Annotated in this window: 51 protein-coding genes (2 of these 51 running past the window's edge); 13 read left to right on the plus strand and 38 right to left on the minus strand. The window is 65.1% G+C overall.

Annotated features, from left to right (window positions below):
* A protein-coding gene (locus J2X09_RS00800) for a CidA/LrgA family protein (protein WP_204731452.1) crosses the window boundary here: on the minus strand, nt 1–357 show its 5' portion. 27 nt of this gene lie to the left of the window's left edge; the window shows 357 of its 384 coding nt (coding positions 1–357); it begins with the start codon at nt 355–357; its stop codon lies off the left edge, out of view.
* 147 nt (nt 358–504) lie between these two features.
* On the opposite strand from J2X09_RS00800, the gene J2X09_RS00805 reads away from it, so the two are divergent.
* The 4 genes from J2X09_RS00805 to J2X09_RS00820 are packed head-to-tail and all read left to right on the plus strand — an operon-like array spanning nt 505 to nt 3608.
* Nucleotides 505–1206: an acyl-CoA dehydrogenase family protein gene (locus tag J2X09_RS00805; protein WP_204731453.1), complete on the plus strand. Its 702-nt coding sequence runs from the start codon at nt 505–507 to the stop codon at nt 1204–1206.
* Nucleotides 1203–1949, plus strand: a complete 747-nt coding sequence (locus J2X09_RS00810) for a c-type cytochrome (protein ID WP_204731454.1) — start codon at nt 1203–1205, stop codon at nt 1947–1949. Before J2X09_RS00805 ends, J2X09_RS00810 begins: the two co-directional genes overlap by 4 nt.
* Nucleotides 1946–3271, plus strand: coding sequence for a cytochrome c (locus tag J2X09_RS00815; RefSeq protein ID WP_204731455.1), 1326 nt, complete (start codon nt 1946–1948; stop codon nt 3269–3271). Before J2X09_RS00810 ends, J2X09_RS00815 begins: the two co-directional genes overlap by 4 nt.
* On the plus strand, nt 3261–3608 hold the full coding sequence (locus J2X09_RS00820; RefSeq protein ID WP_204731456.1) for a thioredoxin family protein: 348 nt from the start codon (nt 3261–3263) through the stop codon (nt 3606–3608). The genes J2X09_RS00815 and J2X09_RS00820 overlap by 11 nt, the downstream gene beginning before the upstream one ends.
* A 7-nt stretch (nt 3609–3615) precedes the next feature.
* Here J2X09_RS00820 and J2X09_RS00825 read toward each other — a convergent pair whose 3' ends face one another.
* A complete protein-coding gene (locus tag J2X09_RS00825; protein ID WP_310307028.1) occupies nt 3616–4302 on the minus strand; it encodes an ABC transporter ATP-binding protein in 687 nt (228 codons plus the stop codon).
* Here J2X09_RS00825 and J2X09_RS00830 point away from each other — a divergent pair.
* Nucleotides 4301–4975, plus strand: coding sequence for an arylesterase (locus J2X09_RS00830; protein ID WP_204731457.1), 675 nt, complete (start codon nt 4301–4303; stop codon nt 4973–4975). The two genes, J2X09_RS00825 and J2X09_RS00830, sit on opposite strands and share 2 nt — an antisense overlap.
* Nucleotides 4976–4981: 6 nt before the next feature.
* Complete coding sequence (mnmH, locus tag J2X09_RS00835) at nt 4982–6061, plus strand: tRNA 2-selenouridine(34) synthase MnmH (RefSeq protein ID WP_204731458.1); 1080 nt, start codon at nt 4982–4984, stop codon at nt 6059–6061.
* A 36-nt stretch (nt 6062–6097) separates the two neighbouring features.
* Here mnmH and J2X09_RS00840 read toward each other — a convergent pair whose 3' ends face one another.
* The 22 genes from J2X09_RS00840 to J2X09_RS00945 form a co-directional block, all read right to left on the minus strand.
* Nucleotides 6098–6286: a hypothetical protein gene (locus J2X09_RS00840; RefSeq protein WP_204731459.1), complete on the minus strand. Its 189-nt coding sequence runs from the start codon at nt 6284–6286 to the stop codon at nt 6098–6100.
* A 31-nt stretch (nt 6287–6317) separates the two neighbouring features.
* Nucleotides 6318–7511, minus strand: a complete 1194-nt coding sequence (locus J2X09_RS00845; RefSeq protein ID WP_204731460.1) for a PLP-dependent transferase — start codon at nt 7509–7511, stop codon at nt 6318–6320.
* 5 nt (nt 7512–7516) lie between these two features.
* Entirely contained in the window at nt 7517–8041 is a 525-nt protein-coding gene (locus J2X09_RS00850) for a phosphoribosyltransferase (protein WP_204731461.1), read from the minus strand.
* A gap of 69 nt (nt 8042–8110) precedes the next feature.
* Nucleotides 8111–9499 carry an adenylosuccinate synthase gene (locus J2X09_RS00855; RefSeq protein WP_204731462.1) on the minus strand — a complete coding sequence of 463 codons (1389 nt, stop codon included), beginning with the start codon at nt 9497–9499 and terminating at the stop codon, nt 8111–8113.
* Nucleotides 9496–10689, minus strand: a complete 1194-nt coding sequence (locus tag J2X09_RS00860) for an ATP phosphoribosyltransferase regulatory subunit (RefSeq protein WP_204731463.1) — start codon at nt 10687–10689, stop codon at nt 9496–9498. The genes J2X09_RS00855 and J2X09_RS00860 overlap by 4 nt, the downstream gene beginning before the upstream one ends.
* A 106-nt stretch (nt 10690–10795) precedes the next feature.
* A complete protein-coding gene (locus tag J2X09_RS00865; RefSeq protein ID WP_204731464.1) occupies nt 10796–10981 on the minus strand; it encodes a DUF2065 domain-containing protein in 186 nt (61 codons plus the stop codon).
* A 29-nt stretch (nt 10982–11010) separates the two neighbouring features.
* The gene (hflC, locus tag J2X09_RS00870) at nt 11011–11904 is read right to left on the minus strand and encodes a protease modulator HflC (protein ID WP_204731465.1); all 894 of its coding nucleotides are present in this window, start codon (nt 11902–11904) and stop codon (nt 11011–11013) included.
* A gap of 26 nt (nt 11905–11930) precedes the next feature.
* Entirely contained in the window at nt 11931–13322 is a 1392-nt protein-coding gene (hflK, locus tag J2X09_RS00875) for an FtsH protease activity modulator HflK (RefSeq protein ID WP_204731466.1), read from the minus strand.
* Between the two features lie 49 nt (nt 13323–13371).
* On the minus strand, nt 13372–14517 hold the full coding sequence (gene hflX / locus J2X09_RS00880) for a GTPase HflX (protein WP_510184449.1): 1146 nt from the start codon (nt 14515–14517) through the stop codon (nt 13372–13374).
* A 118-nt stretch (nt 14518–14635) separates the two neighbouring features.
* Nucleotides 14636–14905, minus strand: coding sequence for an RNA chaperone Hfq (gene hfq / locus J2X09_RS00885; protein ID WP_204731468.1), 270 nt, complete (start codon nt 14903–14905; stop codon nt 14636–14638).
* A gap of 65 nt (nt 14906–14970) precedes the next feature.
* Nucleotides 14971–16305 (minus strand): ribosome biogenesis GTPase Der, encoded by a 1335-nt coding sequence (gene der / locus J2X09_RS00890; protein ID WP_204731469.1) that lies wholly within the window; start codon nt 16303–16305, stop codon nt 14971–14973.
* A 49-nt stretch (nt 16306–16354) separates the two neighbouring features.
* Nucleotides 16355–17509 carry an outer membrane protein assembly factor BamB gene (gene bamB, locus J2X09_RS00895; protein ID WP_204731470.1) on the minus strand — a complete coding sequence of 385 codons (1155 nt, stop codon included), beginning with the start codon at nt 17507–17509 and terminating at the stop codon, nt 16355–16357.
* Nucleotides 17510–17514: 5 nt separating this feature from the next.
* Nucleotides 17515–18180 carry a YfgM family protein gene (locus tag J2X09_RS00900; RefSeq protein WP_204731471.1) on the minus strand — a complete coding sequence of 222 codons (666 nt, stop codon included), beginning with the start codon at nt 18178–18180 and terminating at the stop codon, nt 17515–17517.
* Between the two features lie 90 nt (nt 18181–18270).
* Entirely contained in the window at nt 18271–19575 is a 1305-nt protein-coding gene (gene hisS / locus J2X09_RS00905; RefSeq protein WP_204731472.1) for a histidine--tRNA ligase, read from the minus strand.
* Between the two features lie 48 nt (nt 19576–19623).
* Complete coding sequence (ispG, locus tag J2X09_RS00910) at nt 19624–20904, minus strand: flavodoxin-dependent (E)-4-hydroxy-3-methylbut-2-enyl-diphosphate synthase (protein WP_204731929.1); 1281 nt, start codon at nt 20902–20904, stop codon at nt 19624–19626.
* Between the two features lie 2 nt (nt 20905–20906).
* Entirely contained in the window at nt 20907–21809 is a 903-nt protein-coding gene (locus tag J2X09_RS00915; RefSeq protein WP_204731473.1) for a RodZ domain-containing protein, read from the minus strand.
* On the minus strand, nt 21802–22668 hold the full coding sequence (gene pilW / locus J2X09_RS00920) for a type IV pilus biogenesis/stability protein PilW (protein ID WP_204731474.1): 867 nt from the start codon (nt 22666–22668) through the stop codon (nt 21802–21804). Before pilW ends, J2X09_RS00915 begins: the two co-directional genes overlap by 8 nt.
* Entirely contained in the window at nt 22665–23810 is a 1146-nt protein-coding gene (gene rlmN / locus J2X09_RS00925; RefSeq protein ID WP_204731475.1) for a dual-specificity RNA methyltransferase RlmN, read from the minus strand. Before rlmN ends, pilW begins: the two co-directional genes overlap by 4 nt.
* Nucleotides 23811–23817: 7 nt before the next feature.
* Nucleotides 23818–24243, minus strand: a complete 426-nt coding sequence (gene ndk / locus J2X09_RS00930) for a nucleoside-diphosphate kinase (protein WP_204731476.1) — start codon at nt 24241–24243, stop codon at nt 23818–23820.
* 119 nt (nt 24244–24362) lie between these two features.
* Nucleotides 24363–25691, minus strand: a complete 1329-nt coding sequence (locus J2X09_RS00935) for a pseudouridine synthase (RefSeq protein ID WP_204731477.1) — start codon at nt 25689–25691, stop codon at nt 24363–24365.
* Entirely contained in the window at nt 25657–26442 is a 786-nt protein-coding gene (gene scpB / locus J2X09_RS00940) for an SMC-Scp complex subunit ScpB (protein WP_204731478.1), read from the minus strand. Before scpB ends, J2X09_RS00935 begins: the two co-directional genes overlap by 35 nt.
* Nucleotides 26443–26648: 206 nt before the next feature.
* Nucleotides 26649–27629: an RluA family pseudouridine synthase gene (locus J2X09_RS00945; RefSeq protein WP_374726475.1), complete on the minus strand. Its 981-nt coding sequence runs from the start codon at nt 27627–27629 to the stop codon at nt 26649–26651.
* A 131-nt stretch (nt 27630–27760) separates the two neighbouring features.
* Between J2X09_RS00945 and J2X09_RS00950 the strand changes: the two genes are divergently transcribed.
* The gene (locus tag J2X09_RS00950; RefSeq protein WP_374726481.1) at nt 27761–28540 is read left to right on the plus strand and encodes an outer membrane protein assembly factor BamD; all 780 of its coding nucleotides are present in this window, start codon (nt 27761–27763) and stop codon (nt 28538–28540) included.
* On the opposite strand, the gene J2X09_RS00955 is transcribed toward J2X09_RS00950, so the two are convergent.
* The gene (locus J2X09_RS00955; RefSeq protein WP_310307050.1) at nt 28503–30548 is read right to left on the minus strand and encodes an ATP-dependent DNA helicase; all 2046 of its coding nucleotides are present in this window, start codon (nt 30546–30548) and stop codon (nt 28503–28505) included. The two genes, J2X09_RS00950 and J2X09_RS00955, sit on opposite strands and share 38 nt — an antisense overlap.
* 170 nt (nt 30549–30718) lie before the next feature.
* On the opposite strand from J2X09_RS00955, the gene J2X09_RS00960 reads away from it, so the two are divergent.
* A complete protein-coding gene (locus tag J2X09_RS00960; protein ID WP_204731480.1) occupies nt 30719–31477 on the plus strand; it encodes a PP2C family protein-serine/threonine phosphatase in 759 nt (252 codons plus the stop codon).
* Nucleotides 31478–31484: 7 nt separating this feature from the next.
* On the opposite strand, the gene zapE is transcribed toward J2X09_RS00960, so the two are convergent.
* From zapE to J2X09_RS01000, 8 genes are all read right to left on the minus strand, one after another.
* A complete protein-coding gene (gene zapE / locus J2X09_RS00965) occupies nt 31485–32582 on the minus strand; it encodes a cell division protein ZapE (RefSeq protein WP_204731481.1) in 1098 nt (365 codons plus the stop codon).
* Between the two features lie 10 nt (nt 32583–32592).
* Nucleotides 32593–34020, minus strand: coding sequence for a dihydrolipoyl dehydrogenase (gene lpdA / locus J2X09_RS00970; protein WP_204731482.1), 1428 nt, complete (start codon nt 34018–34020; stop codon nt 32593–32595).
* 109 nt (nt 34021–34129) lie between these two features.
* Nucleotides 34130–35392, minus strand: a complete 1263-nt coding sequence (gene odhB / locus J2X09_RS00975; protein WP_204731483.1) for a 2-oxoglutarate dehydrogenase complex dihydrolipoyllysine-residue succinyltransferase — start codon at nt 35390–35392, stop codon at nt 34130–34132.
* A gap of 78 nt (nt 35393–35470) precedes the next feature.
* A complete protein-coding gene (locus tag J2X09_RS00980) occupies nt 35471–38362 on the minus strand; it encodes a 2-oxoglutarate dehydrogenase E1 component (RefSeq protein ID WP_204731484.1) in 2892 nt (963 codons plus the stop codon).
* A gap of 181 nt (nt 38363–38543) precedes the next feature.
* Nucleotides 38544–38918: an ArsR/SmtB family transcription factor gene (locus J2X09_RS00985; RefSeq protein WP_204731485.1), complete on the minus strand. Its 375-nt coding sequence runs from the start codon at nt 38916–38918 to the stop codon at nt 38544–38546.
* Nucleotides 38919–39023: 105 nt separating this feature from the next.
* Nucleotides 39024–40973, minus strand: a complete 1950-nt coding sequence (locus J2X09_RS00990; protein ID WP_310307522.1) for a propionate--CoA ligase — start codon at nt 40971–40973, stop codon at nt 39024–39026.
* A 118-nt stretch (nt 40974–41091) separates the two neighbouring features.
* Nucleotides 41092–41697 carry an isochorismatase family protein gene (locus J2X09_RS00995; RefSeq protein ID WP_204731487.1) on the minus strand — a complete coding sequence of 202 codons (606 nt, stop codon included), beginning with the start codon at nt 41695–41697 and terminating at the stop codon, nt 41092–41094.
* Between the two features lie 57 nt (nt 41698–41754).
* The gene (locus J2X09_RS01000; RefSeq protein WP_204731488.1) at nt 41755–42492 is read right to left on the minus strand and encodes a TetR/AcrR family transcriptional regulator; all 738 of its coding nucleotides are present in this window, start codon (nt 42490–42492) and stop codon (nt 41755–41757) included.
* Nucleotides 42493–42628: 136 nt separating this feature from the next.
* On the opposite strand from J2X09_RS01000, the gene J2X09_RS01005 reads away from it, so the two are divergent.
* Together J2X09_RS01005 and J2X09_RS01010 are read left to right on the plus strand one after the other, a co-directional pair.
* The gene (locus J2X09_RS01005) at nt 42629–44305 is read left to right on the plus strand and encodes a 4-hydroxyphenylacetate 3-hydroxylase family protein (RefSeq protein ID WP_204731489.1); all 1677 of its coding nucleotides are present in this window, start codon (nt 42629–42631) and stop codon (nt 44303–44305) included.
* Between the two features lie 64 nt (nt 44306–44369).
* On the plus strand, nt 44370–44921 hold the full coding sequence (locus J2X09_RS01010; protein WP_204731490.1) for a C40 family peptidase: 552 nt from the start codon (nt 44370–44372) through the stop codon (nt 44919–44921).
* A gap of 36 nt (nt 44922–44957) precedes the next feature.
* Here the strand turns inward: J2X09_RS01010 and J2X09_RS01015 are convergent, their stop codons facing one another.
* Entirely contained in the window at nt 44958–45938 is a 981-nt protein-coding gene (locus tag J2X09_RS01015; RefSeq protein WP_204731491.1) for a Bug family tripartite tricarboxylate transporter substrate binding protein, read from the minus strand.
* Nucleotides 45935–46867 (minus strand): LysR family transcriptional regulator, encoded by a 933-nt coding sequence (locus J2X09_RS01020; RefSeq protein ID WP_204731492.1) that lies wholly within the window; start codon nt 46865–46867, stop codon nt 45935–45937. Before J2X09_RS01020 ends, J2X09_RS01015 begins: the two co-directional genes overlap by 4 nt.
* A 96-nt stretch (nt 46868–46963) precedes the next feature.
* Here J2X09_RS01020 and J2X09_RS01025 point away from each other — a divergent pair, with 96 nt between their 5' ends.
* On the plus strand, nt 46964–48310 hold the full coding sequence (locus tag J2X09_RS01025; RefSeq protein ID WP_204731493.1) for an alpha/beta hydrolase: 1347 nt from the start codon (nt 46964–46966) through the stop codon (nt 48308–48310).
* A gap of 64 nt (nt 48311–48374) precedes the next feature.
* Here J2X09_RS01025 and lpdA (J2X09_RS01030) read toward each other — a convergent pair whose 3' ends face one another.
* Genes lpdA (J2X09_RS01030) through aceE form a run of 3 tightly spaced genes read right to left on the minus strand, consistent with a single transcriptional unit; the run spans nt 48375 to nt 54629 of the window.
* Nucleotides 48375–50222 (minus strand): dihydrolipoyl dehydrogenase, encoded by a 1848-nt coding sequence (gene lpdA / locus J2X09_RS01030; RefSeq protein ID WP_204731494.1) that lies wholly within the window; start codon nt 50220–50222, stop codon nt 48375–48377.
* A 12-nt stretch (nt 50223–50234) separates the two neighbouring features.
* A complete protein-coding gene (gene aceF, locus J2X09_RS01035; protein ID WP_204731495.1) occupies nt 50235–51902 on the minus strand; it encodes a dihydrolipoyllysine-residue acetyltransferase in 1668 nt (555 codons plus the stop codon).
* A gap of 15 nt (nt 51903–51917) precedes the next feature.
* Entirely contained in the window at nt 51918–54629 is a 2712-nt protein-coding gene (aceE, locus tag J2X09_RS01040; RefSeq protein ID WP_204731496.1) for a pyruvate dehydrogenase (acetyl-transferring), homodimeric type, read from the minus strand.
* A gap of 206 nt (nt 54630–54835) precedes the next feature.
* On the opposite strand from aceE, the gene J2X09_RS01045 reads away from it, so the two are divergent.
* Together J2X09_RS01045 and J2X09_RS01050 are read left to right on the plus strand one after the other, a co-directional pair.
* On the plus strand, nt 54836–57391 hold the full coding sequence (locus tag J2X09_RS01045; protein WP_204731497.1) for a PAS domain-containing sensor histidine kinase: 2556 nt from the start codon (nt 54836–54838) through the stop codon (nt 57389–57391).
* Nucleotides 57388–57671, plus strand: the 5' portion of a protein-coding gene (locus J2X09_RS01050; RefSeq protein ID WP_204731498.1) for a response regulator transcription factor. Its footprint extends 343 nt past the window's final position; 284 of the gene's 627 nt are visible here — the first part of the coding sequence; its start codon is at nt 57388–57390; its stop codon lies beyond the right edge, outside the window. Before J2X09_RS01045 ends, J2X09_RS01050 begins: the two co-directional genes overlap by 4 nt.

Genomic DNA, 57671 nt, shown 5'->3' on the forward strand with positions numbered 1-57671 from the left:
GTGCAGTGTCCAGCCCGTCACCACGATCGTGACCACCGTGCCCAGCGTGGCTGTCAGAACGAACAGGGCCACATGCTCCAGCAGCAGGTGGGCGTACAGCCCGACGGCGGCCACCGAGGGAATCAGGAACAGCATCAGGTGCCTGAGCAGCGGCGCGGCCACCTCGTCCAGGCCGCGCGGCACGCCGCCCCGCAGCGTCAGCAGCCCGAGCAGCATCAGCAGGCCCGCGAGCGATCCGGGCAGCGGCCAGCCCAGCAGCGCGACCAGCTGGTCACCCAGCCACTGAAGGCCGCACAGCGCGCCGGCCGCGAGGAGCCAGCCTGTTACGCGCCAGGTCTTGGGCCACGTATCTCTCATGGTCTTGAACATCGGGCCAGTATCGCCTGCAGCACGCCATCTGCCACGGATCAGATGCCGCGCAATCCGGGCGGAGCAGAGCAGATCAGCTCGCACATCTGATCTGGTTGTATTTCAATAAAACTGCATATTGCACATCAGATGGGCATGAACGACGATAACGGCATGTCCACCCATGCCCGAGAAATGTCCCATGACGCTGGCGCCACGGCTCTGATGCAGGTGGTGGACAGCGGCTTGCTGCGCTGCGGCGTGCCACCCCGACTGGGTGGTGACGGTGGGCTGGACCACCTGATCGCAGGCGCGGCGGAGCTGGCACGCCACCATCCCGCTGCCGCCTGGCTGCTGTGGGCACAACGCATGACCATCGAGGCGCTGCTGCTGTCGCCCAACATCGCCTTGCGCGACCATTGGCTGGTCGACCTCCTGTGCGGCGAGCGTGCAGCAACCCTCTCCCCCTGGTTGGAACCCTTGCGGGCACGCGACACCGGCCGCGGCTGGTTGCTGCGTGGCGAGATCACGGCGGTACCCAATCTGCAATGGGCCGGCTTCTCCCTGGCCGCACCGGTTCACCTCGGCGAACAACGCGGCCAATGGGTGCTGCTGCGCAGCGAGGAAAATGGCCTTTCGACCGTGCCCGGTACGGTGGCCCACTGGCCCGCTGCACAGGCGGCGGCACTCGCCATCGACAACGTGTTCTTCCGCGAGGATGAATGGCTCGGTGGTCCGGAACTGCCAGCCCGCCTGGCGCCCCTGGCCACCGCACTGGCATGCTGCCTGCCCCACCCCACGGACTGGAACCGAACGACCTCGCCCGCGCTCTCACCGACAAGACTGGCCACGACATGACCTTGTTCTCCTGCCTGCCGCCGCGCCATGCATGGCGCAGTGCCCTGCTGCTCGCCTTCGGAGCCCTGCTGTTGCCCTGTGCAGCACAGACCACCCACCGTTTCGAAGACACCATGGCACAACGCATGATGGCCTGCACCGCCTGCCACGGCCCGCAGGGGCGTGCCGCGCCCGATGGCTACTATCCCCGTCTGGCGGGCAAACCGGCAGGCTACCTCTACAACCAGTTGCTCAATTTCCGCGATGGCCGGCGTGTCTATCCGCTGATGACGCAGCTGCTCACCCCGTTGAGCGACACCTACCTGATGGAGATCGCGCAGCACTTCGCCGCCATGGAAGTCCCTTACCCGGCACCCGTGCGGGTGAACGCCACACCGCAAGAGCTGCAACGCGGCGAGCAGCTGGCGCTGCGGGGTGATGCCTCCCGCCAGTTGCCGGCCTGCGTGGCCTGCCACGGCAGCGCGCTCACCGGCGTGCAGCCGGGCACGCCCGGCCTGCTCGGCCTGCCGCGCGACTACCTCAACGCCCAGCTCGGCGCGTGGCGCGCCGGCTTGCGCAAGGCCCATGCGCCCGACTGCATGGCCGATGTCGCCCAGCGCCTTGGCCCGACCGACATCGCCGCCGTGAGCGCCTGGCTGGCCACACAGCAGGCGCCTGCCGATGCCCATGCGGCTGCGCCCTCCACCGCTCCGCTGCCGCAGCAATGCGGCAGCGCACGGCCACCTGCCGGAGGCCGCCCATGAGAGCCGCCCACCTGCGTTCCACCGGCCGCAAGGCCTTGCTGGTCCTGGGCGGGGTGCTGCTCGCTGGCGCCGCCGTGATGGCATGGCTGGTGTGGCCCGCCCAGCCCCTCGTGGTGAGACCGGCCGACGTGGCGTCCAACCCGGCCGACCCCCACACCATCGAGCGCGGGCGCTACTTGGCCGTGCTTGGCAACTGCCAGGCCTGCCACACCACGCGCGGCGGCACGCCGTTCGCTGGCGGTCTGGGCGTGGTCACCCCGTTCGGTACGGTGTATGGCAGCAACCTCACGCCCAGCGAGAACGGGCTAGGCGACTGGAGCGCCGACGATTTCTGGCGCGCGCTGCACCACGGCCAGGGGCGCGACGGCCGCTGGCTCAATCCGGCCTTTCCCTATAGCAACACCACGCGCCTTTCGCGCGAGGACAGCGATGCCCTGTTCGCGTTTTTCCTCAGCCTGCCGCCCGTGGACACGCCGGTGCCCGCGCACGACATGCGCTGGCCCTACAACACGCAGTTCGCGCTGAAGGCCTGGCGCACCCTGTACTTCCGCGCCCAGGACGCCGCGCCGCCCGCGGCAGCCACCACGTCGACCGCCACCCTGGAGCGCGGCGCCTACCTCGTGAACGGGCTGGGACATTGCAGTGCCTGCCACGTACCGCGCGACGCGCTGGGCGGCCAGGGCAACCTGCTCGGCCTCTCCGGCGGCCTCATTCCCATGCAACGCTGGTATGCGCCCTCGCTGCTCGACCCGGCGGAGGCCGGCCTGCAGCACTGGTCGGTGGACGAGATCGTGGCGCTGTTCCGCGACGGCCGTGCCCGCGACGCGCTGGTGAGCGGCCCCATGGCCGAGGTGGTGCAGCACAGCACCCAGCACTGGGCGCCACAAGACCTGCAGGCCATGGCCATCTACCTGCGGCAACTGCCCTCGGAAACGGTGACACAGCGGCTGCGCCACGAACCAGCGGACAGCCGGGTTCTGGCGGCCGGCGGGCAGCGATATGAACAGCATTGCGCCCAATGCCATGGCGCGCGCGGGGAAGGCGTGAGCAGCCAGGGCGCGGTGGCCTATCCGCCGCTGGCGGGCAACCGCACGGTGACCATGGCGTCGCCCGCCAACCTGGCGCAGATCGTCCTGAACGGCGGTTTCGGCCCTTCCACCCAGGCACACCCGCGCCCGTTCGGCATGCCGCCCTTCGTGCTGCAGTTCAACGACCAGGAACTCGCGGAACTGCTGACCTACGTTCGCACTCAATGGGGCAACCAGGCGCCACCGGTGAGCGCGCTGGACGTGCAGCAACTGCGGAGACCGCTTGGCCATTGAACCCCTTCACGTCATCAGCCTGTGTGCCCAGTGGTGTGGCACCTGCCGAGACTGGCGGCCGGTGGTCGATGCCGTCGCGGCCGCGCATCCGCAACTGCACTGGCGCTGGCTGGACATCGAGGACGAGGCCGACCTGATGGGAGACCTGGAAGTCGAGACCCTGCCGACCCTGCTCGTGGGCCGGGGCGGCGATGTGCTGTTCTACGGACCGGTGCTGCCGCGGGAGGAATTGCTGACGCGCCTGCTCGCCACGCTCATGGAAGCCGGGCATCCGCCAGCCCGGGTGGGCGATGACGTGGCGGCGCTCTGGCAGCGCCTGCACCCGTCGACCGGTTGACAGCCCCTCAGGCCGGCTCTGTTTCGACCGCCACCTGCCCCGCATCGATGGTGATGCGGCGCTCGCAGCGGTGGGCGATGGCGCGGTCGTGCGTCACCAGCACGAGCGTGGTGCCCTGCTCCCGGTTGAGCTCGAACATCAGCTCCATGATGCGTGCGCCGGTGGCAAAGTCCAGACTGCCCGTGGGTTCATCGGCCAGGAGCACCGCCGGCTGTACCACGAAGGCCCGCGCCAGTGCCACGCGCTGCTGCTCGCCCCCGGAGAGCACCTTGGGGTAGCTCGACAGGCGCTCGCCCAGGCCCACGCGCTGCAACATCTGCGTGGCGGTGGCGCGGGCGTCGCGCAGGCCGGCCAATTCGAGTGGCAGCATGACGTTCTCCAGTGCCGTCAGGTTGCCCAGGAGCTGGAAGCTCTGGAACACAAAGCCGACCTTCTGCGAGCGAAGGGCGGCGCGCTGGTCCTCGTCCATGGCGAACAAATCGACACCGTCGATGTGAACTGTGCCGCTGCTGGGCGTGTCCAACCCCGCGATGATCGACAGCAGCGTGCTCTTGCCCGAGCCGGACGCTCCCACGATGGCCGCGGTTTCCCCTTTGTTCAGCGTGAAATCGATGTCGCGCAGAATGGTCAGGGAACCGGTGGAGTCGGTCACCGACTTGAACACATGCTGAACCGCAATCATCACATCGGACATGGAAAGGACTCTCAAGTTGAAACGCCGTCACTTTAACGCGCTGGCCAGCTCGCTGTGCGCACTGTCCGCCGCAGGGTTTTCGGGCATCACCCTGGCACAGGCCCCGGCCGATCCGGTCGTTCTCGTGGTCGGTGATTCGCTGAGCGCGGAGTACGGCCTCAAGCGCGGCACCGGCTGGGTGGCCCTGCTGGAAGAGCGTGTGACCAGGGAAAAAGTTCGCGCACGTGTGGTCAACGCCAGCATCAGCGGCGACACCACCTCGGGCGGGCGATCACGCCTGGCTGCCCTGCTCAAGCAGCACCAGCCCGCCGTGGTGGTGATCGAGCTCGGTGGCAACGACGCACTTCGCGGCCTGCCGCTGAACATGACGCGCGACAACCTCGCCGCCATGGCCCGCCTCTCGCGCGAAGCCGGCGCCAGGGTGCTGCTGCTGGGCATGGAGATGCCGCCCAATTACGGTGCGAAGTACGGTCAGGAGTTCCGGGAGGTGTTCACCCGCGTTGCCCAGGCCGAGAAAACCGCACTCGTGCCCTTCTTCCTCAAGGGCGTGGCGGACACGAAGGATCCCACGGCGCTGTTCCAGTCCGACCGCATCCATCCGAACGAAACCGCCCAGCCGACCATGCTGGCCAACGTCTGGCCCGAACTGCGAAAGCTGCTCCCGGCTCGATAATCGGGCATGCCCGTCCACATCCTGAGCGCCGCCGAGGCCATGACCCGCCTCGGCGACTTCGACACCGTCATCGACGCACGCACCCCGGACGAATACGCGCTCGACCGCCTGCCGGGTGCGGTGAACTGGCCCACACTGGACAACCAGCAGCGCATCGAAATCGGCACGATCTACAAGCAGGTCAACCCCTTCGAGGCCCGGAAACGGGGTGCCGCCCTCGCCGCCCGCAACATCGCAGCGCACATCGAACGTGAGGTGATCGACAAACCCAAGGGCTGGAGGCCGCTCACCTACTGCTGGCGAGGCGGCCAACGCAGCGGCGCGCTGGCCACCGTGCTCGGTGCCATCGGCTTTCACGTGACGCTGATCGAAGGCGGCTACAAGGCCTGGCGGGCCGCACTGGTCGATGCCCTGCCCGGGTTGGCCCAGCGTCTGTCGTACCGCGTGGTCTGCGGCCCCACGGGCAGTGGCAAGACGCGCCTGCTGCACGCGCTGGCGGCGCAAGGCGCGCAGGTACTCGACCTGGAAGCCCTGGCGCGCCACCGAAGCTCGGTGCTGGGCCACATTCCCGGGCAGACGCAGCCCAGCCAGAAGCGCTTCGACGCCCTCATCTGGGACGTCCTGCGCGGCTTCGACCCCGGGCGCGTGGTGTACGTGGAGAGCGAAAGCCGGAAGGTGGGCAACGTGCGGGTCCCGGAGGCCCTGATCAACGCGATGCGCAACAGCACGTGCATCGACCTGCAGCTGGCTGACGAAGAACGTGTGGCGCTGCTGCTGGAAGACTACGACTTCTTCGTGAAGAACCCGGCCGCCTTCTGCGAGCGCCTGGAAGCACTGACAGAACTCCGCGGCAAAGCCGTTGTCGCGGCCTGGACGGCGAAAGTCCGCGACGGCAGAACGCCGGAAGTGGTGATGGAACTGCTGACCGGGCACTACGACCCGATGTACGCGCAGTCGATTTCGCGCAGCTTCACGCGGTTCCCGCAGGCCCGGCGGTTGCCCTTGCGGAACCGCTCGCCTCAGGCGTTGGCGGAGGCAGCGTTCGCCCTGATCGCCAGCGAGCCCGCAGGCATTCCTGCGCCCTGAGCACGCGGCCCGGGCGCGACGAGCGGGGCTGCGGTTTCAGTCTGCTGCGCCGTCTCCACCTGCCGAGGCGTCATCCGGTGCCTCGGGAGCACCGGTGTCCGAGCCCTCCGGGGCGTCGGCATCGTGCTGTTGGCGGTTGGCCTTGGCTTTGAGCTTGTCCTCTTTCTTTTTCTTCTTGGCAAGCTCGCGTTGGCGCTTTTCGTATCCGTAGTTGGGAGTGGCCAAGTGAGTCTTTCAGGTGGGTGGAAGAAGAAGGTCAGGTGTTCAGTGCGACCAGCGCCTGCGCCAGATCGGCTCGCAGGTCGTGCACGGATTCCAGGCCCACGGCAAAGCGTACCAGACCGCCCGCATGCGGCCAGCCCTGGGTGCGGCTGGGGCCGATGTCGTAGGGAGCACACAGGCTGATCGGCCCGGCCCAGCTCCAGCCGAGCTTGAACAGGCACAGGCGGTCGCAGAACGCATCGATCCGTGCCTGCGGAATGGTGGCATCGAACACGGCGCTGAACAGGCAGGCCGCAGCGGTGGCGTCGCGCCGCCAGGTGTCGTGGCCGGGAGACCCAGGCAAGGCGGGGTGCAACACCTGCACCACGCCCGGCTGCTGTCCCATCCAGGCTGCCAACTCACGGGTGCTGGCGTCTTGCGCGTGGTAACGCAACTGCATGCTGGAGAGGCCGCGCAGCACCAGTTCGGCATCGTTCACCCCGATGTTCAGGCCCAGACGCATATGGGTCAGCAGCACCTGGCGGTGCAACGTCAGATCGCGCGTGACGACCGAGCCCATCAGCACGTCCGCGCCACCGCTGGGGTACTTGGTGAGGGCCTGCACCGAGATGTCCACGCCCAGATCGAAGGGCTGGAAAGCGATGCCGGCGCCCCAGGTGTTGTCCAGCGCGGTGACGATGGGGCGGGCGCTCTGCCGCGCCGCATTGGCCTGGCGCACGCATTCGACCAGGGCGGGAATGTCGGGAAACTCCAGCGTTACCGAGCCGGGGGCTTCCAGCCAGACCAGGCGCGTGGCGGGACCGATCTTGCGCGCCAGGTCGGCCGGGTCCATCGCATCGAAATACCGGTGGGTGATGCCCCATGCCGCAAGCTCCACCGAGGCGAACGACTTGCCCGGCCCGTAGGCATTGTGGGGAATCAGCACCTCTTCGCCCTGGCGCAGCAACGCCATGTCCACCAGCGACACAGCGGCAAGGCCGCTGGGTGCGAGAACGCAATGATGGCCGCCTTCGATGGTGGCAATGCGCTCTTCCAGCGTGAAGGTGGTCGGCGTGCCGTGCAGGCCGTAGGTGTAGCCGCTCTTGTCCTTCCAGTCCGTCGTGCGCAGCGCCTGGACGTTGGGAAAGAAGACGGTGGACGCCTTGTGCACCCCCGGGGCCACCGCCTCGAACCCCTCAGGGGGCTTGTAAGCGTGATGAATCAGGCGGGTGGACAGGTCGTCGCTCATTCAGCTCAAAGCTTCCACTTTTCGAGCAACTGCGCCGGGCGCATGCTGTCGTAGCCTTCAAAAGGCTGGTGGATCCAGGGGTTGGTGGGCAGGAACTCCACCGAGTAGTCCGGGGTGAAGGTCGAAAGCTGCTTGGTCCAGATGACGGCACTGCGCAGCTCGCTGATGGGCTTGTAGTTGTTCTTGAGCAGGTCAATGACCGCCTTGAGTGTGTGACCCGAGTCGGCAAGATCGTCCACCAGCAGCACCTTGCCCGCGATTTCGCCCTTGGGGGTGGTGATGTAGCGCGCGATGTCCAGGTTGCCCTGCTGCGTGCCGGCGGCGGCGCGGTAGGAGCTGGTGGACATGATGGCCAGCGGCTTGTCGAAGATCCGCGAAAGGATGTCACCCGGGCGCATGCCGCCACGTGCCAGGCAGAGGATGGTGTCGAACTCCCAGCCCGACTGGTAGACCTTGAGCGCGAGCTTCTCGATCAGGTTGTGGTACTCGTCGTAAGAGACGTAGAGGTGTTTGCCGTCTTCGGTCAGCATGCGGGCTCCGGGTGGGGGATCGTTCGATGGGGATTCTGCACCAAGGGCCTCGCGAAGGCCCCGGTGATTTCACCCATGGTAGGGGTTGTGCACCAGGATCGTGTGATCGCGATCGGGACTGGTGGAAATGACGTGGATCGGCACACCGGTGGTTTCCGCGATGCGGGTGAGATAGCGCTGGGCGTTGACAGGCAGGTCCTGATAGCGCGTGGCGCCCACCGACGATTCGCTCCAGCCCGGCAGGGTTTCGTAGATCGGCTTGCAGCGCGCGATGTCTTCGGCACTCATGGGCAGAATGTCGATCACTTCACCATCGAGCTCGTAGCCGGTGCACAGCTGCAGCTCCCTGAGGCCGTCGAGCACGTCGAGCTTGGTGATGCACAGGCCGGACAGGCCGTTGACCTGTGCCGAGCGCTTGAGCAGCGCGGCATCGAACCAGCCGCAGCGGCGGCTGCGACCCGTGGTCACGCCTTTCTCGGCCCCCACGGTCGCCATGTGCCAGCCCGGCGTGCCTTCCTTTTCCCACTCGAGCTCGGTGGGAAACGGACCGCCACCCACACGGGTGCAGTAGGCCTTGGTGATGCCCAGCACGTAGTGCAACAGACCAGGACCCACCCCGGAACCCGCAGCGGCGTTGCCCGCCACGCAGTTGCTGGACGTGACGAACGGATAGGTGCCATGGTCGATGTCCAGCAGCGTGCCCTGGGCACCTTCGAACAGCAGGTTGGCTCCTGCCTTGTGTGCTTCGTTCAGTTCGCGCGAGACGTCGGCGATCATGGGCTTGAGCAACTCGGCCTGCTGCATCGCCTCGGCATACACCGATTCGAACTGGATCGCGCCGTCCTTCATGTACGGAGCGATCTTGTCGTCCCAGGCCATCTCCGCGGAATGCAGGTAGCTGGTGAGCACATGGTTGTGCAGGCTCAACAGCTCCCGCAGTTTGGCAGCGAAGCGCTCGGGGTACTTCAAGTCCTGAACGCGCAGCGCACGGCGCGCGATCTTGTCTTCATAGGCCGGACCGATGCCACGGCCCGTGGTGCCGATCTTCTCGGAACCGGCCTTGACCTTGGCGGCTTCGCGCGCGATATCGATCGCGGCGTGAAACGGCAGGATGAGTGGGCAACCCTCGCTCACGCGCAGGCGCGAACGCACTTCCACGCCGGCTTTCTCGAGACCCGCGATCTCCTCGAACAGCTTGCTCACCGAGAGCACCACGCCGTTGCCGATATAGCACTTGACGCCCGCGCGCATGATGCCACTGGGAATCAGATGCAAGGCGGTCTTCACCCCGTTGATCACCAGCGTGTGGCCGGCGTTGTGCCCACCCTGAAAACGCACCACGCCTGTGGCGGTCTCGGTCAGCCAGTCGACCAGCTTGCCCTTGCCTTCGTCACCCCACTGGGTGCCGACCACCACCACGTTGCGCCCGGGGGTCACGGCGCTGCTGCTGTTCGTCATTTGCTGTTTTCCGTCTGAAGGGGTTGTATTGTCCAGGCGCCGCGTCGGGCCGGATCGGGCACCAGTTCGCGGTCGCAATGAAATTCGTCGACCTGATGCCCGTGGCCCGGCAGTGCGCACACCACGGTATGGCCTTGCGACCGCAATTCGGCAATCGCCTGGCGCAGGCCGGCATCCATGCCCCATGGCGCGCGGATGGCAGCCACCAGAGGACGCGGTGCGACGGCGGCCACGAGTTCCTTGAGATCGAGACTGAAACCGACGGCGGGCCGGTTGCGGCCAAACACCGCCCCCACTTCGTCATAGCGCCCACCGCGGGCCAGCTCCAGCGCATGCCCAGCCCGCCCGTCAGACATCTGGGCGAACAAAGCGAAGCGCATGCCGGTGTAGTAAGCGTATCCACGCAGGTCGGCCAGGTCGATCGACACGTCCATGCCTTGCACCTGCGAGGCCAGCCAGCGCAGGCCATCGAGCGCTGCATGCAGGGCTGGGGATGGCTGGAGGACACGCTGCGCCTCGTCGAGCACGGCCACACTGCCGAAGAGCCGAGGCAATGCACCCAGGTCACGGCGCACGGCCGCGGGCAGGTCGCGAGACAGTGCTTCGAGTTCGGCCACGTCCTTCGCATTGAGCGCGGCGTGGATGCGGCCCTCCTGCGCGGCGGTCAGCGCCGCCGGTGCGAGCACGGCGTCGATCACGCGCACGTCGGCCATGTCCAGCTGCAGGCCCTTCACGCCCGCACCACGGAGGCAGGCCTGTGCCAGCTCGATCACTTCGAGGTCGGCTTCCTGACCAGCATGGCCATAGATCTCGGCACCGAACTGCAGTGGCTCACGGCTGGCCAACGGACGGTCGATGCGCGTATGCACCACCGGGCCGCAATAGCTGAGGCGGGCCACGCCTTCGCGGTTGAGCAGGTGAGCATCGATCCGGGCGACCTGGGGCGTGCTGTCCGCGCGCAAACCCAGCGTGCGACCGGAGAGCTGGTCGACCAGCTTGAACGTCTGCAGATCGAGGGCTTCGCCCGTGCCGGTGAGCAACGACTCCAGATGCTCCAGCAGCGGCGGCATGACCAGCTCGTAGCCGTAGCCACGGGCTGTGTCCAGCAAGCCCCTTCGAAGTTCCTCGATGTGCCGGGCCTCTGAGGGCAGGACATCGGCAATGTGATCCGGGAGGACCCAGGCAGACATGGATATTTCTGGGGAGCTGTTAAAAACGTGATTCTACCGGCCGCCCGGGGCTACCCCGGCGAGTATCACCCGCCTGGCCGGCTGGAAACGGCAAAGGCGCGGGAAGTCAGGTCAGCGACCACCAGAGCAGCATGCCACTGCCCAGGCAGACGAGGCCGAAGAACCGGAGCTGCCCATCGCGCAGGCTCAGCATGTCGGTGAACACGCGGCGCCAGAGCCGGGGGGCCAGCAAGGGCAACAACCCCTCGAAGATCAGCACCAGGGCCAGCGCCGGCCAGATCGCGTCAGACATGTTGCGCCCGGTTTTTCAGCGCCGTGCGCTCAGCGGGCGGGCGCGACGTTGCTGCTGCGCATGCCCTTGAAGAAGTCGGAAGAAGGATCCACGACGAACACGTCGGATTTGTTCGCAAAGCTCGACTTGTACGCCTCGAGGCTGCGGTAGAACTGGGCGAAGGCCGGGTCGCGGCCAAAGGCATCCCCGAAAGTGGCAGCAGCCTTGGCGTCGCCTGCGCCCTTGATCAGTTGCGCGTCGCGGTATGCCTCGGACACGATCACTTCGCGTTGACGGTCTGCATCGGCGCGGATCTTCTCGCCTTCGGCAAAGCCGGTGGAGCGCAGCTCGTTGGCCACGCGCTTGCGCTCGGCCTCCATGCGCTGGTAGACGGAGGCGGTGATGCTCTCTGCGTAGTCGACGCGCGTGATGCGCACGTCCACCACGTCCATGCCCCAAGGCTTGTCGGCGCTGCGCACAGCCGCCAGCACCTCACGCTTGACGTCGGCCATCAGCTGTTCGCGGCGAGTCGAGAGCAACTCGTTCACGGTGCGCTTGTTGACCTCCTGCTGGAAGGAGTTGCGCACCACACGGTTGAGCTGCAGGGCGCCAGCGCGCTCGTTCACGCCGACATTGCGGATGTACTCCTGCGGCTCGCTGATGCGCCAGCGCACGTACCAGTCGATCACCACGCGCTGCTTCTCGGCCGTCAACGTGGGCTCGGTGTCGGTGCTCTCCAGCGTGAGCAGGCGCTTGTCGATGTACGACACGTTCTGGAATGGGGGGGGCAGTTTGAAATTCAGGCCAGGTTCGGTGACGACCTGCTTGATCTGGCCCAGCTGGAAGACCACGCCGAACTGGCGCTGGTCCACCACGAACAGCATGGAACTGGCGATCGCCAGGACCACGATGAGGGATGTGATGATGAAACCGAGTTTGTTCATGTTGCTTCTCTGATCACGGGCGTCGTTCAGCGGCTCTCACGCTCACGCGAGCGAGCGGCGTTGTCCAGGCTGCGGCTGGTCGGCGCAGGCGGGGTGCTCGTGCTCGGGGTGGGCAGGCTCGACGAATTGGTCGTGCTGGACGTGGTCTGACCCGTCATCTGCATGATCTTGTCCAGCGGCAGGTACAAGAGGTTGGAGCCCGACTTGGAATCCACCAGCACCTTGGTCACGTTGCTGTAGATCTCCTGCATGGCATCGGTGTACATGCGTTCGCGGGTCACCTGCGGGGCCTTCTGGTACTCCGTCAGCACGGAGCGGAAGCGCTGCGAATCACCCTCGGCCTGCGCGACGATACGGGACCGGTAGCCTTCGGCCTCTTCGGTCAGCCGGGACGCCGCACCGCGCGCACGGGGCACGACGTCATTGGCGTAGGCCTGCGCCTCGTTCTTGGCGCGCTCGCGCTCCTGGCCAGCCTTGAGCACATCGTCGAAAGCGGCCTGCACCTGCTCCGGCGGGCGAACGCCGCCTTGCTGCAGGTTGATGCCGACCACTTCGATGCCGACCTTGTAACGGTCCAGGATGTTCTGCATCAGCGCGCGCACGCGGGGTGCGATCTGGTCACGTTCTTCCGCCAGCGCAGCGTCCATCTTCATCTTGCCGACCACTTCGCGGACGGCCGTTTCGGCCACTTTCACGACGGCAGCGTCGGGATCACGACTCTCAAACAGGAAGGCACGTGCATCGTTCAGCCGGTACTGCACCGCGAACTTGATCTCCACGATGTTCTCGTCTTCCGTGAGCATGGCCGACTCACGCAGGCCGGTGGCGGGAACGACGTTGTCGCGCCCCACGTCCACCGAGCGAATCTGCGTGACGAAAACGGTTTCATGGCGCTGGATCGGGTATGGAAGACGCCAGTTGAAGCCGGCGCCCACAGAACTGTGGTACTTGCCGAACTGGGTAATCACGGCCTGCTGACCTTCCTGCACGATGAAGAAGCCGGTGCCCATCCAGATCAGAACGGCCACGCCGGCAATCAGACCCGCGCCAATGCCTGTGGCTTTTGGATTCGGGTTGAAGCCGGACGAACCGCCACCCGAGCCATTGCCACCGCCATGGCCACCACCCCGCCCCTTGTTGCCGAGCAGGCCTCCCAGCTTGCGATTGAAGTCGCGCCAGAGTTCGTCCAGGTCCGGTGGACCCTGGTTTGGCCCCTGGCCGCGCGGCGGACGCTGTGCACCGCGATCGTCATCACGGCCGGGATCCTGACCACCCTCGTTGCGGGGTGCATCGTCACCACGGCCCCAGCGGGGATCATTCAGATTGAACATGCCCCACAGCCCACGCCAACGGGGACGGCGAACTGGGCGAGCTGCTGATTCGGCGCCGCGGGCAGGGTTTTGCAGATTCACATCCATGGGTTTGCCAACTCTTTATCGATTCAAAAAACCATCACATTGTGCCCAATCAGGACACGGGTTCACCGATTTCCGGCAGTGAACCGGGGGGCATGGGGTCAGATCCGGCCTTCTGGGCGAGCACATGCGAAGCCAGCAGCGCCCGCAACTCGGGCAATCCCTCGCCCGTTTGCGCACTCACGAAGATTCGAGGGACCGACTGGCCGTCCAGTTCCATGGCATCGACGAGGACATGCGGAGCGTTCGCCGGCTCCATCGCGTCGAGCTTGTTGAAGAGAAGGAGTTGGGGCACCTGATCGGCACCGATGTCCCTGAGCACGTCCAGTACAGAGGCGATCTGCTCAGGATGGGAGGGGTTGGAGGCGTCGACCACGTGCAGCAACAGATCGGCGTCGGCGGCCTCCTGGAGCGTCGCGGCGAAGGCATCGACCAGGCCGTGCGGCAGGTCTCGAATGAAGCCGACGGTGTCCGACAGCGAGACCGAGCGGCCGGCTTCCCCCAGGTAGAGCTGACGGGTCGTGGTATCCAGGGTGGCGAAGAGCTGGTCGGCAGCGTAGGCACGGGCCTTGACGAGGCCGTTGAAGAGCGAGGACTTGCCCGCGTTCGTGTACCCCACCAGGGAAATGGAGAAGGTATCTCGCCGCTCGCGCTGGCGCCGCTGCGTGGACCGCTGCTTCTTCACTTTCTCGAGCCGCTCCTTGGTGCGCTTGATGGCCTCGCCGATCATGCGACGGTCCAGCTCGATCTGGGTTTCACCCGGACCGCCCCGCATGCCGATACCGCCGCTTTGCCGCTCCAGGTGCGACCAGCGCCGGACCAGCCGGGTGGACAGGTACTGCAGGCGCGCCAGCTCAACCTGAAGCTTGCCTTCGTGGCTGCGCGCCCGCCGGGCGAATATCTCGAGGATGAGCAAGGTGCGGTCGTTGACCGGCAGCCCCAGGTGCCGCTCCAGATTGCGCTGTTGTGCCGGGCTGAGTGACTGATCGAACAGCACCTCGGATGCACCGGTCGATTGCGCCAGCATCCTGATTTCATCGGCCTTGCCCGAACCCACGAACAGCGCAGGATCGGGAGCGCGGCGTTTGCAAGTAACGCGTTCGGCCACCGCATAGCCCGCCGTCTGCGCCAGCAGGCCCAATTCCTCCAGGCCCGCATCGAAATGGGGAGCGCCAAAATCCACGCCGACGAGGATCACGGATGGCGTGGAGGACTGGGCAGTGGGAAAAGCATTCAAATCGGTAAGGCAGCAACGCGCGCAGCGTTGCGGGCCCGGCAGGTCGGCTGCACGGGCCGGGTTTGACTCAGGCGCTGAATCAGGAGGATGACGGCTCGTCCGTGCCGACGGCCGAGAATTGCACCGGGCGTCCCGGTACGATGGTGGAGATGGCGTGCTTGTAGACCATTTGCGTGACCGTGTTGCGCAGCAGCACGACGTATTGGTCGAAAGATTCGATCTGACCCTGCAACTTGATGCCGTTGACCAGATAGATCGACACGGGCACATGCTCCCGGCGAAGCTGGTTCAGGAAAGGGTCTTGCAAGAGCTGGCCTTTGTTATTGCTCACGATATGCTCCGTGTTCAACGTAAGTTAATGAGGAATGGACCATACCACAGCCGAGCGCGCGGGCCGAGGTTCAGTCGAAATTCCTACTCCTTGAAGGGATTGGCGGAGGTTTTGAATTCGATCCGCAGGGGCGTGCCGACCAGATCGAAGGCTTTGCGGAAACGCCCTTCCAGGAACCGCTTGTAGGCGTCCGGCACATTTTCCAGAGAATTCCCGTGGATCACGATCACCGGCGGATTCATGCCGCCCTGGTGGGCATACCGCATCTTGGGACGGAACATGCCACTGCGGGTCGGCGCCTGAAAGGCAACCGCCTCCATCAGCAGACGCGTCAGCACCGGCGTGGACATCTTTCGCATGGCGGAAGCATGAGCCTGGGTAATGGACTTCCAGACCGGGCCAAGACCCTGGCGTTTCTGGGCGGAAATCAGGTGCAGCGACGCAAACTTGAGGAACGCCAGCCGGGTTTCCACCTGCCTCTCGATCTGTTCGCGCTGGTAGGCGTCCACCGCATCCCATTTGTTGATCGCCAGCACCACGGCGCGGCCACTTTCCAGGATATAGCCCGCGATGTGGGCGTCCTGGTCGGTCACGCCCTGGCTGGCGTCGAGCAACAGCAGGACGACGTGGGCATTCTCGATGGCCTGCAGGGTCTTCACCACCGAGAACTTTTCGATGGCCTCGAATACCCGTCCCTTGCGGCGGATGCCCGCGGTGTCGATCAGTTCGAATTTCTGGCCCGAGCGCTCGAAAGGCACGGAAATGGCGTCCCGCGTCGTGCCCGGCATGTCGAAAGCGACCAGGCGCTCCTCACCCAGCCAGGCATTGATCAGGGTGGACTTCCCCACGTTGGGTCGTCCAGCCACCGCGAGGCGGATGACACCAGTCTCGATCTCCGGCTCTTCTTCGTCCTCGGGTGGCAAGCCAGGAATCAGTTCCAGCGCGCTGTCAAGCATGGAGCGCACGCCCTGCCCGTGCGCACCGGAGACGGCCATCACCTCGCCAAGACCGAGCTCATAGAACTCGACCAGTTGCAGACCCTGGGTCATGCCCTCGGCCTTGTTCGCCACCAGCAACGTGGGCTTGCCCAACCGGCGCAGGTAACCCGCGATCTCGTGGTCCTGCGCACTGATGCCGGCGCGAGCATCGACCACGAAGATGACCACGTCAGATTCCGCGACGGCCTGGCGGGTCTGTTTGGCCATTTCCTTATAGATGCCCTCGCTCGCCTCGGGCTCGAAGCCGCCCGTGTCGATAACGATGTATTCACGGCGCCCCTGGCGGCCATTGCCGTAGTGGCGATCGCGGGTCAGGCCCGCAAAGTCGGCCACGATGGCATCGCGTGAACTCGTCAAGCGGTTGAACAGGGTGGACTTGCCCACATTGGGCCGGCCCACCAGGGCGATGACGGGTTTCAAGGAAAGGACTTTCGTTCAGGCGTTCGCGGACCGGGCGTTCACGCTGGCGTTACTGGGGGCGCCAGGCGAACACGCCGCCGTTGCGCGTCTGGACCACGAGGGCGTCGCCCGCGAGGACCGGCGCAGCCAGGATCGGCGAGCCATCGGTGTTGAGGCGGGTCATTTCGCTGCCGTCCTCACGGGAGATCAGGTGCACCAGACCACGGCTGTCAGCGACCGCCACCACCCTGCCCAGCGCCAGTGGCGCGGTCAGACCTCGGTACTTGAGGCGATCGATACCCCACGCGGGCTCACCGTTGCTGCGTTGCCAAGCCTGAAAACGGCCATCGGATTCGCTGCCGAACACGAGTCGGTCGTCGCCATGCACGCCGGTCGTCCCCTGCGCGGCGCGTGTCCAGGTCACCGTGCCGCGGCTGGCATCCACGCACCCCACAGCGGCGGAATACGCACGAGCGCAGATGCTGTTACCGATACGGCTGACCGGGCCCATGATGTCGACCAGACGTTCGACTTCGTTGGTCCCGCGCGATGTGGCGATGGGCGCTTCCCAGCGCACCGCGCCGTTGTCGGGGTTCAGGCCCGTGAGGCGACCAGCCAGACCCGCCACCAGCGTATCGCCAACCGCCAGCAACGCACCCGTCTGGCTGAGCACCAGGGGCTCGGCGGGGCGGCTCTGGTTCCAGAGGCGCGCGCCGGTCTTGCCATCGAAAGCGGTGACGACGCGGTCGGCCGTCAGCACGAAGACGCGGCCCCCAGCCACCAGGGGTGCAGTGAAGGAGCGCGCCGGCAAGCGGACTCGCCAGACTTCGCCGCCATCGCTGATGGCCACGAGCTGGTTGTTGCGCGTGACGACCGCCGCCGTCTGTCCATCGGAGCCAACGCCGGCCGCGATGGGGGTGTTCAGGTTGAGCCGCCAGACATCCTTGCCGGTGGCGGCATCGATCGCCGCCACGGTACCGGCATTGCCTGCCACGAAGACCCGCCCTGCGACAAAAAGCGGGGCAAGCGACGCATGACTTTCACCGACCTGCGTCGACCAGGCCAGTTGCGTGCCCATCAAAGCCGCCACAGGCGGCAACTCGGCTGGCTGGGGCTTCTTGGAACTCGAAGAACATGCCGACAACAGAACAACGGCGGCCAGCCCGGCGACGGGCAGTGCCCGGCGCCAGGACGCGGTGAAGGAACGGGTGGTGCAGAGGGCCATGGATTTCAACGTGCAGTGGGAGACAGGCTGGCGACGTCCACGCCCAGAGCGGCGAGCTTGACTTCGACCAGGCGGCGGTACTCGGTGCGTGGGCCGAGGGCTTGCCATGCGGTCTGATACTGTGCCCTGGCTTCGTCTGGTTTGCCTTGCGCCATGTACACATCGCCCCGGCGGTCGGCCACCAGGGGTTCGAACGACTTGGGCACCGGCACCTCGAGCGTTTTCAGGGCCTGGTCGAACGCCTTGGACTCCACGTCGAGCGCGGCGAGGCGCAAGCGTGCCACGGCCTTGTAGGAAGCGTCGCCGGACTTCTCTGAAGCCCAGGTGAGCGCAGCGCGGGCCTTGTCGACCTGACCTGCATCGAACAGCGTCTTGCCGGCAAGCAGCGCGGCCTGGCTGGCAAAGGTAGTGCTGCCGAAGCTGGACTGCATGTCGGCCAGGGCGCGCTCCACACGTTCGATGTCACGCGCCAGCACGGCGCGATCCACCTCGTCATACAGGGCGGCGGCTTTGACGCCCTGCGAGCGTTGCCAGTAGTTCCAGCCATTCCAGGCCGCAAAGGAACCCAGAATGACGATCAGCACCCAGCTGATGAGGTTGCCGTACTGAGCCCAGAAGTGCTTGATCTGATCGATCTGTTCCTGTTCTTCGAGGTCGAGGTGCTTGGCCATGATGAATGCTTGTCTGGAAATTCGGGCGCGGCGTGCGCAACGGGGCATTGTAGGCGGGAGGCCTCTGGCCACCCGGGCGAACGCACGGCGTCAGGCACTTCGCAGGCGTTGCGCCCAACTGGCCACGCCGTCGAGCGGCAACAGGCTTTGCGCGGCATCGGCCGGCGCGTCGTTTCGCGGACCGCGCAGGGCTTTGAGCGCCACCGACCCCTGCTGCATTTCCTGCTCTCCGAAAATGAGCGCGAAGCGGGCGCCGCTGGCATCGGCCTTCTTGAACTGCGACTTCATGCTGCCCATGCCGTCGGCTCCGCCTGCGTGCATCTGAACATTCACGCCTTGCTGGCGCAAGCTGCGCAGCACGGGCATCACAGCGGGAACACGTGCGGCATCGGGCACCACGGCATAGGCGTCCGGCACCGGTTGTTCGGGCAGCAGGTTCTGCTCTTTCAGCAGTTCAAGGATGCGCTCCATGCCCATGGCCCAGCCGACGGCTGGCGCCGCCTTGCCACCGATCTGCTCGAACAGGCCGTCATAACGGCCGCCTGCGCAAACGGTACCCTGCGAGCCCAGCTGCGTCGTGACGAACTCGAACACCGACAGGTTGTAGTAATCCATGCCCCGCACAAGGCGCGGGTTGATGCGGTACGCGATGCCATGGGCATCGAGCAACCCGCGCAGGCGGTTGAAATGATCCAGCGACTCGGCACCGAGGTGATCCATCAGACGCGGGGCCGCATTGACCAGATCCTGCATGGATGGATTCTTGGTGTCGAGAATGCGCAGCGGATTGCTGTGCAGCCGGCGCCGGGCTTCCTCATCAAGCCGATCGATGTGCGCTTTCAGGTAGGCGATCAAGGCCTGGCGGTGAGCGAGGCGCTCGGGCGGTTGCCCGAGGCTGTTGATCTCGAGCTCGATGCCGGTCAGGCCCAGCTCGGCCCAGAGGTCGCAGGCCAGCACAATGAGCTCGGCATCCACGTCCGGCCCGGCAAAGCCCAGCGCTTCGGCGCCAAACTGGTGGAACTGCCGATAGCGGCCACGCTGCGGACGTTCGTGCCGGAACATCGGCCCCATGTAGTAAAGCCGCTTGCCACCGTCGTACAGCAGCGAATGCTCCAGTGCCGCACGCACCACCCCTGCGGTGTTCTCGGGCCGAAGGGTGAGCTGCTCACCGTTGAGCCGATCTTCGAAGGAGTACATCTCCTTTTCAACGATGTCGGTCACCTCGCCCAGGCCGCGCACAAACAGCGCGGTGGGCTCGACGATGGGCGTGCGCAGGTTGCGGTACCCGTAGCGGCGCATCAGCGTGCGCAGCGTGTCTTCCAGCCACTCCCAGTGCGCGGACGCGGGAGGGGCAATGTCGTTCATGCCTTTGACGGCGCTCAGTTTGTCTGCCATGCCATTTCTCGTTCAGCCATGCGCCGCGCGCGGGAGGATCGCCGCCACTCAACGCGCCGCGCCGAATTTGTTCTCGATGTACTTTTCAACGACCTGCTGGAATTCGCGTGCGATGCCATCGCCACGCAGCGTCATGGCCTTCTGCCCGTCGATGAAGATCGGGGCTGCCGGTGCTTCGCCTGTGCCGGGCAGGCTGATGCCGATATCGGCGTGCTTGCTTTCACCCGGTCCATTGACGATGCAACCCATCACCGCCACCTTGAGGCTCTCCACACCAGGGTAGCGTGCACGCCAGACCGGCATGGAACTGCGCAGGTAGTCGTCGATCTGCTTGGCCAGTTCCTGGAACGTGGTGCTGGTGGTGCGCCCACAGCCCGGGCAGGCGGTGACGGACGGCACAAAGGCACGCATGCCCAGGGCCTGCAGGATCTCGGAGGCGATCACCACCTCCTGCGTGCGCGATTCGCCGGGTTGCGGCGTGAGCGACACGCGGATCGTGTCACCGATACCCTGCTGCAACAACACCGACAGCGCCGCAGCCGAGGCCACCGCGCCCTTGGTGCCCATGCCGGCTTCGGTCAGGCCGAGATGCAGTGCATAGTCGCAACGCTGCGCCAGCGCCTGGTAGACAGCGATCAGGTCCTGCACCGCGCTGACCTTGCACGACAGCACGATGTTGTTGCCAGCGAGACCAATCTCTTCTGCCTTGCGAGCGGAGTCGAGCGCCGACGTGATCAGCGCTTCATACATCACCTGCTTCACGTCCCACGGTGCGTCACGTCGTGCGTTGTCATCCATCAGGCGCGCAAGGAGATCCTGATCAAGGCTGCCCCAGTTGACACCGATGCGGATCGCCTTGTCGTGGCGCGCGGCGATCTCCACCATCTGCGCGAACTGCCGGTCACCCTTTTCGCCACGGCCCACGTTGCCGGGGTTGATGCGGTACTTCGACAAGGCTTCGGCGCAGGCCGGGTGGTCGGTCAGCAAGCGGTGACCGTTGTAGTGGAAGTCACCGATCAGCGGCACGTTCACACCCATGCGGTCAAGCTGCTCCCGGATATAAGGCACGGCTTTGGCGGCTTCGTCATTGTTGACGGTGATGCGCACCAGCTCCGAACCGGCCAGCGCCAGTTCCTTGACCTGGATGGCCGTGCCCACGGCATCGGCCGTGTCGGTGTTGGTCATGGACTGCACACGCACCGGCGCGTCACCCCCGACCGTCACCCGGTGATCACCCCAGGCCACCACCCCTTGCCGGCTGCGGCGGGGCCGTGCCGCCGACAGCGGAATCGGTTCGCAGGATGCAGAGGCGCGCACCAGGGTGTCCATCTTCATTTCACCTCGAATCGGGCCACGTTGTTGCGGACGAAGCGGCTCACGTCGAACGGCTTGCCGCGCACCGTCACCTGGGCCACCTCGGCTCGGCCCAGCACCACGGTATAGGGGGGCGTGCTGGAAAAATCGACCGCATCGCCAGCCTGCAGCACGCGCTGGATCACCACGCTGCCTGAACCGTTGGTCACCTCTACCCAGGATTCGCCTGTGGCAGCGATGGTCAGCAGGCTGCTGGTGTTTGGTGCGGGGGATGTTGCGGCCGCAGGCGCTGTCTCCACCGGGGAGGCGATCGCAGCTGGAGGAGCGGGTGCAGCGGGAGCGGCCGGTTCGGCCTGCGCGGCACCCTCCACCACGGGCGTGGCAGGCACAGCGGGCTCTTGCGCAGGTTCCGGCTCGACCGCTGCCACGGGTTCGACCGTCTCGACGGGCGTGACCACACTGCCAGCCTCGACCTGTGCCGTCTCTTCCAGGCGCGGCATGAAGACGATCACCAGTGCCCCAAGCAGCAGAACGATGGCCGCCAGCAGCGCGGGACGCGAGAGCCAGCCAAGCGGGTTGAGTGGCGCAGGATCGTGCGCCGGCTGGAACGGTGTGTTGATCGCCTGGCGGGACCCGCCGAGTTCGGGAATCGCCCCCTGAGGAATCTGTTCGAGAACGGGAGCCGGATCGATCTTGAGATGGCGGCAGGCACTGGACGCGAGCGCCCGGGCGAATGTCAGGTCAGGCAGTTCGCTGTAGCGCCCCGCTTCCAGGGCTTCAAGTTTCCTCACGGGCACCTTGAGCGCTGCCGCCAGGGCGGCAATGTGCAGACCCGCCGCTTCGCGTGCCGTGCGCAGCAGCAACGGGCGAGATGTGCCCTCCACTGCTTGTGTTCCTTCGTTGGCCAACGCCTCACTCATCAAATGCTCTCCGCTGATACGAGGCCCATTCCCGCGACTCCGGATAACGCCGGCTGAGTTGCTGGGCCAGTTGCGCCATGGCTTCGGTGTTGCCCAGGCGCTGCTCTACCTTGATGCCGAGCCACAGGGTTTCGGCATTGGCAAATTCGCCGTTGTTCAGCCTGCGGATGGTGAACTGAGCCTTGGCATTCTCGCCACGGCGGAATTGCAGCGCCGCCAGGTTGTACGCCGTGATGGGATTGCCCGGATCGAGCTCGTAGGAGCGCGCCAGACTGGCTTCGGCTTCGTTGAACTGCGCTGCCCGTACCTGGCAGATGCCTTTCGCCATCAGTGTTTTGGCCTGACCACCATACACCGGGCTGGCCAGCGCCTGCTGGAACAGGTCGATGGCCTGGGGATACCGGCCCTGCTGGCAAGCGTACAGACCGTAGTGATGGAGCACGTCGGGATCGCGGGGGCTCAACTGTTGAGCACGCCTGAAACTTTCGTCGGCCAGCCGGAATTCGTTGAGCCTCGCATAGACGAGGCCTCGCAAGGTGTAGGCCGGCGCGTAGTTCGGATCGGCACCCAACGCCAGCTTGATTTCGTCGAGCGCAACCGTCGTCTGGCCCTGCTCGAAATAACCCGAAGCCAGTTCCACACGGATGCGCGCGCGTTTGCGTGCTTCGGGCTCGTCCGACTCCGTGATGGGTTCGGTTCCCGTAGCAACAGCCGCCGCCGTGCTGGCGGGCAGCCCCTGCGTCTGGGCACACCCGGTCAAAAGCACCAGCAACAAGGTCAGCCAGAAACCAGCCGCCACACCACGGCGGTTCAGGCTCTCGCAAAGCGCCCGGGAACGGGTGTGGATCGCGTGTGTCATGCCTGCCTTTCCTTTTGAACGAATCGAATGGGGCGCTCGCTGGCCTGGCGCCGCTGCGCGAGGCGCTGGGCGGCATTGGTGCGGTCGAGCACATCCCCCGCAAGCTGGCCGCAGGCGGCGTCGATGTCATCGCCACGCGTCTTTCGCACGGTGGTCACCACACCGCCTTCGTTGAGCATTTGTCCGAAGCGCTGAACCACAGCGCGTGGCGAGCACGTCAGTCCCGAGTCGGGAAAGGGGTTGAAAGGAATCAGGTTGACCTTGCAAGGCACGCCTCGCTCGCCATGCTGGCGGAGCACGGCCAGCAGCTCGCGGGCATGCTCGGGCTGGTCATTGACACCATCGAGCATGCAGTACTCGAACGTGATGAAATCGCGCGGTGCTGCAGGCAGGTAACGCAGGCAGGCGTCCAGCAGTTCGGCGATGGGGTATTTGCGGTTGAGCGGCACCAGGTCGTTGCGCAGCGCATCGTTGGGCGCGTGCAGCGAGACCGCCAATGCCACCGGGCAATCCTGCGCCAGGCGATCCATCATCGGCACTACGCCGGAAGTCGAGACGGTAACGCGACGGCGTGAGAGGCCGTAGCCGTGGTCGTCCAGCATGGCGCGCAGGGCCGGCACCAATGCGTGGTAGTTCTGGAGGGGTTCGCCCATGCCCATCATGACCACATTCGTGATCACCCGTTCCCCACGCTGGAGGTGGCGACGCAGAAAATGCTCGGCGTGCCAGAGCTGGGCCAGAATTTCACCGGTGGTGAGATTGCGCGAAAAACCCTGGTGTCCCGTGGAGCAGAAACGGCAACCCACGGCACAACCAGCCTGAGAGGAGATGCAGAGCGTGCCGCGGTCGTCCTCAGGGATGAACACGGTTTCCACCGCGTTGCCATCGCCCACGTCGAACAACCACTTGATGGTGCCGTCGGCCGAGTCCTGGCGCGACAGGACAGGCAGGTCGGTGATGGTGCAGACGGCGGGCAACTTGTCGCGCAAGCTGCGCGCAAGGTCGGTCATCTGGGCAAAGTCAGATGCACCCTTCTGGTGGATCCAGCGGAACAGCTGAACGGCGCGAAAACGCTTCTCGCCCAGCTGCTCGCAAAAGGCGGCCAAACCCTCGAGATCGAAGTCGAGCAGATTGGCCGTCATACCATGATCAACGCGAGTAGACGTTGAGGCCAGCGAAGAAGAAAGCCACTTCGGCGGCAGCGGTTTCGGGCGCGTCGGAACCGTGCACGGCGTTGGCGTCGATGCTGTCAGCGAAGTCAGCGCGGATGGTGCCGGCAGCCGCCTTCTTGGGGTCGGTGGCGCCCATCAGGTCGCGGTTCTTGATGATGGCGCCTTCGCCTTCGAGCACCTGGATCATCACGGGACCAGAGATCATGAAATCGACCAGATCCTTGAAGAAGGGGCGGGCCTTGTGCACGGCGTAGAAAGCCTCGGCTTCACCACGGGACAGGTGGGCCATGCGGGAGGCCACGATCTTCAGACCAGCCGCTTCAAAACGGGCATAAATCTGGCCGATGACGTTCTTGGCGACGGCGTCGGGCTTGATGATCGAGAGAGTGCGTTCGATGGCCATAGAAATCCTGAAGTTTTTCGGGTGAATCTTCAGAGACCCGGGCGGGTCTCACAAAGCCCACGATTCTACATTGCTCAGGTGTAGGTGCCACGGCAGGCCAGGCGCAGACCCTTGCCTCGTCAACGCCCGCCCGAGCGCCCGCCACGCCGGCGCCCGCCCCCGGAGGGTCCACCCCGCCCGGCATCCTGCTCCCGGCGACGCTGAAGGGCATCCTGACCGATATAACCGAACGACGTTTTCATGGGGTCGGGCTGGGAACCGGCTGCACCCTGCCCCTTGCCGCCGCTTTTGCCTCCACGTGACTTGTTACCACCCGGTGTACCCGCCGCCCCATAGCCGCCGTTGCCACGGCGATCACCAAATCCTGGTCCATCGGGCCGGGTACCCTGTGGTTTGCCTGGCGCGCGCGGGCCCTTGGCGACCTGCTTGCCCCGCTGGGCAGGGTGGCGGCCACCGGGGCGTGGTCCTCGCGGGTCGTCGGCGCTGGCCAGCCCCGCGGCGGCCGTCAACCGTCCGATGTCACGGTCATCCAGCTCCAGCCAGACGCCCCGCCTGAGCCCGCGCGGCAACATCACGGCGCCGTAACGGATGCGAATCAGCCGGCTCACGGCATGACCCACTGCCTCGAACATGCGGCGCACCTCGCGGTTGCGGCCTTCGCCGATGGTCACGCGGTACCAGCAATTGGCACCCTCGCCACCACCATCCTCGATGGATGCAAACTGCGCCACACCGTCGTCCAGTTGCACGCCGCCAAGCAATCGCTGCTTTTCCTCATTGGACAAAGCCCCCAGCACACGCACGGCGTACTCACGTTGCAAGCCGAAGCGCGGATGCATCAGGCGATTGGCCAACTCACCGGAATTGGTCAGCAGCAGCAGGCCTTCGGTGTTGAGATCCAGCCGCCCCACCGACTGCCACTTGCCCTGCATGAGTTTGGGCAGCCGTCGGAACACGGTCGGACGGTTCTGGGGATCATCGTGAGACACCACCTCCCCAGCGGGCTTGTGGTAGGCCAGCACGCGCGGCGGCGGCGGCGTCATGCGCACGCGCACCGGCTTGCCATTGACCTTGATCACGTCGCCGAACTGGATGCGCTGCCCGATGTGGGCAGGCTCTCCGTTGACCGAAATACGCCCCTCGAGGATGAGTTGCTCCATCTCCAGGCGGGAGCCCATGCCGGCTTGCGCCAGCACCTTGTGCAGCTTGGGCGACTCGGCCTGGGGTGCCAGCACGCGTTTGGTGGGCAGCGGGGCATCCTGCTCCTGCTCTGCGTCGAAGGCGCCACTGACAACGTCATCAAAAGCCAGGGCATCGGCGTCCGGCAGCGGGCGCGAAGACGCCTCAGCCCCGGCGTCAGCCCCCCTGGGCCCCGGGGTTGCGTCGCCAGGCACGATCGGATCGGACGTCGGCTCAGTCGTCGCGGGAGGGTTGTTCGCCGGGTTCATGGTGTTCCTGGGTGGAGGAAGAATCGTTTTGCTGCGGATCGGCAGCGCTGGCGCTGTCGTCAATGGAGCCCATGGCCGACTCGGCCGGCGCGGGCGATGCGATGTCGTCCGCCACGGGTATGGCAGGTTCAGCCACCTCCTCCACCGGCCCGGCGGCGTCCGCCGTCTCGGCCTCGTCGGACTGCAGACTCGAGGAAAGCGACTCGAAATCCAGCCGGTCCAGCGCCGACTCCTGGATTTCGTTGCCCTCCAGCGGCGGCAGTTGGTCGAGCGATGAAAGGCCGAGGTCGTCGAGGAACTGGCGGGTGGTGGCAAAAAGCGCAGGACGCCCCACCGTCTCGCGGTGGCCGATCACTTCGACCCAGCCACGGTCTTCCAGCTGTTTGATGATCAGCGAGTTGATGGTCACTCCGCGGATGTCTTCCATGTCCCCACGCGTCACGGGCTGGCGGTAAGCAATGATGGCCAGCGTCTCCATGGTCGCCCGGCTGTAACGCGGCGGCTTCTCAGGGTGCAGCCGATCGAGGTACGGGCGCAACTCCGGCCGGCTCTGGAAGCGCCAGCCGCTGGCCACCTGCACCAGCTCCACACCGCGACCGGTCCATTCGAGTTGCAGGTCGATCAGCAAGGTCTTGAGCGTGTCCGCCGAGACTTCGGCATCGAACAACGCACCCAGCTCCCGCACGGACAGGGGCTGGGGAGCGCAGATCAACGCCGTCTCGAGGACGCGCTTGGCATCCGTGGTGTTCATGGTGTCAGTCTGTCAAAAGCCGGCATGACCGGGGCGGTACAGGAGGGTGGGCATGGAGCCCGTTGCACTCGAACCGGCGACGACGGGACGATGACCGTCGGCTCAGGGCGCCGGAGAAGAACCAGTTGCCCAGCAGGGCAGGAAACCGGGGGCAGTGAGCTCAGGACCTCGACACCGCCAGACGGTGGCTGCTGGCACAGTGGCATTCACTCGAGAAATCCGAAGTCCGCACCGGGCTGATTGTAACGGAGCCCGCTGTCATCGATGGCAGCGAGCAGGTCTGGGGGTGGGGACGACTGGAATGCCAAGGGCGCACCCGTGATCGGGTGCCGCAGCGTCAACCGCGCCGCGTGCAACGCCTGCCGCGACATGCCCCACAACGCACGTCCACCGTACAGCGAGTCCCCCACTAGGGGGTGCCCCATCCACGCCATGTGGACGCGGATCTGATGGGTGCGCCCGGTGTGCAGCTTGCAGGCCACCAGACAGGCCTGCTCGGAACCGTCCAGCAGGCGAATGGTGGTCTGCGCGGTTTTTCCCATGCCTGTTTCGGGGCGGACCACGGCCATGCGCAGGCGGTTGCTCACGTCGCGGCCGATCGGCTGGTCCACTCCCTTCTCGTGGGCCCCCTGCCAGCCGCCGTGCGCCAGCGCAAGATACTGGCGATTCACCTCGCGGGCGGCAATGGCCCTGACCAGGGCTTCGACCGCCTGCCTCGACTTGCCCACCAGCATCAGCCCAGAGGTGTCCTTGTCCAGTCGGTGAACGATGCCCGCCCGGGGCAGTGCGGCCGCGCCCGAGTGATGCGCCAGCAACCCGTTGAGCAGCGTGCCCGTCCAATGGCCCGCCGCCGGATGCACGACCAGCCCTGCAGGCTTCTGGATGACCAGCAGATCCGCATCCTCGAAAACGATGTCCAGTGCCATGGTCTGCGGCACGAAGGCCTGGGCCTGTTGGGTGGGCCTGAGCTCCACCGACAGGCGATTACCCACCCCGACGCGGGCTGCCGGCTTGTGCAACACCTTGCCACGCATCACCACGGCACCATCGGCCATGAGCTGCTGCAGATAGGAACGGGAAAACTCCGGGATCAACTGCGCGAGCGCCCGATCGATGCGCCAGCCATGCATGTCCGCCGGCACCTCGCACACCCGCGTTTCCACCTCCGGCAACAGCTCGTCAGGCACGGAACCGCCCTCACCGTCATGCCCCGGTGCGGAACCTTCCCCGGGATCCCCCGTCGATATAATTTGCGAAGTCAAACCCATTGTTCCGTTGTAAAGGTGCGCCCGTGAAATTGACGTCCAGATTATCGGCTGTGCCCCTGTGTGTGCTGGGTTCCGTGCTCGTGCTCAGTGCATGCAGCACCACCACCAAGGACGAAACTGCCGGCTGGAGCCCCAACCGCATCTACAGCGAAGCGACCGACGAGCGTGCTGCGGGCAACTTCGAAAAGTCGGTGACGCTGCTCGAAAAGCTGGAGGGTCGTGCCGCTGGTACGCCGCTGGCCCAGCAGGCGCAGATCGACAAGGCTTACACCCAATACAAGGCCGGCGAACAGGCACAGGCCCTGGCCACGCTGGATCGCTTCCAGAAATTGCATCCCACCAGCCCGGCGATGGACTACGCGCTGTACCTCAAGGGCCTTGTGAACTTCAACGACAACCTCGGCCTTTTCGGTTCGCTGGCCCGCCAGGACCTGTCGGAGCGCGACCAGAAAGCCGCCAAGGAGTCTTTCGAGGCTTTCCGTGAACTCGTCACGCGCTTCCCGGATTCCCGCTACAGCCCCGATGCCCGTGACCGCATGACGTACATCGTCAATTCGCTTGCGCAGTATGAAGTGCATGTGGCGCGCTACTACTACAGCCGCGGCGCTTACCTGGCGGCAGTGAACCGGGCGCAGACGGCGCTGAGCGACTACGTCAACGCGCCCGCACTCGAGGAAGCCCTCTTCATCATGGTGCGCTCCTACGAAGCCTTGGGCCTGACCCAGCTTCGCGACGACGCGCAGCGCGTGATGGTGGCCAACTACCCCCAGAGCGAGTACCTGACCAACGGCTTCAAGGCAAAAGACGATCCCTGGTGGAAGATCTGGTAAGCACCAGGGCATCCAGGGCCGCTTCCATTTCGGCCTCGTCCACGAGCCGGCGCATTGCCGGCAGTGCCGCCAGCAGACGGTTTCCGTAAGAGCGCGTCAGCAGGCGACGGTCCCCGATCACCATCACGCCTCGATCCGTTTCGGCACGGATCAGACGGCCGGCCCCCTGCTTGAGCGCCATGGCAGCCTCGGGCACGAAGGCATCGTTGAAGGCACTGAGACCGCGTGCCTCCAGCCGCTGTCCACGCGCCTGCATCAGTGGGTCGTCCGGAGGCGGAAACGGCAACTTGTCGATCACCAGCAGTTGCAGCGCATCGCCGGGCAGATCAACCCCCTCCCAGAACGACGCGGAAGCCATCAGCACCGACGGTACATCCGCGCGGCGAAACCGCTCCAGCAGGGTTCGTTTGGAGAGGCGCCCTTGTACCAGCACCTGCAAGGTGGCGCAACGGCCTTGCGCCACCAGGGTCTCCAGGTGACTCGCCATGCGGAACGCTGCCCGCAAGGTCGTGGTCAGCACCAGGGTGCGCCCCCCCAGGCGCGAGGCCCAGCGAGCCACCGCATCGGCAAGGGCCTGCGTGTGTGATGCGTCGCCCGGCTCCGGCAGATCGTGCGGTACGTAGAGCGAAGCCTGTGCCGCATGGTCGAATGGACTGGGTACCTGCAGCGTGCGCAACCCAGGCCAGGCGTCCAGCCCAAGCCCTCGCGTGAACCAGCTCAAGTCATCGTCGCTGCCGAGCGTGGCGGATGCAAACACCCAGCTGCGGGCACCTGAAGAATTGTCGACCAGAAGGCGCTGGAACAGACTGGAGCTGTCGGGCGGAGCCCACAACACACGCCAGTCATGGCCCTCACCCCACTCCACCCATCGCGCACCACCGGGCGAGCGTCCCGAGGGTGCAAGGCGGGCGATGGCGTGCAGGACGCCGCGCAGCCCCAGCACGCGCTCGCGCAGCCGCTCCAGATCGGGCGCAGCCTGTGCCGTCGCGGTGAGCGCCTGCAGACTCGACGCCAGCGCGTGGTCCAGGTCGCTCAGACAACGCATCCAGGCGTCTGCCCCCACCCCTTCAGGGGCATCCCCCTGCCAGCGATGGCGACGCGCGCGGCCGTCAGTCTGGCGAGGCACGGATGCCACCGCCCGCGCCGCCTGCTCGATGGTCAGCGCCAGATGGGCCCACGGCTGCTGACCCCGTGCCCATTGGGGTCCCCGGGTCGCCAGATCCCGGGCCAGCTCGCGCAATTGCCCAGCGCTCAGCATGCTGCCCAGAAAGGGAATGCCGGTGTCGTTCAGTTGATGGGCCTCATCGAACACCACCACTTCGGCCGCAGGCAACAAAGTCGCCACACCCGACTCCTGCAGCAGTTGGTCGGCGTAGAACAGATGGTGGTTGATGACCACCCAGTCGGCATGCAGCGCCTCGTCGCGCGCGCGGTTCACGTGGCAGGCAGCGTGCTGCGGGCAACCCGATCCCAGGCAGTTGTCGCGTGTGGAAGTGACCAACGGACGCAACGGCGAGCGCTCGTCCAGGGCTTCGAGTTCGGCCAGATCACCGCTGCGCGACTGTCTGGCCCAGCGCAGGACCTGCGACAACCCGATGGTGATGGAGGGGTCGCGCAGGCCTGCGGACGCAGGGCCTTCCAGTGCCTGCTCCAACCGGTGCAGGCAGACGTAGCTGGCGCGGCCTTTGAGCAGGGCTGTGCGCACGGGCAAACCCAAGGCGCGCGACACGGCTGGAATGTCGCGCGCGAACAGCTGATCTTGCAGGGCCTGGGTGGCGGTGGACAACAGCGCACGACGTCCACTCAACAGCACCGGCACCAGATAGGCGAAGGTTTTGCCGATGCCCGTGCCCGCCTCCACCGCAAGCGCCTCGCCGAGATCGATGGCGCGCGCCACGGCCTCGGCCATGGCGAGTTGCCCTTGGCGAGGGCGCGGGTTTCCATGCATGCGTGCGATCGGCCCGTCCGCGGCAAACGCCGATGCCACCCCCTCCTGCAGCAGGCTCAAGTTCTCCCCTTCATGCCCGAAATACCGTTAAGCCGATGCTTGCCACCGAATGGCGGACCGCCGCGCAGGGGTTCACGGTTTCGGTGACGGTAGGGCTGTCCGCACCATATAAGTGGATACCATTGCATTCACTTTTTCATTTGCATTCGAACCGAGCGCCGACAACATCCATGTCCAAAGGCTACCGCATCCAGGCATCCACCGGCATCCACCGGGGTGACCGTGACTACCAGCAAGACCAGGTCTGCCTGCTGAGCCACCCGCGCCACGGTTCCTGCATGCTGGCGGTGCTAGCCGACGGCATGGGCGGGCGCAGCGGCGGGCGCAAGGCGTCGGACCAGGTCATGCTCACAGCGCGACAGCTGTTCGACCGCTACGACCCGGAAACCGATGACTCTGCGGCCTTGCTGCGCCAGATCGTCGAGGAATCCCATCTGGTCATCAAGCTCACGGCGGTTTCGGCCGAGCAGGAACCGCACAGTACCATCGCCGCCTTTCTGATCAACCCGGGTGGCGACAGCCACTGGGTGCACGCGGGCGACTCGCGGATCTATCACTTCCGCAACGGCCGCATGGTGTTCCGCACCATGGACCACTCTTATGTGCAGACGCTGGTGAACCAGGGCGAAATCAGTGAGGAAGAAGCGCTCGATCATCCGCACGCCAACATCCTCATGGGCTGCCTGGGCACCGAAAACGAGCCGCCGGTGGACATCCACGTGGTGCCTCAATTGAGCGCGGGCGATGCGCTGATGGCCTGCAGCGACGGCATCTGGCATTACTTCACCCCGGAAGAACTCTCCAGCACCATCGCCATGCTTTCCCCGCGCGAAGCCTGTGAATTCCTGATCCAGAAGGCCCGCTCACGCGCCAAGGGCATGGGCGACAACCTCTCGATGGCGATCGTCAAGCTCGAGCCGCTCGGCTGAACGAGCCTCAGGTGAGGCCGGTGTCCACGAGCCGGTGTTCGAGTGACAGGAACTCCTGTGACTGCATCTCGGTCAGGCGCGAGACGGTGCGCGGGAACTCGTGAGACATCGGGCCTTCCACATACAGCTCTTCCGGGGCAACGGCGGCCGACATCACCAGCTTGACACGGCGGTCGTAGAGCACGTCCACCAGCCAGGTGAACCGGCGCGCTTCAGATGCCTGACGCACCGACATCTGGGGCACGTTCGACAGCATCAGCGTGTGAAACTGGCTCGCGATCTCAAGGTAGTCGTTCTGCGACCGGGGCCCGCCGCACAGCGTGCGGAAATCGAACCAGATCACGCCACCCGCACGCCGCACGGCCTGGATCTGCCGCGCCTCGATGTTCATCACCGGGTCCTGGTCCCCCACCTCCGCCAGCTCGGAAAAGGTGGTTTCCATGGCGGCATCGGCCTCGGGTCCCAGAGGGCAGTGGTACAGCTGGATGTGGTTGAGCGTGCGGCGGCGGTAGTCGGTGCCGTTGTCGACACTGAGCACCTCCAGCCGCTGTTTGAGCAATTCGATGGCGGGCAGGATGCGATCGCGATGCAGGCCATCTGGGTACAGATCATCCGGATGGAAGTTGGAGGTGGTCACAAAGCCCACGCCGGCCTTGAAAAGCGCATCCAGCAGGCGGTGCAGGATCATCGCGTCGGTCACGTCGGCCACGTGGAACTCATCAAAGCAGATGAGCTTGTAGCGTTTGGCGATCCGCATTCCGAGTTCGTCCAGCGGGTTCACCGTGCCCTGCAATTCGCGCAGCTCACGGTGTACCTCACGCATGAACTCGTGAAAATGCAGGCGCGTCTTGCGCCTAAGCGGTACCGCGTTGAAGAAGCAATCCATGAGGAAGCTCTTGCCCCGCCCCACGCCCCCGTACATGTACACGCCACGCGGAATCTCGGGGTTGACGAAGAGCTTCTTCAGCGAGTTCGAACGCTTCTGCTTGTAGACCGTCCACTCGGCTGCACAGCGCTCCAGCGCGCCGATCGCCCGTTCCTGGGCAGGGTCGGACGTGTAGCCACGCTCCTTGAGCGCGGCTTCGTAGGTGCTGCGAACGCTCAAGATCGCCGGATCAGAAGTTCAGCGTGCGCTTGTCCACCGCGAGCGCGGCTTCCTTCGTCGCCTCGGACAGCGAAGGATGCGCGTGGCAGATGCGGGCGATATCCTCTGCGCTGGCTTTGAACTCCATGGCAACGACGGCCTCGGCGATCAGCTCGCTGGCCATGGGGCCCACGATATGCACGCCCAGGATTTCGTCGGTCGTCGCATCGGCCAGGAACTTGACCATGCCGGTGGTGTCACCCAGCGCTCGCGCACGGCCGTTGGCCAGGAACGGGAAAGTGCCTGCCTTGTATTTCACGCCGTCGGTCTTGAGCTGCTGCTCGGTGCGACCGACCCATGCAATCTCGGGGCTGGTGTAGATCACCCAGGGAATGGTGTTGAAGTTGACGTGGCCATGCTGTCCAGCGATGCGCTCGGCCACCGCCACACCCTCTTCTTCCGCCTTGTGCGCCAGCATCGGGCCGCGCACCACATCGCCCACGGCCCAGACGCCTTTGAGGCTGGTGCGGCACTCTGCATCCACCACGATGGCACCACGCTCGTCGAGCTGCAGGCCCACGGCTTGCGCGTTGAGGCCAATGGTGTTCGGGACCCGACCGATGGACACGATCAGCTTGTCGGCATCAAGGCTTTGCGCCTCGCCCTTGGCGTTGGTGTAAGCCACGCTCACGCCCTTCTTGCCGGTCTTGACCTCACCGACCTTCACGCCCAGCTCGATCTTCAAGCCCTGTTTGTCGAAGGCCTTCTTGGCTTCCTTGGCGATCTGCTCGTCCACCGCGCCGAGGAACGTCGGCAGACCTTCCAGAATGGTGACCTCCGAGCCCAGTCGGCGCCACACGGACCCCATTTCAAGTCCAATGACACCCGAGCCGATCAGCACCAGTTTCTTGGGCACTGCACCGATGCGCAGCGCACCGTCGTTGGACAGCACCGTTTCCTCGTCGAACGGCACACCCGGCAGCGCGCGTGCGTTGGAACCCGTGGCCACGATGATCTGCTGCCCCGTGATGACCTCTTCCTTGGTGCCGGCGACCTGGATCTCGTACCCCGCCTCCACGGCCTTCACGAACGAGCCACGACCGTGGAAGAAGGTGACCTTGTTCTTCTTGAACAGGTACAGGATGCCGTCGTTGTTCTGCTTCACCACCGTGTCCTTGCGGCCGATCATCTTGGCGATGTCGATCTTCACGCTGGTCGCGCTGATGCCGTGGTCCGCAAAGTGGTGGTTGGCGTGTTCGAAATGCTCGGACGACTGCAGCAGCGCCTTGCTGGGAATGCAACCCACGTTGGTACAGGTGCCACCCGGAGCGGGGCCACCCGATGCGTTCTTCCATTCGTCGATACAGGCCACCTTGAAACCGAGCTGGGCCGCGCGGATAGCCGCGATATAGCCACCGGGGCCACCACCGATGACGATGACGTCAAATGCTTGAGACATGTGATTCTTTCAATTCAGAGACACCGCGGAACCGGCTTCGCCGGGCCGCAGGTGTCGCCCCCTTGAGGGGGGATTCGGCTACACGAAGTGAGCAAGAAACGGGGGTGGATCAGATATCAAACAGCAGGCGGGCAGGATCTTCCAGCGCTTCCTTCATCGCCACCAGACCCAGCACAGCCTCGCGACCATCGATGATGCGGTGGTCATACGACATGGCGAAGTAGTTCATGGGGCGAACAACGACCTGGCCGTTTTCAACCATGGCGCGATCCTTGGTGGCGTGCACGCCGAGGATGGCTGACTGTGGCGGGTTGATGATGGGGGTGGACATCATCGAACCAAAGGTGCCGCCGTTGGAGATCGAGAACGTGCCCCCGGTGAGATCGTCCAGGCCCAGCTTGCCATCCTTGGCCTTCTGGCCGAATTCGGCGATCTTCTTCTCGATGTCGGCGAAGCTCATCTGGTCGGCATTGCGCAGGATGGGCACCACCAGACCGCGCGGCGAGCCCACGGCGATACCAATGTCGAAATAGCCGTGGTAGACGATGTCGTTGCCATCGACCGAAGCGTTCAGGATCGGGTACTTCTTGAGCGCGTGAACCGCGGCCTTCACGAAGAAGCTCATGAAGCCCAGCTTCACGCCGTGTTCCTTCTCGAACTTCTCCTGGAACTTCTTGCGCATTTCTATCACCGGAGCCATGTTCACCTCGTTGAAGGTGGTCAGGATGGCGTTGGTGGACTGGGACTGCAGCAGGCGCTCGGCCACGCGGGCGCGCAGGCGGGTCATGGCCACGCGCTCTTCAGGACGGTCGCCCAGATCAGGTGCCACCACGGGCACCTGCGGCAGCACCTTGGAAGGCGCGCCCGTCGGGATGGCCACGGGAGCGGCCACGGCCGCCTTCGGAGCCGCCACGGCGGAAAGCACGTCACCCTTGGTCACGCGACCATCCTTGCCGGTGCCCGCCACCGAGCCTGCGGCGAGGTTGTTGTCGGCCATCAGCTTGGCGGCCGCGGGCATCGCCACGCCAGCCTTGGATGGCGTGGCAGCAGCGGCCGCCGCAGGCGCTGCCACTGGAGCGGCGGCTGCGGGTGCCGGTGCGGCGGCTGCAGGAGCTGCAGCACCCGCGACCGCGGCGGTGTCGATGCGCGCGATCAACTGGTCGGCGGCGACGGTGGCACCGTCGCCCTGCACCAGCTCCACCAGCACGCCAGCCGCAGGAGCGGGAACTTCGAGGACGACTTTGTCGGTCTCGATCTCGATCAGGATTTCATCAGCGGCGACGGCTTCGCCGGCCTTCTTCTTCCATGCCAGCAAGGTGGCTTCGGCCACCGATTCGGACAGCTGCGGAACTTTGACTTCTACGATTGCCATGTTGGTTCTACCTGGTTTTTTGGGATGCACCGGACGAGCAGACCATCCATCGGATGGCCTGCATCAGGTCCGTTCAGATCACTTGGTGAGGATGAAGCCCTTGAGCTTGCCGAAGGCGGCTTCGATGAGCGTCTTCTGCTGCTCCTGGTGGAGGTGGGCATAACCCACCGCCGGCGAGGCGGAAGCTGCACGGCCCGCATAGCCCAGTTTCTGACCGTCGAGCATGTTCTCGTGGATGTAGTGCTGCACGAAGAACCAGGCGCCTTGGTTCTGCGGCTCGTCCTGGCACCACACGATGTCGGTCGCGTTGGGGTACTTGCGCAACTCTGCGCCGAACACCTTGTGCGGGAACGGGTACAGCTGCTCCACACGAACGATGGCCACGTCGTCCGAGCCACGCTCCTCGCGCTTCTTGACGAGGTCGTAGTACACCTTGCCCGAGCAGCAGATGACGCGTTTGACCTTGTCGGCCTTCTTCACGACATCGGCGTTCTGCTCCGGAATCACGGTCTGGAATCCACCCTTGGTGAACTCGGACAGCGGCGAGGTCGCGTCCTTGTTGCGCAACAGCGACTTGGGCGTGAAGATGATCAGCGGCTTGCGCAGCCCACGGATCATCTGGCGCCGCAGCACATGGAAGATCTGGCTCGCGGTGGTGGGCTGAACCACCTGCATGTTGGTGTCCGCCGCCAGCTGCATGAAACGCTCAAGGCGCGCCGAGCTGTGCTCCGGACCCTGACCCTCATAGCCGTGCGGCAGCATCATCGTGAGGCCGTTGACACGGCCCCACTTCACTTCGCCGGAAGCGATGAACTGGTCGATCACCACCTGTGCGCCGTTGACGAAGTCACCGAACTGGGCTTCCCAGATCACGAGCGTGTTCGGGTCGTTCGACGCGTAGCCGTATTCGAAACCGAGCACGGCCTCTTCGGACAGGATGGAGTCGATCACCACGAACGGGGCCTGGTTGTCGGCCACGTTCTGCAGCGGCACATACGTGCCTTCGTCGTACTTCTCGCGGTTCTGGTCGTGGATGACAGCGTGGCGGTGTGTGAACGTGCCTCGGCCGCAATCCTCACCTGACAGGCGCACCGGGAAGCCGCTGGCCACCAGCGAGGCGAACGCCATGTGCTCGCCCATGCCCCAATCCACCGGAATCTCGCCACGACCCATGGCCGCGCGGTCGGCGTACACCTTCTTCACCAGCTGGTGCGGCGTCACGCTGTCGGGAATGGTGGTCAGGCGTTCGGACAGGCGCTTCCACTCGGCCAGGGGGATGGCGGAATCCGCGCTGTCGGTCCATTTCTTGCCCAGGTATGGGCTCCAGTCCACCGCGAACTTGCTCTTGAAGTTGGTGAGCACGGGGTCGACCGTGTGGCGGCCTGCGTCCAGGGCGGCACGGTAGGCTTTCACCATGTCGTCACCCAGGGTCTCGCCCAGGCCTTGCGCAGCCAGCTTGTCGGCGTACAGCTTGCGCGTGCCAGGGTGGGCCGCGATCTTCTTGTACATCAGCGGCTGGGTCAGGCTCGGGGTGTCCTGCTCGTTGTGGCCGAGCTTGCGGAAGCACACGATGTCGACCACCACGTCCTTCTGGAAAGCCATGCGGAACTCGAGCGCGAGGTTGGTGGCGAACACCACCGCTTCGGGGTCATCCCCATTCACGTGCAGCACGGGTGCTTCGATCATCTTGACGACGTCGGAGCAGTACAGCGTGGAGCGGCTGTCGCGCGGGTCTGAGGTGGTGAAGCCGATCTGGTTGTTGATGACGATGTGCACCGTGCCGCCGGTGGAGTAACCACGCGTCTCGGCCAGCGCCAGCGTTTCCATCACGACACCCTGGCCGGCAAAGGCCGCGTCCCCGTGCACCAGCACTGGCAGCACCTGCTTGCCCAGAGGGTCGCCACGGCGGTCCATGCGGGCGCGCACCGAACCTTCCACCACGGGGTTCACGATCTCGAGATGCGAGGGGTTGAATGCCAGCGACAGGTGAACCGGGCCACCGGGGGTGGTGACGTCGGAGCTGAAACCCTGGTGGTACTTCACGTCGCCCGCAGGCAGATCTTCCGGCGCGGTGTGGTCGAACTCGGCGAACAGGTCCTTGGGCATCTTGCCCAGCGTGTTGACCAGCACGTTGAGACGGCCACGGTGGGCCATGCCGATCACGATTTCCTGGATACCGATCTGGCCTGCCTGGCTGATCACCTCGTCCATCGCAGCGATGAAGCTCTCGCCGCCCTCAAGGGAGAACCGCTTCTGGCCCACGTACTTGGTGTGCAGGAAGCGCTCCAGACCTTCAGCGGCCGTCAGACGGTCAAGGATGTGTTTCTTCTTCTCGGCATTGAACGCCGGCTTGGTGCGCGAGCCTTCCAGGCGCTCCTGCCACCAGCGCTTCTGGGCCTGGTCGGTGATGTACATGTACTCGGCGCCGATGGTGCCGCAGTACGTCTCACGCAGCGCGTTCAGCAAGTCGCGCAGGGACATGGTCTCCCGGCCGAAGAACGTGTTGCTGGTGTTGAAGACGGTCTCGAGGTCGGCGTCGGTGAAACCATAGAACGACAGTTCGAGTTCGGGAATGTGATCCCGCTCGGCTCGCTTGAGCGGATCGAGGTCGGCCCAGCGGGCGCCGACGTTGCGGTATGCGGCAATGAGCTGCTGGACGGCGGTGCGCTTGCGTGCGAGCTCCGAGTCGGCGCCAGCGGCCACCACAACCTTGGTGCCGCCCTGTTTGGCGCGCTCGGCAAAGGCGTTGATGACGGGCAGGTGGGGCACGTCACGGGCATCGGTGCCGTCGACGGCAGGCACGTGCTGCAGAGCGTCGAAGTAGCCGCGCCAGTTTTCGGGCACGCTGCCGGGGTTGTCCAGATAGTTCTCGTACATCTCTTCCACGTACGGCGCGTTGCCGCCGAAGAGGTACGAGTTGCCCTTGTAGGCAACATAGACGTTGCCCCCGTTCGATTGGGAATCGCTCATAAATCCGCTGACCTCCGTTTCCCTTCAGGAAACATAAGCTGGTTAAGAAAACCTCCCGCGGCACGGCTGAACCGTTAGGCGGATGCGACAGTGACTGTGGAAGGACCTGACTGCAGCCCGCGATTGTGCCACCGCGGGAACCGCCCTGTGTAAAAAGATGCGAACCGACGCCGACTGGCTATCAGGATGCGACGCGCGGGGACAGGCGTTCGGAAGCGGGCACCGAGCTGGGTTCGTCCATCTCGATCGCGATCTGGGTGCAGACCGTGCGGCACAGTGTGACGGCCTTCTCGCTCTGGACGCGGTAGATGACTTGTGTGCCATCCTTGCGTTTGGCCAGCACGCCTGCGCGGTAGAGCAGGTTCAGGTGTTGGGACAGGTTGGGCTGGGTCGTGTCAATTTCCTGCAACAGCTGGGAAACCGACTTTTCCTTGTCACAAAGCGCGCTGAGGATGCGCAGCCGCATGGGGGTGGCGAGCACGCCGAAGAGTTCGGCCGCGAGTTCGAACACGCGGACTTTTTCCACTTGGCCTTCGGACGCGATCATCTGTTCCATGGCGGACGTTGCTCGTATGAATATAAGCATGAATCATACTTACAAAAGCGCCACGCGCCACCGCGAACCTCCCAGGTTTCCAGGAGGCTGGCAGGGTCTGGAGGCTCAGGCAAGCAGGTCCCTGATCTGCTGCAGCGCAGCAGGATCGTCCATGGTGGTGAGGTCGCCAGGGTCGCGACCTTCGCAAACGGCCTGGATGGCACGGCGCAACAGCTTGCCGCTGCGCGTCTTCGGCAAGACGGACACAAAACGCACCCGGGCCGGACGGGCAACAGCCCCCAGTTGTTCATCCACCCGTTTCATGATTTCGCCCTCCAGCCTGAGCTTCGAGGCGTCATCGCCGAGTGCGGAACTGTCCTTGGCCACCACGAACGCCATGGCCACCTGCCCCTTGAGCTGGTCAGCAACCCCCACCACCGCCACCTCGGCCACATTGGCGTGGCTGGAGATGCTTTCCTCGATCTCGCGGGTGCCCAGACGATGGCCTGCGACGTTGATCACGTCGTCGGTACGCCCGAGGATGTAGAAGTAGCCATCCTTGTCACGGATGCCCCAGTCGAAGGTGCTGTACACCAGCTTGCCCGGAATGCTCTTCCAGTAGGTGTTCACGAAGCGCGCGTCGTCCTTCCAGACGGTCTGCATGAAGCCGGGTGGCGTCGGCCCCTCGATGACGACCACGCCCTTTTCATCGGCACCCGTGAGCTCCTCGCCCGTGGCTTCGTGCAGCAGCTTGACACGGTAGCCGTACATCGGCACCCCCGGGCTGCCGAACTTGCTCGGCTTCTTCTCGACACCATTGGCAATGGTAAGGATCGGCCAGCCGCTTTCGGTCTGCCAGTAGTTATCGATGATGGGTACGCCCAGGCCGTCGCTGATCCAGCGTGCTGTGGGCTCGTCCAGCGGCTCACCCGCCAGGAACAGGGCCTTGAGGCTGGAGAGATCGTACTGCTGCAGGTAGGCAGGGTCCTGCTTCTTGAGCACGCGCACGGCGGTCGGTGCGCTGAACATGACTGTGACCTTGTACTTTTCCACCAGACGCCACCACACACCACCATCGGGCCGGATAGGCAGTCCTTCATAGAGGATGGTCGCCATGCCTGCGATCAAGGGTCCATAGACGATGTAGCTGTGGCCGACAACCCAACCAATGTCGCTGGTGGAAAAATAGGTTTCCCCCGGAGCGCCCATGAAGATGTGCTTCATGCTCGCGGCCAGCGCCACGAGGTAGCCCCCGGTGTCGCGCTGAACGCCCTTCGGCTTGCCCGTGGTACCGCTGGTGTAGATGGTGTAGCTGATGTCGGTCGACGCCATCCACTCGCAAGGAATCTGTGCATCCAGATGCTGCTCGCGCAGCGCAGCGTAGTCATGGTCTCGACCCGGCACGAGATTCATGGGCGCCAGCCCTCTGTCCACCAACACCACCGATCCCGGTTTGTGGGTGGACAGGCGGATGGCTTCGTCCAGCAGCGGCTTGTATTCCACCACTTTGCCCCCGCGCGATCCGGCATCCGCACTCACGATGGCCACGGGCGAGGCGTCATCAATGCGGTTGGCCAGCGAATGACTGGCGAAGCCTCCGAACACCACGGAGTGGATGGCCCCGATGCGGGCACAGGCCAACATGGCAAATGTCGCTTCGGGAATCATGGGCATGTAGATCAGAACACGATCGCCCTTCTTCACGCCTTGCCCCTTGAGCACGGCGGCCATGCGCTGCACCTCGGCATGCAGCTCGCGGAAGCTGTAAATGCGTTCAATGTCCGTTTCTGTGGACACATAGATGAGCGCATTCTGGTCCGCCCGGTCCTTCAGGTGGCGGTCCACCGCGTTGTGACACAGATTGGTCAGCCCGCCCTCGAACCAGCGGGCAAACGGCGGGCTGTCCTCGTTGCACACGCGATCGAAGGGTTTGTGCCAGTCCACCAGTCCAGCCTGCTCGGTCCAGAAGGCGTCGCGGTCTTCGACGGAGCGGCGGTAGAACTCGGCATAGCCCTGGGGGTTGCTCATGAATGTCTCCTGCGGGTGGCGTGTGGGTTGGTGCTGATCAAACTGAATTCATAATTATTCGAAACCGGCTTGCTTGAGGCTGACATGCCGACAAGCATCTGTCCAGATGCCACTGGGAGACTGGCACATCATGGGAAGCCGCACCGAGGCACGCGCCCCGCGGGTCTTACCTGATCAAGGCTTGAATCTCGCGGAACGCGGGGTGATCCGCTGTCCGCAGCCATTCGAAGGCCACCATTTCGGTGGTCACCAGTTCGGCCCCGGCACCCGCCAGCCGGTCGAACGCTGCGTCGCGGTTGCGTTCCGTGCGCGAACTGCAGGCATCCGTCACCACCCACACATCAAACTCCTGCTCGATCAGTTCCAGCGCGGTCTGCAAAAGGCAGACATGGGCCTCGCAACCCGCCACCACCACCGTCTGCCGCTCGGGCGCGGCAGGGGCGACCGGCTTCTGCAAATGCCTGGGCAGGCTGCGCGCGTTGCCCGACGCCTGGCGCGCGGGCGGGCGGAGCCAGTCGCCCAGCCCATCCGACACCGCGCCAAAGTGCATCTTCGACAGGGTTTTCTGGCACAGATCGCGCAACTCGGGCGGGTTGGGGCCGAGCTTCTCCGGGTTCTGTTCGGTCCCCCAGACAGGAACGCGCAGTGCTTTCGCCATCCGAGCCAACCGCACGCCATTGGCCAGCACCTGGGGTCCTTCAAAAATGGCGGGCATCAGGCGTGCCTGGTAGTCCACCAGCACCAGTTGGGAATCAGAGGCATCCAGCAGCATCGAGGGGTTTCTTTCGGATCGAGGTTCAAGGGATAAACCGGAGGATTTTCGCAGGCCTCAGCCGTTGAACAGGTCGGCCTGTCCCGGCTCGCCGGCGGACGAGGGGGTCTGTCCCGGGTTCAATCGCGCCACGAGGTGAGCCACGTAAGCCTCGAACAGGTCTTCGGGGGACTGGCCGAACATGCGTATACGGCCCGTGTGCTGCAGGAGCAGAAGACCCACGCCATGGGCAAAAAGTGCCGTGTTCTCGCGCAGCGCCAACTCGGGCGAAAGCCCCATCGCCTGCAGCGCCTGCTCGCAAGGGCGCAGTGCGTCGTGCAAGCGGTCGTTGAGCTGCCGGTTGAGCTCGCTGGTCAGGCCACGCGGCGCGAGGCCCTGCACGAGGTAGAAGCCGAGGTCGAGGTCGCGCGGATTGCGGGCGTAAAAGCCGAACCAGGCCTGCGCCTTGGACGCGAGCGTCAGCGAAGGCTGCGACCGATGGGACTTCGCTGCGACCACCGCCTGGTTCAACCGCTCGAGAGACTCGGCCAACAACGCGGCGTAAATGGCTTCCTTGCTTTCGAAATAACTGTAGATGGCGCCCGGCGTGTACGCCGCCCGCTTGGCGATCTCGCGAATGCTCGCGCCCTCCACGCCCTTCTCCGCGAACACGCTGCGGGCCGCCTCCAGCACCAGCGCGCGCCGTGAATCCGACATCGCGGCTTGCCGCAGCTGGCGTTGCCGCAACTGCTCCCGAGCCGCTTCGGCGTCGGCTTCCGAAGGCACAGGAATGAGGTCGTTCAGGTGGACATCCATGGACGCAGTTTATCGCCCGATCGAACGCCCGACATTGAAAATGAACATTTGCACAAAATATTGAACGCTGTTCAAATAAATCCCCGGTACGCTATTTTCTTCACCTGCAATGCCCCATCGAACAGGCGCAAACCCCATGAACGACAGTTTTACCCAAACCCCCAGGCTCATGAGCGGCCAGCAGTTCCGAGAGTCGCTGAGGGAGCGCAAACCCCGGGTATTCGTGGACGGACGCGCCGTGGAATGCGTGGCCGACGAACCGGCGCTGCAGCCAGGCATCAACGCCATCGCCCTCACCTACGACCTCGCACTCGACCCGCGCCATGCGGCGCTGATGACAGCGGTTCAGCAGACCAGCGGCCGCACCGTGAACCGCCTCTCACACATCAACCAAAGCAGCGGCGACTTGCTCAACAAGCTGGAAGCCGTGCGGCTGGTGTGCCAGGAAACCGGTTGCGCCCAGCGCTACCTCACCCATGACGCGCTCAACGCGATTGGACAAGTCTCGGCCCGCATCGACGATGCGCGAGGCACGACCGATCACACGGAAAGGTTTCTCGACTACCTGCACCGCGTGCAGGATCAGGACCTCACCATGGCGGTGGCCATGACCGACGCCAAGGGCGACCGCAGCCGTCGTCCAAACGAGCAGGCCAACGTCGACAGCTACGTGCATGTCGTGGAGAAAACTGCCAAGGGCATCGTCATCAGCGGCACCAAGGCGATTGTCACGGGCGCGCCGTATGTGCATGAATTGCTGGTGATGCCCTGCCGCAACATGGGCCGGGACGACGCCGATTTCGCCGTCTGCTGTGCCGTACCGATCGACGTCCCCGGACTGACCATCATCGCCCGCCCGGCGGGACGGCCGGGCGACAAGGTGGAGCACGGTGAGGCGCTGTTCAGCCGACGGTACGGCCAGAGCACCGCCGTCTGCATCTTCGACCGCGTCTTCGTCCCGTGGGACCGCGTGTTCTACGCTGGCGAATGGGAGCACTCCGGCCATCTCACCTACAGCTACGCCACACACCACCGGCACACCTGCATCGGCGCACGCGCCGGCTTCGGTGATCTGTTGATCGGCGCCGGAGCGCTCATGTGCGAAGCCAATGGGTTCGACCCTGGCCAGGAAACCCACCTGCGCGAACAAATGGTCGAGCTGATCACCATCACCGAGGGCTTCTACGCCTGTGGCGTCGCCGCGAGCGTCTACGGCAGGGCCGACGAGCACAGCCGCACATTCATGCCTGACCCGGTGTTCTCCAACATCGGCAAGCTGCTGCTGGCCACGAAGATCTATGACATGCACCGCATCGCCCACTACGTGAGCGGTGGCCTGATCGTTACCCTCCCAGGCCCGGACGAGGACCACAACCCCGAGACCGGCGCCAGGCTGTCCGACGTGCTGCGGGCCAACCCGGACGTGCCGTACGAGCAGCGCATCGAAACGGCGCGCTTTCTCGAGGACCTCACCGCCGGCTATCAGGGCGGCTGGTACAGCGTGATCAGCCTGCACGGCGGCGGCTCGCCAGCGGCCATGAAACAGGAGATCTGGCGCAACTACCCAGTGGGCAACAAGGTCGAGCTGGTCGAACGCTTGCTGGAACGTGGCGTGGCTGCCGATGGCACTGCCGCCGCCGCACCGCATGATCCCGCGCGGCCGATCACCCGGAACCGGCAGCCAGGCAGGTGCTGCGACACCGGCTGCACGGCCCCGGGCCAGCCGATCATGGTCGATCTTCCGTCGCCCACAGGCGACCGTGCATCGCGCCAAAAGCCGAGTAGCGCTGCCCGAATAAGAAAGTGGTTGTAAATCAAGGGCTTGGCCATCAATTCTCGCTTGACTTCCAGCAGCGGCGCCGATACCCTCCACCGCCATGACCCGCTGGATCCCCATTCTTCTGTTGAGTTGCTCTGCTGTGGCACATGCCGCACCCGGCAACGGCTACGAAGACATGGACGCCCTGCTCAACGACAAGGGAATCATGGCGCGCATCGGGCAGCAGGTGCAACACGCCCGCGACACGGTCAGTGAGCAGGCGTCCAGCCTGGTCATCAATGCCATGGCGTTCCTTGACGTGCCTTACCGTTATGGCGGCAACAGCGCCGAAACCGGATTCGACTGCAGCGGTTTCGTGCGTGCGGTGTACGAGCAATCCCTGGGCAAGATCCTGCCCCGGCGCTCCGACGAGCAGGCGGCCGCCACACAGACCATCGAACGCAGCGAGCTCAAACCCGGCGACCTGGTCTTCTTCAACACCATGCGCCGCGCCTTCAGCCACGTCGGTATCTACGTGGGTGACGGCAAATTCATCCACTCGCCTCGCAGTGGCGCACAGGTTCGCATGGAAGACATGCGTGCGACCTACTGGAACAAGCGCTTCAACGGCGCGCGGCGCGTGCAAGTCGCCGAAAAGACGACGCCCTGACCCTTCGTCCGGCGCGACCAGATCGCCCGCTGACGCCTATTCCATCCTGATGTTCGCGCCCTTGAGTGGGCGGTTGCTGCGCCATTCCTCGGCAATGCGGCGCACGAAGGACGCCCGGTCTCCGGTGGCCGGGAGGTTGTCCGACGCGAGCAGGCGCTGGCGGATGGACGGCGTCTGTATCGCCCGATTGATCTCAGCGTTGAGCCTGTCCAGCACCTCCGCAGGCGTACCGCCCGGTGCGAAAAGGCCAAACAGCGAGGTGACATTGGCTTGCGGCAGACCGAGTTCGGCGAACGTGGGGACTTGCGGCAACACCTCCAGGCGCTGAGGCGCCCCCACCGCCAGGGGTCTGAAACGCCCCTCCTCGATATGTCGCAGCTGTGCCGGGGCGACGTTGGTCGACAGCAGCTCGAACTGACCACCCAATGCATCCGTGAGTTGCTGGCCACCGCCCTTGTAGGGAATGTGCGTGACCGACACGCCAGCGCCCAACTGCACCTGCTCCAGCACGAGGTGGCCTGCCGTGGCCAGCCCCGAACTGGCCCAGCGCAAGGCCCCTGGGCGTGCCCGTGCCTGCGACAGCACATCGGCAAAATCCCGTCCGGTGAATGCGGGCGTGCCCACCAGCAGCACGGGTGTGTACATCACGCTGGCCACCGGTTCGATGTCGCGAAAAGGGTCGTAACCCACCGTCCCCAGATGAGGCCGCAGGGTGAGCGGGCTGACCGCGGAGAAAGCCAATGTGTGCCCGTCGGCAGCTGAACGTGCCAGCGTCTGCAACCCGACGCTGCCACCGCCACCCCCCCGGTTCTCAACCCGCACCGGCACGCCCAGTTGCTGCGCGAGGCGATCGGCCAGGCTGCGGGCCACACCGTCGCTCAGGCCACCAGGTGGGTAGACGACCACGATGCGCACCGGCTGACCTGGCCAGACGGCCTGAGACTGGGCAACCCGCCACGCGGCCCCCCCCGCCAACGCAAGCACAGCGGGCAGCACATGGCGACGAAGCAGCATCATGGGATGCGCCCCCGTCGCACGCGCCCTTGCGCCTTGCGCGCGGTATCGCGCGCGATCTTGAGGAAATGGGCTGCGGGCCCGGAGGCCTCGGCCGAGCGGTACACCAGGGTGAGCGGGGCATCCAGCGGGGTGCCATCGCGCAGCGGCAGATAGACCACGGCATGCGGATGCAGACCGGTGATCGAGGCAGGCACCACCGCGACGCCGGCACCGGCCGCCACCAGGTTCAGGCTGGTGACCATCCGCTCCACTTCAGCCGCGATCCGCGGCCGGAACCCCTGAGCCTCGCACAGCGCCAGCAGGTTGGCATACAGCCCCGGAGCGCCAGGCTGGCGGACGAGGATGAACCCCTCGTCGCGAAGCTCCGCCAGCGAAATGGCGTCAGGCCGCCGTCGCGCAAGGGGGTGATCGCCAGGCAGCGCCACGAGCACAGGCTCCCTCAACAGCGTCTCGAAGGTCAGGCTGTCGGGCTGCGAGACCGGCACGCGGATCAGCCCGCAATGCAGCCGCCCGCCCTCCACTGCCTCGGTGATGCCGGCGGCGTGGTCTTCGCGGATCGACAGCTCGATCCCTGGCCAGGCCCGGCGGCAGGCGCGCAGCGCTTCTGGCGTGAACGCGTGCGCCGCAGCCGAACTGGTGAATCCCACGTTGAGCACGCCAAGCTCACCCCGTGCCACGCGCGCCATGCGCTGTTCCATCGCGGCCATATCGTCCACGAGCCGCCGCGCCTCGGCCTGGAACAGGCGCCCTGCATCCGACAATGCCACGCCCTTGGGATGGCGGTGGAACAGAGCCACCCCGAGCTCCTTCTCCAGCGCCTTGATCTGCAGACTCAATGGCGGCTGCTGGATACCCAGTCGCTCGGCGGCACGCGTCATGTGGCCGGTTTCGGCCACAGCGAGAAAGTAGCGCAAGTGCCGGAATTCCATATTCAGAAGGTATTGAAATGTACGTTTCAGTATATTTGACGTGGGGTTTCCCTGCGCCTATCGTCCCGTGCTGCCAACCACAACAGGAGACATTCCGTGCCCATCCGCCCCCTCGCGTTGCTCGTGTTGACCGTGGCCTACCACCTCGGCACCGCCAACGCCCAGCCCACCGACCCCAAAGCCCAAGCCTGCCCGACGGAAGTGCCGCCCAACGCGGCCTGCTACACAGGCGAGGACGGGCTGGGTGGCTTCTACTGGATCGCCCTGCCCGCCAACTGGAAGTCCGAAACCGGCGTGCTGGTGATGCACGCGCACGGCGGCCCCGCCGATACCGGACCCGCCACACTGGCGCGGGGAGAGGAAGACCTCAAGCGCTGGGCCGTGACGGTGAAGGCGGGCTACGCCTGGGCTGGTGCGACTTACCGCCGAGGCGGTTTCGGCGTGAGCATGGCGGCCGAAGACACCGAACGTGTGCGCCGCATCTTCGTGAAGCACTTTGGTCCTCCGCGTCGCACCATCCTGCACGGGCAGAGCTACGGCGCCTCGGTGGCGGCCAAGGGTGCCGAGATGTATGCCACCGTGGACGGCCCTGCCGGTCAGGTGAAGGGCCCGTATGACGGCATGCTGCTCACCAGTGGCATGCTCGGCGGCGGCACGCGCGCCTATGACTTCCGGATCGACCTTCGCGTCGTCTACCAGTACGTCTGCAGGAACCATCCCAAGGCCGACGAGCCGCAGTACCCGCTCTGGCAGGGGCTGCCAATGGATGCCAAGCTGACGCGCGCCGAGCTGGCCAACCGCGTGGACGAATGCACCGGTGTGCGCAAACCCGTGGCCCAGCGCACCGAGCAGCAGAAGGCCAATCTGGCCAACATCGTCAACGTGATCCGCATCCCGGAGCGCTCTCTGATCGCCCACCTGAACTGGGCCACCTGGCTGTTCCGCGATCTGACACAGCTGCGACTGGGCAACCGCAACCCATTCAACAACGCCAACGTGCAGTACAAGGGTTCAACGGACGACGCGGCCTTGAACGCTGGCGTGCTGCGTTACACGGCCGACCCGGTGGCCGTGGCGGAACTGGCCAGGGACAGCGACCCGCGAGGCGGCATCAACATGCCCGTGCTCTCGTTGCATGCGGTCAACGACCCGACCGCGTTCGTCGAACTCTCGTCCGCCTACCGCGACACGCTGGAGCGCGCGGGCACGGGCCGGCTACTGGTGCAGACCTTCAGCAACGAATCCGAACACAGCTACTTGAGCGACCCGCAATACCCGGCGCTGTTCACCGCGCTGCTCAACTGGATCGACCGGAACGAAAAGCCCACCCCGCAGACCGTGGCGGCACTTTGCAAAGGCTACGAGGCCGCGTACGGCGACACCTGCAAGCTGATGCCTGACTATGTCAGCGCTCCGCTGGCGAGCCGCGTCCCCCCCCGCTGAACGCCCATGAAAAAGGCCGCCGGCCCTGAGGGCGCCGGCGGCCTTTTTCCCGGTCAGGCTCGGCTTACTTGCGCTGTGGCGGCACGTCGGTGCAGGAACCGTGCGCCACCTCGGCGGCCATGCCGATGCTCTCACCCAGCGTGGGGTGCGGATGGATCGTCTTGCCGATGTCCACCGCGTCGGCGCCCATCTCGATGGCGAGCGCGATCTCGCCGATCATGTCGCCAGCGTGCGTGCCCACCATGCCACCGCCCAGGATCTTGCCGTGGCCATGCGCCTCGGGAGAATCGTCGAACAGCAGTTTGGTCACGCCTTCGTCGCGGCCATTGGCGATCGCGCGGCCGGAAGCGGCCCAGGGGAACAGGCCCTTCTTGACCTTGATGCCCTGCGCCTTGGCCTGGTCCTCGGTGAGCCCCACCCAGGCGACCTCGGGGTCGGTGTAAGCCACGCTGGGGATCACGCGCGCATTGAACGCCGCACTCGCCAGCTCCTTGTTGCCCTGCAATTCACCAGCGATCACTTCGGCCGCCACATGCGCCTCGTGCACCGCCTTGTGCGCCAGCATGGGCTGGCCCACGATGTCGCCGATGGCGAAGATGTGCGGCACGTTGGTGCGCATCTGGATGTCGACGTTGATGAAGCCACGGTCGGTGACCGCGACACCCGCCTTTTCGGCACCGATCTTCTTGCCATTGGGCGTGCGGCCCACCGCCTGCAGCACGAGGTCGTAGGTTTGTGGCTCGGGCGCCTTGCCTCCCTCTTCGGCAGCCGCGAACGTCACCTCGATGCCCGCCGGCGTGGCCTTGGCCGACACCGTCCTGGTCTTCAACATAATGTTGTCGAAACGCTTGGCGTTCATCTTCTGCCAGATCTTCACCAGGTCTCGGTCGGCGCCCTGCATCAGGCCGTCGAGCATTTCCACCACGTCCAGGCGCGCGCCCAGCGTGCTGTACACGGTACCCATTTCCAGGCCGATGATGCCGCCGCCCAGGATCAGCATGCGCTTGGGCACTTCCTTGAGTGCCAGCGCGCCGGTGCTGTCGACCACACGCGGATCGTCAGGCATGAAGGGCAGGCGCACCGCTTGCGAACCAGCCGCGATGATGGCCTTCTTGAAGGCGATCACCTGCGTCTTGCCGGTCTTCTCCTGGCCGGTGGCACCGGTGGTCTCTTCCACCTCCAGGTGGTTCGCACCGACGAAGGAACCGACGCCGCGCACTGTGGTCACCTTGCGCATCTTGGCCATCGCCGCCAAGCCGCCAGTGAGCTTGCCAATGACCTTTTCCTTGTGGCCGCGAAGCTTCTCGATGTTGACGACCGGGCGACCGAACTCGACGCCCAGGTCCGCCATGTGGCTGACCTCGTCCATCACGGCTGCCACGTGCAGCAGTGCCTTGGACGGGATGCAGCCCACATTCAGGCACACGCCGCCCAGCGTGGCGTAGCGCTCGACCAGCACCACCTTCAAGCCCAGGTCCGCCGCACGGAAGGCCGCGCTGTAGCCACCGGGGCCACCACCGAGCACGAGCACGTCGCACTCCAGATCGGCGCTGCCACCAAAGCTGGCCGCTGGGGGCGCTGCAACGGGTGCGGCCGCTGGTGCAATGGCTGCCGGTGCCGCAGCGGGCGCCGGCGAAGGGGCCACGGCTGGTGCTGCAGGTGCCGCTGCAGCGCCTTCGGCCTCCAGCGTCAACACCACGCTGCCTTGCTTGACCTTGTCGCCCAGTTTGACCTTGAGCTCCTTCACGACGCCCGCCGCAGAGGACGGGATTTCCATCGAGGCCTTGTCGGACTCGACCGTGATCAGACTCTGTTCGGCCTTGACCGTGTCGCCGGGCTTGACCAGCAACTCGATCACCGCCACTTCGTCGAAGTCCCCGATGTCAGGGACCTGGATATCGATGATTGCCATCTGCGCGCTCCCTTACAGCAACACGCGACGGAAGTCGCTCAGGATCTGGCCAAGGTACACGTTGAAGCGTGCGGCGGCGGCGCCGTCGATCACGCGGTGGTCCCAGGTCAGCGACAGCGGCAGCATCAGGCGCGGCTGGAAGGCCTTGCCATCCCACACCGGTTCCATCTGGCTCTTGCAAACGCCCAGGATGGCAACTTCGGGCGCGTTGATGATGGGCGTGAAATAGCGCCCACCGATGCCGCCCAGGCTGGAGATGGTGAAGGTGGCGCCGCTCATGTCGGCCGGACTCAGCTTGCCCTCGCGCGCCTTCTTGGCGAGTTCGCCCATTTCCTGGCTGATCTGCAGCACACCCTTTTTGTCGGCGTCCTTGATCACCGGCACGACCAGCCCGTTGGGCGTGTCGGCGGCAAAACCGATGTGCCAGTACTGCTTGTAGATCAGCGCATCGCCGTCGATGGAGCTGTTGAATTCCGGGAATTTCTTGAGCGCGGCCACGCAGGCCTTGATCAGGAACGCGAGCATCGTGACCTTGACGCCACTCCTCTCGTTCTCCTTGTTGGTGGCCACACGGAAGGCCTCCAGGTCGGTGATGTCGGCGTCGTCGTGGTTGGTGACCGCCGGGATCATGACTGCATTGCGCAACAGGTTGGCACCGCTGATCTTCTTGATCCGGCTCATTTCCCTGCGCTCGATCGGCCCGAACTTGGCGAAGTCCACCTTCGGCCAGGGGATCAAGCCCAGAGCCGCACCGTCGCCACCGCCGCTCGCAGGTGCCTTCGCCGCCTGCGCCCTGGTCTGCGTGGCACCGGCCATCACCGACTTGGTGAAGTTCTGCACGTCGTCGAGCACGATGCGACCCTTGGGACCGCTGCCCTTGACCTCTTCGAGCGGCACACCGAGTTCACGGGCGAACTTGCGCACCGAGGGCGATGCATGCGGCAGGCCCACCGGGGCCGCAGTCGGGTTGTGCGCAGCGGGGGCGGCGGCTACGGCAGGCGCCGACGCCGTGGCCGCCTGAGGAGCGGCGGCCGCAGGCGCAGCCGGTGCGGCAACGGGCGCCGGAGCCTGCGCGGGAGCGGGCGCCGAGGCAGCTGCCGCCGAACCTTCCAGCACGGCCAGCAGGTCGCCGATGTTGACCGTGTCACCGACCTTGACCTTCAGCTCCTTGAGCACACCAGCAGCGGACGAAGGAATCTCCATGGAGGCCTTGTCGGACTCCACCGTGATCAGACTCTGCTCCACAGCAACTTTGTCGCCGGGCTTGACCAGCACCTCGATCACCGCGACGTCCTTGAAGTCGCCGATGTCGGGCACCCGCACCTCGACCGGGCCGGAGGCAGCCGGCGCAGCGGCCGGTGCGGCCTGGGGCGCGGCAATGGGTGCCGGTGCAGCAGGAGCAGGCGCGGCGGCCGCCGGCGCAGGAGCCTCAGCACCCGCACCCTCGGCTTCGAGCACCAGCACCACCGAACCTTCTTTCACCTTGTCGCCCAGTGCAACCTTGAGTTCCTTGACCACGCCGGCGGAACTGGAAGGAATCTCCATGGAAGCCTTGTCCGACTCCACCGTGATGAGCGACTGCTCTGCCTTGACCGTGTCGCCCACCTTCACCAGCAGTTCGATCACCGCCACCTCATCAAAGTCCCCGATGTCCGGGACTTTCACATCAATCAGTGCCATGTTCTTGTCTCCGGATTACGCGTACAGCGGGTTCACTTTGTCGGTATTGATGCCGTACTTCTTGATCGCCTCGGCCACCTTCGCAACCGGCACCTTGCCGTCTTCGCTCAGGGCCTTGAGGGCGGCAACCACGATGTAGTGGCGGTTGACCTCGAAGTGCTCGCGCAGCTTGCTGCGGAAGTCGCTGCGGCCGAAGCCGTCGGTGCCCAGCACCTTGTACGTGCGGTCTTTCGGAATGAAGGAGCGAATCTGCTCCGCATAGCTCTTCATGTAGTCGGTTGAGGCCACCACGGGACCCGTGGTCGCGCTCAGCTGCTGGGCCACGAAGGGCACGCGCGGCGTCTCCGTCGGGTGCAGCAGGTTCCAGCGGTCGGCGTCCTGGCCGTCTCGCGCCAGTTCATTGAAGCTCGGGCAGCTCCACACACCAGCGCTCACACCCCAGTCCTTTTCCAGCAACTCCTGTGCGGCAATGCTTTCGCGCAGGATGGTGCCGCTGCCCAGCAGCTGCACGGTCGGCGCGTCCTTCTTGAGCGCGGGCGCCTGTTTGCAGTAGTACATGCCCTTGATGATCTGCTCTTCGGTGCCGGGCTGCAGGCCAGGCATCGCGTAGTTCTCGTTGAGCAGCGTCAGGTAGTAGAAGACGTTTTCCTGCTTCTCCACCATGCGTTTGAGGCCGTGGTGCAGGATCACACCGACTTCATGGGCGAAGGTCGGGTCATAGCTGATGCAGTTCGGGATCGTGCCCGCCAGGATGTGACTGTGGCCATCTTCGTGCTGCAGACCTTCGCCGTTGAGCGTGGTGCGGCCCGAGGTACCGCCGAGCAGGAAGCCCCGCGCCTGCATGTCGCCCGCCGCCCAGGCGAGGTCGCCGATGCGCTGGAAGCCGAACATGGAGTAGTAGACATAGAACGGCACCATGATCCGGTTGTTGGTGCTATAGCTGGTGGCAGCAGCGATCCAGCTGGCCATGCCGCCGGCTTCGTTGATACCCTCCTGCAAGATCTGGCCGGCCTTGTCTTCCTTGTAGTACATCACCTGGTCACGATCAACCGGGGTGTAGAGCTGGCCCTTCGGGTTGTAGATACCGATCTGGCGGAACAGGCCTTCCATGCCGAAGGTGCGAGCCTCGTCCACCAGGATGGGCACGATGCGCGGGCCCAGGGCCTGGTCACGCAGCAGTTGCGTGAGGAAGCGCACGTAGGCTTGAGTGGTCGAGATTTCCCGGCCCTCGGCCGTCGGTTCCAGCACGGCCTTGAAGGTGTCCAGTGCGGGAATGGTGAAGCTCTCGTCGGCCTGCGGGCGGCGCTGCGGCAGGTAGCCGCCCAGCGCCTTGCGGCGTTCGTGCAGGTACTGCATTTCCGGCGTGTCGTCGGCCGGCTTGTAGTACGGCAGCTTGGGCAACTCGCTGTCGGGAATCGGGATGTTGAAGCGGTCGCGGATGTACTTGATGTCCTCGTCCGAGAGCTTCTTGGTCTGGTGCACGGTGTTCTTGCCCTCACCAGCCTTGCCCATGCCGTAGCCCTTGACGGTCTTGACCAGCAGCACGGTGGGCTGGTTCTTGTGCTCGTTGGCGGCGTGGAAGGCGGCGTACACCTTGGCGGGCTCATGACCGCCACGGCGGAGTTCGAAGATCTCCTCGTCGGTCATGTGCTCGACCAGCTTGGCGGTCTCGGGGTACTTGCCGAAGAAGTTCTTGCGGACGAAGGCGCCGTCGTTGGCCTTCATGGCCTGGTAGTCGCCGTCCAGCGTTTCCATCATCAGCTGCTTGAGCTTGCCACTCTTGTCGCGCGCCAGCAGGGTGTCCCAGCCATTGCCCCAGAGCAGCTTGATCACGTTCCAGCCGCTGCCGCGGAATTCGCTTTCCAGCTCCTGCACGATCTTGCCGTTGCCACGCACCGGACCGTCCAGGCGCTGCAGGTTGCAGTTGATGACGAAGACCAGGTTGTCCAGATTCTCGCGAGCGGCCAGGCCGATGGCGCCCAGCGACTCGGGCTCGTCCATTTCGCCGTCACCACAAAACACCCACACCTTGCGATTGGCCGTATCGGCAATGCCCCGGGCGTGCAGGTACTTGAGGAAACGCGCCTGGTAGATGGCCATCAGCGGGCCAAGGCCCATGGAAACCGTCGGGAACTGCCAGAACTCGGGCATCAGCTTGGGGTGGGGGTAGCTGGAAAGCCCCTTGCCATCCACCTCCTGGCGGAAGTTGTCGAGCTGCTCTTCGGTCAGCCGACCTTCCATGTAGGCTCGCGCATAAATACCAGGCGAGCTGTGGCCCTGGATGTAGAGCAGGTCGCCACCGTGCTTTTCACTCGCGGCGTGCCAGAAATGGTTGAAGCCGGCGCCGAACATGCTGGCCACCGACGCGAAGGAGCCGATGTGGCCGCCGAGGTCACCCCCATCGGCGGGATTCAGGCGGTTGGCGCGTACCACCATGGCCATCGCGTTCCAGCGCATGTAGGCCCGCAGGCGCTTTTCGATCGCAATGTTTCCGGGGCAACGGGCTTCCTGCTCCGGTTCGATGGTATTCACATAGCCGGTGTTGGCCGAAAAAGGCAGGTCGATGCTGTGCTGGCGGGCTTCTTCGAGCAACTGTTCGAGCAGGAAGTGAGCCCGCTCGGGCCCCTCGCGCTCGATCACGGCGGCCAGCGCCTCCATCCACTCACGGGTCTCCTGGGAATCGGCATCCGCAGCGCGCAAGGCGTTCTGAGCGTCATTCGCTGACATGGTTGTCTCCTGTTGGTGTCAATCGAGCTTACGGAGGTACATCCGCACTGTCACTGATTTTTCCACAAAAGCTTTATGTTTTCAACATATGCTTTATGTTTCTACATTATGAAATCAACAGCAATGAGACCCGACCATGACCAATTCGACTTGCGCACGTGTCGCGACCGGGCAAGGCATGCGCCCTCACGTAGACTTGCGGCTCCATGATTCCCCTGCCCCATCCAACGCAGCCCAACAGCCCACCATCGCAGGTTGTCTGGTGGAAGCGCTGGTGGCGTCGCCTCCCACCATCCCGCCAGGATCGCTTCGCCACCCTCGGCCCCTTGCTGGCCGTTTTGCTCTTTCTCTCCGCGATCGTGGTGGCCATCACCTACCTGCGTTATGAGGAGCTCGAGCGCGAGCAGGAGGCCGTGACGCGGGACGTGGAGTACGCCCAGCAACGCCTGCGCCTGCGCCTGCTTGAGCGGCAGGAGCAGCTGATGCGGCTGGCGCGCGAAGTCGGCAACAGGGAGATCGAGAGCGAGGAATTCGAGTTCCAGGTGGAATCGTTGGTCAGTCAGTTTCCAGAGATGCTGGCCATCAGCTGGGTGGATGCCCGGCGCAACGTGCTGGCCAGCTACGCCTCACCCAGCGCACCCACCGCACTGGTGCGCCCCACCGGCAGCGTGCTCTCACCCGGAGAGACCGACGGCTCTTTTGACCTGGCCCGTGACCTGCGCCAGCCGATCTACTCGCGTCCGCTCGGTGACGACGCGCGCAACGCCACGCTGATGCTGCACGTGCCCCTGACCGAGCAGGGACGGTTCTCCGGCACCATCATGGGTGAGTACTCCATCGACGGGCTGATGCGCTTTGGTGTTCCCCCGGAAATCATGGCCCGCTATGCCGTGGCGCTGGTCGACGACAGGGGCCGCGTGCTGGCCGGCAGCCTGCAGACGCCGACCACCGTCCTGCGCCTATTGCCCTGGTCCAACCCGCCCCTGGAACACGAAGTACCGGTTTCTCCCGTAGGCAACGGCCTGATCGTCAAGGCACAGGGCTACCGCACCTCGCAGGACATCGTGGGCAGCGGCTTCTTCTGGGTCATCGGCGCGCTGTCGGCCCTCACAGTCTGGATGCTGCTCGGCACATGGCGCCACACCCGCCGCCGTGTGCAGGCCCAGCAGGCCCTGGTGGCCGAGACCAATTTCCGCAGGGCAATGGAAAACTCCATGCTCACCGGCATGCGCGCACTCGACATGCAGGGCCGCATCACCTACGTCAACCCGGCCTTCTGCTCCATGACCGGCTGGACCGAGGGCGAACTCGTCGGCCGTACCGCACCCTTTCCGTACTGGCCAGAGGAGGAGCATGACCAGCTCGCAGCACGACTGGAAGACGAACTTCGGGGCCGTTCCACGCCAGGTGGTTTCGAGGTGCACGTGAAGCGCCGCGACGGCAGCATCTTCGACGCCCGCATGTATGTCTCTCCGCTGATCGATCCCAAGGGACATCAGACGGGCTGGATGACCTCGATGACCGACATCACCGAGCCCAAACGCATCCGTGAAGAGCTGTCGGCGTCTTACGAGCGCTTCACCACCGTTCTGGAGTCGCTCGACTCCGCCGTCTCGGTTGCGCCGCTGGGCAGCGATGAAATGCTGTTCGCCAACAAGATGTACCGCCTGTGGTTCGGCACGCGGGGCCAGGGCCACCGCCATCTGGTCGATCTGGCCGGCAACCAGCCTTCCCCGAGCCCCGACGATGGGGACGCCGTGGATGCCTTTGCCGGCATGCCCACCGAAACTTTGACCGATGCGGGTGCAGAGAACGCCGAAGTCTTCGTGGAAGAGCTCGACCGCTGGCTGGAGGTGCGCACGCGCTATCTCACCTGGGTGGATGGACGGCTCGCACAGATGGTGATTGCCAGCGACATCACACCGCGCCGCTATGCCGAAGAGCAGGCATCACGGCAGGCCGAGCGCGCGCAGACCGCCAGCCGCCTGATCACCATGGGAGAGATGGCGTCGAGCGTGGCGCACGAACTCAACCAGCCGCTGACCGCCATTTCCAACTACTGCAACGGCATGATCTCGCGCGTGAACGAGCAGCGGATCACCACCGACGAGCTTCTCGGTGCGCTGGAGAAGACCGCCCGCCAGGCCCAGCGCGCCGGGCAGATCATCCAGCGCATCCGCGCGTTCGTGAAACGCAGCGAGCCCAATCCCACGCAGTCCGATGTGGCCCAGATGGTCAGCAACGCCATCGAGCTGGCCGACATCGAACTGCGGCGGCAGCAGGTCCGGCTGTCACCCTACGTGGCAGCGCGGCTGCCCAACCTGATGGTCGACCCGATCCTGATCGAACAGGTGCTGATCAACCTGCTGAAGAACGCCGGTGAAGCCATTGCGCAGGCCGGGCGCGCACCCGGGGAACGCTACGTGGAATTGCGGGTCGGTCCGCGCCGGCTGGACGGTGTCGATGTGGTCGAGTTCTCGGTCCGCGATTCGGGGAATGGCGTGCCCAACGAAATGATCGAGCGCATCTACGAAGCCTTCTACAGCACCAAGAGTGAAGGCATGGGCATTGGCCTCAAATTGTGCCGGAGCATCGTCGAGTCGCACCACGGCAGGATGCAAGTGCAGAACATCTACAATGGTGAAGAGGTGGTGGGCTGCTGCTTCAGTTTCTGGATTCCCGTGGTCTCCAGGCTGCAGAACCACAGCGCCGCGGCCGGGCCCGCCACAGAGCCGCTGACGGACACAGAAAGAGCGAGATGAGTTTGATCCCTAAAAAAGGCACCGTCTACGTGGTCGATGACGACGAAGCTGTGCGCGACTCACTGCAATGGCTTCTGGAAGGCAAGGACTTCCGGGTTCGATGTTTCGAGTCTGCCGAAGCTTTTCTCAGCCGCTATGACGCTCGTGAGGTAGCCTGCCTGATCGCCGACATCCGCATGGGTGGCATGACTGGCATGGAACTCCAGGAACGTCTGATCGAGCGCCAGTCCCCCTTGCCCATCGTCTTCATCACCGGTCACGGCGACGTGCCCATGGCGGT

The sequence above is a fragment of the Hydrogenophaga laconesensis genome (genome assembly GCF_031457235.1).
Lineage (GTDB): Bacteria > Pseudomonadota > Gammaproteobacteria > Burkholderiales > Burkholderiaceae_C > Hydrogenophaga > Hydrogenophaga laconesensis.

Bases quoted from the DNA above. Each gene is read 5' to 3' on its own strand.
- J2X09_RS00805 (WP_204731453.1), top strand. From the start codon at position 505: ATGAACGACGATAACGGCATGTCCACCCATGCCCGAGAAATGTCCCAT.
- J2X09_RS00810 (WP_204731454.1), top strand. From the start codon at position 1,203: ATGACCTTGTTCTCCTGCCTGCCGCCGCGCCATGCATGGCGCAGTGCC.
- J2X09_RS00815 (WP_204731455.1), top strand. From the start codon at position 1,946: ATGAGAGCCGCCCACCTGCGTTCCACCGGCCGCAAGGCCTTGCTGGTC.
- J2X09_RS00830 (WP_204731457.1), top strand. From the start codon at position 4,301: ATGGAAAGGACTCTCAAGTTGAAACGCCGTCACTTTAACGCGCTGGCC.
- J2X09_RS00825 (WP_310307028.1), bottom strand. From the start codon at position 4,302: ATGTCCGATGTGATGATTGCGGTTCAGCATGTGTTCAAGTCGGTGACC.
- mnmH (WP_204731458.1), top strand. From the start codon at position 4,982: ATGCCCGTCCACATCCTGAGCGCCGCCGAGGCCATGACCCGCCTCGGC.
- J2X09_RS00845 (WP_204731460.1), bottom strand. From the start codon at position 7,511: ATGAGCGACGACCTGTCCACCCGCCTGATTCATCACGCTTACAAGCCC.
- J2X09_RS00850 (WP_204731461.1), bottom strand. From the start codon at position 8,041: ATGCTGACCGAAGACGGCAAACACCTCTACGTCTCTTACGACGAGTAC.
- J2X09_RS00855 (WP_204731462.1), bottom strand. From the start codon at position 9,499: ATGACGAACAGCAGCAGCGCCGTGACCCCCGGGCGCAACGTGGTGGTG.
- J2X09_RS00860 (WP_204731463.1), bottom strand. From the start codon at position 10,689: ATGTCTGCCTGGGTCCTCCCGGATCACATTGCCGATGTCCTGCCCTCA.
- J2X09_RS00865 (WP_204731464.1), bottom strand. From the start codon at position 10,981: ATGTCTGACGCGATCTGGCCGGCGCTGGCCCTGGTGCTGATCTTCGAG.
- hflC (WP_204731465.1), bottom strand. From the start codon at position 11,904: ATGAACAAACTCGGTTTCATCATCACATCCCTCATCGTGGTCCTGGCG.
- hflK (WP_204731466.1), bottom strand. From the start codon at position 13,322: ATGGATGTGAATCTGCAAAACCCTGCCCGCGGCGCCGAATCAGCAGCT.
- bamB (WP_204731470.1), bottom strand. From the start codon at position 17,509: ATGGCCCTCTGCACCACCCGTTCCTTCACCGCGTCCTGGCGCCGGGCA.
- J2X09_RS00900 (WP_204731471.1), bottom strand. From the start codon at position 18,180: ATGGCCAAGCACCTCGACCTCGAAGAACAGGAACAGATCGATCAGATC.
- hisS (WP_204731472.1), bottom strand. From the start codon at position 19,575: ATGGCAGACAAACTGAGCGCCGTCAAAGGCATGAACGACATTGCCCCT.
- ispG (WP_204731929.1), bottom strand. From the start codon at position 20,904: ATGGACACCCTGGTGCGCGCCTCTGCATCCTGCGAACCGATTCCGCTG.
- J2X09_RS00915 (WP_204731473.1), bottom strand. From the start codon at position 21,809: ATGAGTGAGGCGTTGGCCAACGAAGGAACACAAGCAGTGGAGGGCACA.
- pilW (WP_204731474.1), bottom strand. From the start codon at position 22,668: ATGACACACGCGATCCACACCCGTTCCCGGGCGCTTTGCGAGAGCCTG.
- rlmN (WP_204731475.1), bottom strand. From the start codon at position 23,810: ATGACGGCCAATCTGCTCGACTTCGATCTCGAGGGTTTGGCCGCCTTT.
- ndk (WP_204731476.1), bottom strand. From the start codon at position 24,243: ATGGCCATCGAACGCACTCTCTCGATCATCAAGCCCGACGCCGTCGCC.
- J2X09_RS00935 (WP_204731477.1), bottom strand. From the start codon at position 25,691: ATGAACCCGGCGAACAACCCTCCCGCGACGACTGAGCCGACGTCCGAT.
- scpB (WP_204731478.1), bottom strand. From the start codon at position 26,442: ATGAACACCACGGATGCCAAGCGCGTCCTCGAGACGGCGTTGATCTGC.
- J2X09_RS00960 (WP_204731480.1), top strand. From the start codon at position 30,719: ATGTCCAAAGGCTACCGCATCCAGGCATCCACCGGCATCCACCGGGGT.
- lpdA (WP_204731482.1), bottom strand. From the start codon at position 34,020: ATGTCTCAAGCATTTGACGTCATCGTCATCGGTGGTGGCCCCGGTGGC.
- odhB (WP_204731483.1), bottom strand. From the start codon at position 35,392: ATGGCAATCGTAGAAGTCAAAGTTCCGCAGCTGTCCGAATCGGTGGCC.
- J2X09_RS00980 (WP_204731484.1), bottom strand. From the start codon at position 38,362: ATGAGCGATTCCCAATCGAACGGGGGCAACGTCTATGTTGCCTACAAG.
- J2X09_RS00985 (WP_204731485.1), bottom strand. From the start codon at position 38,918: ATGGAACAGATGATCGCGTCCGAAGGCCAAGTGGAAAAAGTCCGCGTG.
- J2X09_RS00995 (WP_204731487.1), bottom strand. From the start codon at position 41,697: ATGCTGCTGGATGCCTCTGATTCCCAACTGGTGCTGGTGGACTACCAG.
- J2X09_RS01000 (WP_204731488.1), bottom strand. From the start codon at position 42,492: ATGGATGTCCACCTGAACGACCTCATTCCTGTGCCTTCGGAAGCCGAC.
- J2X09_RS01005 (WP_204731489.1), top strand. From the start codon at position 42,629: ATGAACGACAGTTTTACCCAAACCCCCAGGCTCATGAGCGGCCAGCAG.
- J2X09_RS01010 (WP_204731490.1), top strand. From the start codon at position 44,370: ATGACCCGCTGGATCCCCATTCTTCTGTTGAGTTGCTCTGCTGTGGCA.
- J2X09_RS01015 (WP_204731491.1), bottom strand. From the start codon at position 45,938: ATGATGCTGCTTCGTCGCCATGTGCTGCCCGCTGTGCTTGCGTTGGCG.
- J2X09_RS01020 (WP_204731492.1), bottom strand. From the start codon at position 46,867: ATGGAATTCCGGCACTTGCGCTACTTTCTCGCTGTGGCCGAAACCGGC.
- lpdA (WP_204731494.1), bottom strand. From the start codon at position 50,222: ATGGCAATCATCGATATCCAGGTCCCTGACATCGGGGACTTCGACGAA.
- aceF (WP_204731495.1), bottom strand. From the start codon at position 51,902: ATGGCACTGATTGATGTGAAAGTCCCGGACATCGGGGACTTTGATGAG.
- aceE (WP_204731496.1), bottom strand. From the start codon at position 54,629: ATGTCAGCGAATGACGCTCAGAACGCCTTGCGCGCTGCGGATGCCGAT.
- J2X09_RS01045 (WP_204731497.1), top strand. From the start codon at position 54,836: ATGATTCCCCTGCCCCATCCAACGCAGCCCAACAGCCCACCATCGCAG.